This window comes from Spiroplasma endosymbiont of Amphibalanus improvisus, assembly GCF_964030645.1.
Lineage (GTDB): Bacteria > Bacillota_I > Bacilli_A > Mycoplasmatales > Mycoplasmataceae > CAXIPX01.
The window spans coordinates 57,672-115,342 of the sequence record NZ_CAXIPX010000004.1 but is presented as its reverse complement, the minus strand read 5'-3'; the positions used below and the strand labels follow the sequence as shown (position 1 = coordinate 115,342).

Here is a 57,671-nt window from a genome sequence, read left to right as displayed (position 1 = left end):
AATACCATCAACTTCAGGTTTTGCCTTGGCTATTCTCCCTTTATTCCTTAATTCTGCTCAACAAATCGGTTGTGAATCTGGTGTTGTTACAGCATTTGTATGTGCCGAAGGTTTTGTAAACCTAATAACCCCCGCCGGATTGCCTATGGCTTGCTTAGGATTGGCGAAAGTTAATTATGCAGATTTCTGGCGAGGTTGTTGAAAATTAATTTTATCGGCATTTTTAATCCCATTAGTTATGTTGCCGTTAGGAGCACTTATTAATTCTGCTGCATTTGACGGTTCATCAATACTGTTTTAAAAAATAGGATTTTAAAATGAACGTTTATTCACTACAAGATTATGAAAAAATAAAAAATGATTTAATAAATTTTAAATTAGGTATTTTGCCCACTGACACTATTTATGGATACACATGTTTAATTGGTGATCATAATAGTAAAAACAAAATTTTTGAATTAAAAAAAAGACCAAAAAATAAAGAACTAATTGTTTTAGTTAATAGTGTAAAAATGTTGAAAGAACTAATTATTTTAAAACAAAAGGATGAAAACATTTTAGGGACACAGAATGAACCCACAACAATTATCGGTTTAAAAAATCTTGATTATCCTTATTCTGATTTAATTTCAGAAATTGATAGCATAGGTGTAAGAGTCATTAATAAACCTTGGTTACAAAAGTTAATTTCAGAAACTGGTCCATTATTTTCAACCAGCGTTAATGTTTCGGGAGAAAATTATCTATTAGATTTAGAAAATTATAATAATGATAAAAAAGTTGATTTTATTGTAAAAGATGGCAAATTAGATAATAAACCTTCAAAAATTTACAACAGCATCACTAATGAGTGGATTCGTTATTAAAAAAAATATTAAAAATATGGTATAATTATTATAAATAGTATAATCTGTATACATAAGATAATTTATCAATTTATAATAGGAGGGTCGTTATTATGTCAGTTAATCCATACAATAGAATTAAAAGTATGCGTGATCAGTGATCTTCTCAAGAAAAAGATAGAATTTATAGAAATATAAACTCTTCCAACAATTTCAATAATGATAATAATTTAAATCAAAAAAATAAAACTGATGACATTTATGACAATCGTGTTCAAATTATTCGAAATGTTTTAGGTGTTATAAAAAATAAAGAACAAGATAATCAGTTTATTTCGTTATTTATTGATAATGATATTCAAGTTATCGATGATGTTAAAGAATCTTTATTTGGTTTAAGTTTAATTGAAGCTGATACACAGAAAATCAAATTATATGGTTCTCCTTTTTTATTCTTATTAAAAAGAATTGTAAAGTCTTTACCATTAGTTACACTAGAAGATAAAAGAGTTTTGTGAGATCGAATCAAATTATTTTCTAAGACACTTAGTCACATTTCAGAACAAGAGCAAAATGAATTAAATTCTTCTGTAATTTTAAATGAAATTGAATTTGATGATCCTATTGAATATATTAAAAATGAATTCGCTGAAGTCTTGAGAGCTTATAATATAAACAAAGATATTGTTATAGTTTTTACAAATATCCACATTACAGGTTATGAATTTTTTAGAGATCTGTTAGTTTTAATGCATGCAATTTTTGATGATTTAAAATTGTTTAAATTTATTAGTGGTATCAATAGTACACAATTGAATAATTATGTTATAAGTAAATATGGTGAGAATCAAAAAGAAATTATGTTAAAACAAGAGTTAAATTTATTTAATATTAATCTAGATAAATTTGGCAATTTATATAATGATAATACTGAAGATAAAGTTGAAGAAGAGCAATCATCTTTTAACAGATATTGGATGAATAAAAAATATTAATAAAGGGTTTATAAAATGATTGGCACTATATTTATAATCGGATGATCATTAGTTATTATTAGTTCATTTATTGAATTATTAGTAGGTATTTCTATAATTTTAAATGATTTAAATTTAATAAATTTAAATTTTTTTGATAATATTGTTTCTTTTTTTAACAAACATGTTTATTCACAAAATTTTTTCCCTGTATCAACAAATCCTGATTATATAATTGCTGGTTTTTTAATTGGTATTAGTTTAATAGCTATAACATTATCAATCAAAAATATTATTGGTTTTAAAAAAAACAGTCAAACAATAACAACTCCATTAACAATCATTTTTCTAGTTGCCGTTATTGGGCTTTGCTTCTTTTTCGGAACAATAGGCTCTCTAATATTTGCTTGTTTAATATTTATAAGTTTGTGCTTAATTGTAACACCATTGTTAGATCGTGAATCATTGTTGAGACATTCTGAGTTAAAAGAAAATAAACACTTATTAAAACAAGAAGAACAAAAAATAAAAAAATCAAAATTTAAATCAGAAGATTTTGAAGATGTTAATTCAGTTGTTGACATTAAAACAGAAAATTCATTAGAAAAAGTTGCTAAATTAAAAGATCAATCAACAAATGATAATGAACTAAAAATAAAAAATTTTGTTTATTCTGAAAAAAATACTTTTGATAATAAAGATTTGTTAAATACCCAGGAATTAGCTTTTGCTTTAGATGAATTAAATGATTCTTTAAGTAGGAAAAATATTAAAAATTATAAACAAATACAAAATGATATTAATTTAAAAACACAAACAATTCAAAACGCTAATTTAAATTTTGAATTAAATAAAAAAGTTGAAGATGAACAGAGTATATTATTTAGCAAAAATTCTTTTTCTGATTTAAACAATTCAAAAAAAGAAGAAAAACCTAAACCTCAAGAAGAAAATGAGAGTGAAAGCAAAACTATTATTTTTTCAGATAATTTGCCAGAAAATTATGTTGAAGATTCAAAAAAACCTAACAATGATAAAACTGATTTAACAAAACTAAAAAAAGATCTATCTGATGAAGCAGTTGAAAAATTGAATAAGTTATTAACTTTATCTAAAGAATATCGTAAAAATTTTATAAAAATTGCTAATAATAATTTAATAGAAGGTAATGTTTCAAAACCAAGTAAGTTGTTTAAAAATTATATTTCTAATTACAATAAATTAGTTAAAAAAATAAATTATTTTATAACTTCTAATGAAATTTTTAAAAATTATAAACTATTAGATTTTGTAAGTGCTCATGAAGAATGAAATAAAACAAATCCACTTTCCGAAGAATTAATTATTGAAAAAATTAATTCTGTTAGTCGTAAGAATGATGAAGATAAAAAAGATGATGATGCAAGTTTAGAAATTATAAGAGTTGAAAAAAGATTAGATGAACCAATTCTGAATACTCCGCGTTCATTAATTCCAGAAGATCAAGCTATAAAGTCTGATCCTCTGATAGAAGAAACAGTTTTAGATGGAACAGTATATATTGAACAACAAGAAGCGGAAGAAAATATTCCAGAATTAAATTCACTTAATAAATCAAAAATAAATAAAGAAACCAAAGAATTTTCTTCAGAAGAAATAATGGATAATAATTTTAAAGAAAAAAATGTAGAAAATATAATAAATAATATTAATGAACAGACAAAAATAGATGAAGAACTAATATCTATAAAAAGCGCTCAAAAAACAAATATAAACAAAAATACTTCTTTAACATCAGTTGCTAAAAATATTGATAATAATCAAAATGCATCAAAACAAGAATTAATTGAAAAAATTAATTTATTACAAAAAAGCATTGATGAAAAAAATGTTCAAATTAAAAAAGAATTAAATAAAATAAAAACAGAATTTAATAGAAAAAAATTAAATTTGTTAAAAGAACAAGAAAAAAAGCAAAAAGAAATCGACACAATGCAAAACCCCGGTTTTGATTACAATAATAGAAAAACACATTTTAGTGAAAATAATAATAAAAATAATATAAATGGAAATTATCAGCACGCAACATTACATAATATTTCTAAATACACAAGGCAACCTGTACCTTATGATAAAAATTGTTTAGTTTGTAGAACAAAAATTACAGAAAAAACTCAAGAATTTAATTTACCGCAATAAAGAACTTCAAGTTCTTTTTTATTTTAATTAGATTTTTATTTGACATTTTAATATTTTTTCAATATTATATAAAAAGATTATATTGACACACCCGGATGAGTGGAAGGAGAAAAAATTTGCCTACAATTAACCAATTAGTAAATAAACCAAGAAAGAAAAAAACTTACAAAACTAAGTCACCTGCTTTAAATAGAAATTTAAATTCATTAAAGAAAAAAGTGACTAACATTAGTTCACCACAAAAAAGAGGTGTTTGTACCAGAATTGCTACAATGACCCCTAAAAAACCTAACTCAGCTTTACGTAAATATGCCCGTGTGCGTTTAACAAATGGAATGGAAGTTACAGCTTATATTCCAGGAGAAGGACATAACCTTCAAGAACATAGTGTGGTTATAATACGTGGAGGAAGAGTTAAAGACTTGCCTGGTGTTAGATATCATATAGTACGTGGAAACTTAGATACCGCTGGTGTTGCCAAAAGATTGAAAAGTCGTTCTTTATATGGTACTAAAAAACCTAAAAATTAATTAAGGATAGGAGCATTTTAAAATGAGAAAAAATAGAGCTAAAAAAAGAGATGTATTACCTGATCCAGTTTATGATTCTAAATTAGTCACAAGAGTAGTTAATAAAATAATGTTGGATGGTAAAAAAGGTACTGCTCAAAGCATTCTTTATGATGCATTTGATTTAATAAAAGCAAAAACAAAAAAAGAACCACTAGATGTTTTTAATGAAGCGTTAAATAATATAATGCCGCAATTAGAGTTAAAAGTTAGAAGAATTGGTGGGGCAAATTATCAAGTTCCAGTTGAAGTTAGCGATGAAAGACGTGTTACTTTAGGTTTAAGATGATTAGTTAATTATTCACGACTAAGATCTGAAAAAAGCACAGTTGAAAAATTAGCTAATGAAATAATCGATGCTGCAAAAAAAACTGGTGCATCACATAAGAAAAAAGAAGATACACACAAAATGGCAGAAGCTAACAAAGCATTTGCTCATTACCGTTGATAATTTTATAGAGGGAAAAATTTATGGAAAGAAAATATCCATTAGAAAAAACAAGAAACATTGGGATTATGGCTCACATTGATGCTGGTAAAACAACAACAACAGAACGTGTACTTTACCACACAGGTAAAATTCACAAAATTGGTGAAACTCATGATGGTCAAAGTCAAATGGATTGAATGGCACAAGAACAAGAAAGAGGGATTACAATTACCTCTGCAGCTACAACTGCTTTTTGGAAAGATAATTGTATCAATATAATTGATACTCCTGGCCATGTTGATTTTACTGTAGAAGTTGAAAGATCTTTAAGAGTTTTAGATGGCGCTGTTGCTGTTCTTGACGCACAATCCGGAGTAGAACCACAAACTGAAACAGTTTGAAGACAAGCGACAACATATAAAGTACCTAGAATTGTGTTTGTCAATAAGATGGATAAAACTGGAGCAGACTTTTTGTATTCAGTAAAAACAATTAAAGATAGATTAGGTGCTGAGGCACACCCAATCCAATTACCAATTGGTTCGGAAGAAAATTTTACTGGAATTATTGATTTAATTGAAAGAAAAGCTTATTCATTTGATGGTAAATCAGAAGAAAATGCAAAAGAAATACCAGTCCCTGAAGACCAAAAAGATTTGGTAGAAGAGTACCGTGTTAAATTAATTGAAGCGGTCGCTTTATTTGATGATGAAGTTATGGAGTTATATTTAAATTCTGGTGATTTAGATAACAATCGTTTAAAAAAAGCTATTCGTCAAGCCACATTAACATCAGAGTTTTTCGCTGTAATTTGTGGTTCAGCTTTTAAAAATAAAGGTGTTAAATTAATGATTGATGCTGTTATTGATTATCTTCCATCTCCTTTAGATGTGCCAAGCATTAAAGGGTTACTTCCTTCAGGTGAAGAAGGGAAAAGAATTTCTTCTGATGATGAACCGTTCTCAGCTTTAGCGTTTAAAATTATGACTGATCCTTTTGTAGGTAAACTTTCATTCTTTAGAGTTTATTCAGGTAAATTAACAAAAGGTAGTTATATTTACAATTCAACAAAAGGCAAAAAAGAACGTATCGGAAGAATTTTAAAGATGCATGCAAATAGTCGTGAAGAAATTGATGAAGTAAGAGCTGGTGAAATTGCAGCAGCAGTTGGATTGAAAGACACCGTTACTGGTGATACTTTATGTGATGAAAAGAAACAAATTATTTTAGAGTCAATGGTATTCCCTGAACCAGTTATTAATCTTGCCTTAGAACCTAAAACGAAAGGTGACCAAGAAAAAATGTCACTTGCTTTATCAAAATTAGCAGAAGAAGACCCGACATTCAAAACTTTCACAGATCAAGAAACAGGTCAAACAATAATAGCTGGAATGGGCGAATTACATTTAGATATTATTGTCGATCGTTTAAAACGTGAATTTAAAGTTGAGGCTAATGTTGGTGCGCCTCAAGTTTCATACCGTGAAACGTTTAAAGCTTCAACAGATGCTGAAGGAAAATACATTAAGCAATCAGGTGGACGCGGTCAATACGGCCATGTTTGAATTAAATATGAACCAAACCCAGAAAAAGGTTTTGAATTTATTGATAAAATTGTTGGTGGTAAAATTCCTAGAGAATACATTAATGCAATTAGAGCTGGTGTTGAAGGTGCCTTAAATAATGGTGTTCTTGCTGGTTATCAAATGATTGATGTAAAAGCTACTTTATATGATGGTTCATACCATGATGTTGATTCATCCGAAATGGCATATAAAATAGCGGCATCACTTTCATTAAAAGAAGCTGCCAAAAATGCTAAACCTGTTATTTTAGAACCAATCATGTCAGTAGACGTAACTGTTCCAGAAGAATATTATGGTGATGTTATGGGTAATATTTCATCAAAACGTGGACAAATTGAAGGTAATGAACAACGAGGGAATGCACAAATAATTAATTCTAAAGTTCCTTTATCAGAAATGTTTGGTTATGCTACAGATCTTCGTTCTTTCACACAAGGACGTGGAACATATACAATGCAATTTAGTCATTACCAAGAAGCACCAAAGTCTATTACAGAAGAAATTGTTTCAAAATTTAAAAAATAAAAATATTAATTTTTTATATGTTAATATTTGAAAAAATATAAAAAATATTTTATTATTTAATATGTTTATTAGAAAACACAAGGAGAAAATATAATATGGCAAAAGAAAAATTTGACCGTAGTCTACCTCACGTAAATATTGGTACTATTGGTCATGTCGATCATGGTAAAACAACATTAACAGCTGCTATCACAACAGTTTTATCAAAAAAAGGATACGCTGACGCTAAAGGATACGCTGGTATTGATAATGCACCTGAAGAAAAAGCTCGTGGAATCACTATTAATACATCACACGTTGAATATCGTACAGATAAAAGACATTATGCACATGTTGACTGTCCTGGTCATGCAGATTATGTTAAAAATATGATTACTGGTGCAGCACAAATGGATGGAGCTATTTTAGTTGTAGCCGCTTCAGATGGGCCAATGCCTCAAACAAGAGAACACATTTTGTTATCAAGACAAGTTGGAGTGCCAAAAATGGTTGTTTTCTTAAACAAATGTGACATGGTTGAAGATGAAGAGTTATTAGAATTAGTAGAAATGGAAGTTAGAGAATTACTTTCTAAATATGAATTTGATGGTGATAATACTCCTGTAATTAAAGGTTCAGCATTAAAAGCGTTGGAAGGTGATGCGAAATGAGAAGAGAAAGTTCTAGAATTAATGGATGCTGTTGATAGTTTCATTCCAGAACCAGAACGTGACATTGACAAACCATTCTTAATGCCCGTAGAAGATGTTTTCACAATTACAGGACGTGGAACTGTAGCAACAGGTAGAGTTGAACGTGGTAAATTAAACATCAACGATGAAGTTGAGATTATTGGTATTCAAGAAACTAAAAAAACTGTTGTAACAGGTGTTGAAATGTTTCGTAAGTTACTAGATTATGCTGAAGCTGGTGATAATATCGGAGCCTTACTACGTGGAGTTGACCGTAATTCAATCCAACGTGGACAAGTTTTAGCAAAACCTGGAACAGTTACACCACATACACAATTTGTTGCTCAAATTTATGCTTTATCTAAAGATGAAGGTGGACGACATACACCATTCTTCGGTAATTACCGTCCTCAATTTTACTTCAGAACAACAGATGTAACAGGTTCAATTGAATTACCAAAAGGTGTTGAAATGGTTCAACCTGGTGATAATGCTGAATTAACTGTTAACTTAATTCACCCAATAGCTATTGAACAAGGAACTAAATTTTCAATCCGTGAAGGCGGTAGAACAATTGGTGCTGGTTCAGTAGTAAAAATCATTAAATAATTTTATTTATTTTAAATTAAAAAAAGTCTAGGTTTAAAACCTAGACTTTTTTTAATTTAAAATTATTAACCTTTAAATAACAATTCAATCAACGACTTAACCATTATTCCAGTACCGCGTTTAGTTTTTGGACATTCAGAAGTTCCTGCAATATCTAAATGGACAAATGGCAACCCCTCTGTAAATTCATCTAAGAATGCAGCAGCAGAACTAGAACCACCAAATCTTGAAGTACCAATATTGCTAATGTCAGCAATTGGACTATTGCGGATAGTTTTGTAATTTTCAGAATGGATTGGCATTCTTCAAATTTCTTCACCGCCTCTTTTAGCAGCTTCTTCAAATTCATGATAAAATGCATCATCAGTTGCAAAAACACCTGTCATATAATGACCTAATGCGATCACAATAGCGCCTGTTAATGTTGCGACATCAACAACTCTAGTAGCTTTCGCTTTTCTGATTGCATATGTAATTCCATCAGCTAAAACTAATCTTCCCTCAGCATCAGTATTATCAATTTGAACTGTTTTACCATTCATTGAAGTGATTACAGATTCTGGTAAAGTTGCATTAGCACCAATTCTATTATCTGTTATGCATGCTACACTAACAAAATTCGCTTTCGCTTTTAACTTTGCCAAAGACAATGCTGTCGCAGAAACAATCGCAGCTCCAGACATATCAAATTTCATACCAACCATAGCACTTGCTGGTTTTAAACTATATCCACCAGTATCAAATGTGATACCTTTTCCTACTAGGGCAGTTTTTTCATTAGATGTGGGATTACCACGATATTCTAATACAACAACTCTAGGTTCAAAATTACTCCCAGCATTAACGCTTAACAATAACCCCATTTTATTTTTTTCAATTTCTGCTTTATTTAAAATTTTGCAAGTTAAGCCTGGTATTTTTTTCGCTTCAGCTTCAATTAATATAGCCATTTTTTCAGAATTTAAAATATTAGGAGGAGTATCTTGTAATTTTCTAGCAAAATTAATGTATTCGTATTTTAAAGCAATCCTTTTGAACTCAATTTCTGATGTATCAGAAATTGATAAAATATTAATTTTTGGTTCATCAATTTCCTTTTTATTAGTTTTTAAATTATATGATTCATTTTTAGCGTAAAAAACACCTTCCATAATAGCTTTAGTAAAAGATAAGTCGTCGTTATTTTTAAATGAATGAGTATCAATATTTATGTCGTAAACATTATTTTTTATAAAATCTATAATAATGTTTTTTACTTTTATTGGCGTTGCAGATGATGCATTAAGATATAAGTAAATTGATTTATCATTAGAAATAAAAGTAGTGACACCATCCTTTTTAATGACAAACTTGTTAAGTGAACCATCACTATAACATGCTTTTAGAGTAATTTCATTACTCATTTTATTAAGTAAAATCATATTTTTCCTTTCTTATGTTTTATTTATCTAGAATTATAGCACATAGTAAAAACTAATGAATAATTAATTTTTATTAATAAAAAAGGAAAAATATTGTAGAATAAAAATAATTTAAAATATGAATTGGAGTTAAAATGAAACGACCTGAAGCAGCTCAAGAATATAAATGAGATTTCACACAGTTATATACAAATGACGAATTATGAAAAAAAGATTTAAAAAAGTGTGTCACTAAATTAAATGAAATTATTATCTTAAAAGGGAAATTAGATAATAAAAATAACTTTTTAAATTATATTAAATTAGATGAAGAAGTAGATAAAATAATCACCAAAATGTCACAGTATATCCATTATGGAGATATAAATCAGAGTGATGTAAAATATAAAGATTTATCAGGTTTATTTAGCAATACATTGACTGACATATCAAGCAAACTTTCTTTTATTAACCCTGAATTAAAAAAAATTGGTGAAGAAAAAATTATTAAGTGATTAACAGAAGAAGAAACCTTGAATAGATATATTAATTCTTATAAAAAATTTTTTAAAAATGCAAAATATTTTTTAGAAGAAGAAATAGAATATGTATTATCAACTGTTTCAAGAAGTAGAAATACAGCAAATGAATTGTACGATCTTTTATCTTATGCTGATAAAAATCCTGTTTTTATTGAATATAAAGGTGAAAAAAAAGAATTAACAAATTCTTTATATAGTGAAATTATGAAAGAGACTAATCCGATTGAAGACCAAGAGTTGAGAATTCTAGCTGCTAATAAATTTACAGAACATTTAAAAGATAAAAAACATTCTTTAGCAAAAGTTTATGAAGCTATTATTATCAAAGCAGTTGAATCTATTAAGATACGTGGGTTTAAAAACACTTTATTCGCCAGTTTATTAGGTGATGAAGTTTCAGAAGATATTTATCATTCTTTAATAGTTTATGGAAAAAAATACTCTTCATTATTTGTTGATTATAATAACTTATTAAAGAAACACTGGAATTTAGATAAATTTTATTCTACTGACCGTGGATTAACATTGGCTCAATCAGTAGTTGAAAATTATTCTGTTGAAGATGCAAAAAAAATAATTAAAGAAGCTTTAAATATATTAGGTGATGAATACTTAAAAAAATTAGAAATAGCATGAGGAAAAAATAAAATTGACTATTTTGAAGATACCAACAAAAGAGATGGTGCGTATTCATCAGGCGGATGAATTGTTGAACCGATAATTTTAATGAATTGAGATAATAAAATATATTCAGTAAACACTTTAGCACACGAAGTAGGTCACTCTGTTCATACATTGTTTGCAGATGAATACCAACAATATCCTCTTTCAAACTATCCAATAATTTTAGCTGAAGTAGCATCAACATTAAATGAACATTTGTTATTTGATTATTTATACAAAAAAGAAATTGATATTAATAATAAAATAAACTTAATTCAAACAAGAATTGAAGAGATTATGGGAACATTCTTCAGACAAATCCATTTCGCAGACTTTGAACTACAAGCACATAAACTAGTTGAAGAAAATAATCCATTAAATGCTGAAATTTTAGCAAATTTATTTAAAAAAATTTCTGATGATTTTGGTTATACAGTCTTTGATAATTTAGACGATAAAGGTAACAAATATTCATGAACTAGAATATTACATTTCTTCAATTCCCCTTATTATGTTTATAAATATGCCACTTCAATTGTTGCTTCATTTAAATTGTATGAAGATGTTAAAAACGGTAACGTTGAAAACGTAATGAAATTTTTAAAATCAGGGGGTTCAAAGCCGCCTCTAGATATTTTAAAAGAAATTGGAATTGACTACACTAAAAATGATGTTTACGAACCTTTGATTAATAAAATAAAATCATTAATGCATGAATTAGAAACATTATTAAAAAGCAAAAAGGAGAAAAAATAATGAAATTATTTATCGGTGGTGATCATTCTTCTTTAGAAATGAAATCTTTTTTAATAAAAGAATTAAATAAACAAGGTTATGAATTAGAAGATGTAGGAACACATTCTGAAAAATCTGTGGATTATCCAGACTTCGCAAAAAAAGTTGCCAATAAAGTTGTTGGCGATAAAAACAGTTTAGGAATTATTATTTGTGGTACCGGAATAGGAATTTCAATTGCTGCAAATAAAATCCCTGGGGCAAGGGCAGCATTATTAAATGAAACCATTACAACAAAATTATCAAGAGAACATAATAATGCAAATATAATTGCATTAGGAGCTAGAATTATTGCGAAAGAAAAAGCTTTACAATTAGTAGAAGTTTTTATTAATACTAAATTTAGTGAAGAAGAACGTCATGTCAAAAGGATAGAAAAACTAAATAATTTAATTAATTAAATTATTTAGTTTTAATGCTTTTATTTTTTTTATATTTATATTAATATATTTTAAATAGGGAGTAAAAGATGTCTTTAAATGTAATTAAACATCCTTTAATTTTAGATAAGTTAACTAAAATGCGTTGTAAGAATACTGATACGAAACATTTCAGAGAAAATCTTGACGCTATTACGAAATTAATGATATTTGAAATTTTTAAAAATCTTGAATTAGATGAATTTGAGATTGAAACACCAGTTGCAAAAACTACTGGTTATGGATTGTCAAAAAAAATAAATTTATTCCCTATTCTAAGAGCTGGATTAGGTATGGTAAATGGATTTCTTGATTTATTACCAAATGTTAATATCGGTCACATTGGTATGCACAGAGATGAAAAAACTTTGGAGCCAGTTGAATATTTTTTCAAAAATCCAGATTTAAACAATTCAATTTCTGTTGTGTTAGATCCGATGTTAGCTACTGGTGGAAGTGCATCATTAGCTATTGAAAAGTTAGAAAAGATAACTAAGAATAAAATTATTTTAGTTGCTATTGTCGGTTCTCCTGAAGGTGTGGATTACATACAAAAACACCATCCAAAGGTAGATATTTACTTAGCATCAAAAGATGAGAAGTTAAACAAAAAAGGCTACATTGTCCCTGGTTTAGGGGATGCTGGAGATAGAATTTTTGGAACAAAATAATTTAAAAAAGAATGCTTTTAAATTTATTAAAAACAGAATAGATTTTAAGGTATTTTTATTTAGTTTTATTGGTTTTGCAGTAATTTCATTATTATTAGTAATTGTTTTTTTTGCATGATATCCAAATTCAATTTTATTTAGTGGTTTAGCCCTAGGATTTTTATTTTCATCAATTGGGTATTTATTTTTAATATTATCTGGAAAATTATTATTTTTTTCTAAAAACAAATTTTGATATATATTAATGTTTTTTTTTAGATTAGTTATTTATTCAATTCCTATTATTATTTTTTCATATCATCAAAATTTATTTTGTTTGTACACAATAATCGTAGGAATTTGCTTGTATCCTTTGACAACATTTTTTATTAATATAGGTTTAAAAGATAAAGGCGATAATCAAAATGGGAGTACAATTACATGCAATTAACGTATATGTCTTTTAACAGTTTGCTGTTAACCGATGATCCATCAGGTATGGATTCATGAAATCCTTTAATGTTAATGCCACAGTTGGTAACCATATTTTTAGTTTTTCTTATTATGATGATTCTAATTTTAAGCTATAACAAAAGTTTAAAAAAAGCATCGATCGATAAAGCTCCAACCGGAATAGTTCTGATTGGAGAATTAGTTATAAAATGATTAGAAGAACAGATTGTTGATTTAATGGGAACAAGGTATAGAGGATTAACAGTTTATGGATTATATTTGTTATTTTATTTAGGAATTGGTAATTTAATGGAAGTGATTGGATTTGATTCAATAGTTTCGTCCTTTACTGTACCATTATCCTTGGGGATAATAACATTTATTGGGATTTATTATTTTGGAATTAAATACCATAAACTAGTATTTTTTAAAAAATTTTTAAATCCATTAGAACTAATTCAACAATTTGTCCCATTAATCTCAATTTCATTCCGTATTTTCGGCAATGTATTGGGTGGTTCAATTATAGTCTTATTATTAACTTCGTTATTGAATGGTATTTGAAGCAGTATTCCTTATTTAGGACCAGTTGACTTATTAGCGGGAATGATATTGCCGTTCTTAAGTATTTATTTTGATATTTTCGATGGTCTAGTTCAGGCTTATATATTTACAATTTTAACCATTGCATACTGAGCGATGGAAATGGGTAAACCAGATAATATCACTAGTGATATTAATACTAAAAAGACTAGAAAAATCGATATTGAAAATTTAGAATTAAAATTAGATAAACATTATTCATTAGAAAACATAGAAAAGGGAGTGATTTAAAATGATGGATATATTTTCAAACATTTTTATTAATTTATTTTTAGCAGGACAAGACGTTCATATTTGGGGTTCATTGGCATATATTGGTGCTGGTTTAGCTGCCATCGGATGTTGTGGTTCAGGTATTGGACAAGGATTTATTGGAGGGAAAGCTGTAGAAGCTATCGGACGTAATCCTGAAGTTGAAGGTAAAGTTCGTACAATGTACATAATTTCAGCAGCTATTACTGAATCAGGTTCTATTTATGCTTTAGTTATTGCTATCATTCTATTATTTGTTGTCGCTGGTGATGGTAAATAATTTATTAATAAATTTATTGTAATTCAAAGGAGTAGTTAAAATGATTGCATCTTATTTTTATTCAGGTTCACCCATTGATCCTTCTGAAATTGTTAATGAATTATTTCCTAATATATGAGTTTTTATTGCTCATTTATTAGCATCAGTTGTCTTGTTGATAATGATTTCTAAATTTGTTTATAATCCATTTAGAAAAATGATGAAAAAGCGTGAAAAAATGATTCAAGATGTTTTAGACAAAGCTGTCCAAAAGCAAAAAAATGCGGATAAAAATGAAATTGAAGCATCTAAGTTGTTAACAGAAGCAAAAACAAAAGCATCATCTTTATTTATTGAAATTAAAAATGATGCCGAACAAAAGAAAAACGAAATTTTAATTAAAGCACATCAAAATGCTGATAAAATCAACACACATGCTAAACAAACAATTGAAAAAGAACGTGAAATGGCAAAAGAAGATATTAAAAAACAAATTATTGATGTAGCATTTATGGCCGCTGATAAAATTTTAGAAAAAGAAATTTCTAAATCTGAACATTCTAAAATGATTGATGACTTTATTAAGGAATTAGAATAAGGTATGTCACAAGATAAATTTGTTACCAACTGTGCTCAAGCATTATTTGAAATAGCTGATGAATCTAAACGCATTCCAGGATTTTATAAACAAAGTTGTGTTATTTTAAAATTATTAAATGCTAATAAAAGTTACATTAATTTATTAAGCAGTGTGCAAATTCCTAGAGAAAAACGCAAAAAAATGTTAGAAGCAGTCTTTATAAAGATTGTTTATAAAGACATTTTAAACTTTTTAAAATTGCTGATCGATCGTGATAAATTTAAGTATGTGCAATATGTTTTATATAAATTACAAAAAGATATTGATAATGCAAGAAATGTTCAATACGGAACAATATTCTCTGTTACTAAACTTACTGATAAACAAATGAATATTATTAAAATTAAAATCAGTAAAAAATTAAATTCTAATATTGATTTAATAAATAAACTAGACCCAACATTAATTGGTGGAATTAAAATTAAAATAAATAATAAAATTTTTGATGGTTCTATTAAAAATAAATTAAAAACAATAAAACAATCTATTATTAAATAAAAGGTGTTAATTCATGGCGTTAAATATTAATGAAATTTCAGAAATAATTAAAAAACAAATTAAACAATATGGCAATAAGATTGAAGTCAATGAAGAAGGTACGGTAATATCTGTTGGTGATGGTATTGCTATGATTAATGGTTTAGACAAAGCTATGATGGGAGAATTATTATTATTTCCAGGCGATGTTTACGGATTAGTTTTAAATTTAGAAGAAAACGCCGTCGGAGCTGTTCTGATGGGAGATGATCGAAATATAAAAGAAGGAGATAATGTTAAAAGAACTGGAAAAATTATTGAAACACCAGTAGGTGATGAAATGGTTGGTAGAGTTGTTAATGCTATTGGTCAAAGTATTGACGGTAAAGGGAAGATAAAATCTAAAATATTTCGTCCTGTTGAAAGAATCGCTTTAGGGGTAATGACAAGAAAATCTGTAAATGAACCATTAGAAACTGGTATCATAGGTATTGATTCTATGATTCCGATCGGTAAAGGTCAAAGAGAATTAATTATTGGGGATCGTCAAACTGGTAAAACTGCAATTGCTATTGATGCTATCATTAACCAAAAAGGAAAAAATGTTTTTTGTGTGTATGTCGCAATTGGTCAAAAAGCATCATCAGTTGCTTTAATTGTAGAAAAACTTAGAGCTTCAGGTGCGATGAAATATACTACTGTTGTATCTGCAACAGCAAGTGAATTATCACCTTTACAATATTTAGCACCATATACAGGTGTGACTATTGCTGAAGAATGAATGGAAAAAGGAAAAGATGTTTTAGTTATCTATGATGACTTGTCAAAACATGCAGTAGCATATCGTACAATGGCTTTATTACTAAGAAGACCACCAGGTCGTGAAGCTTATCCAGGTGATGTTTTTTATTTACATTCCAGATTATTAGAACGTGCTTGTCGTGTTAATGAAAAATATGGAGGCGGGAGTATCACAGCGCTTCCTATTATTGAAACTCAAGCAGGGGATATATCTGCATATATTCCAACTAATGTTATTTCAATTACAGATGGTCAAATTTTCTTAAATTCAGATTCTTTCAATTCAGGAATTAGACCAGCTATTGATGCAGGATTATCAGTCTCAAGGGTAGGTGGTGCTGCGCAAATTAAAGCAATGAAGCAAGTAGGTGCTAGTTTGAAATTAGAATTAGCACAGTACCGTGAATTGCAATCATTTTCACAATTTGGATCAGATTTGGATGAAAACACAAAATCTATTTTGGAACATGGAAAAAGAGTTATTGAAATTTTAAATCAAAAACAATATCGTCCAATCGATCAAATAGACCAATCACTAGTTTTACTGGCAGTTAAAGAAAAATTAACTAAATGATTGCCTTTAAAATTTGTTTCCGATTTTAAAATTAATGTTATTGACCACTTTAATAATAATAATGACGCTAAAATGTTACGCAAAAAAATAGAAACAAAAAAAGAATTTAACGATGAAATAAAAAAACAAGTAATTAAGCATTTGAAATTAGTAGTGAAAAATACTGTGGCAAAAATACCTAGTTATGAATCTTCAATTTTTGGACCTTTAAAAGAATTTGAAGAGTTAGGTTAATTAAATGGCATCAAGCAGCAATTTAAAAAAGGAAATTAATTCCATTAATTCCATTGAAAAAATAACTCAAGCAATGCAATTAGTTGCGACAGCAAAATTGAAAAAAATAGTTAAAATAATCGTTAATTCTAAACCATATTTTTCTGAAATTTATACTGTTTTTAATGACATAATCAGCAATTCTGAAGCATCGATTTATCAGAAAGATCCAAATAAAAAAGTTAAAAAAACTGCATGAGTAATTATAAATTCTAATTTAGGTTTATGTGGTGGTTATAATATCAATTTAAATAAAAAAGTTGTTAATCAAATAAAACAAAATGATTATGTTATAGTTTTTGGTAAAAAGGGCAAATCTTTTTATGAAGGAAATGGGATTAAAATAAATGAGTGTATAATTGATTACGATATTAATTTTACATACGAAGATGCCCGCTCAATTTCTAGTGAACTTTTAGGTAAATATAATAATTTAGAGTTTGATGAAATAAAAATTGCATACACTAAATTTATTAATAATATTACTTTTGAACCAGAAGTTATTAGTTTATTACCTATAGAAAAAAAACAAACCAATAACGCAAAAGATTTAATTTTAACTGAATTTGAACCAAATGCAGAAAAAGTGTTGGAAAATTCAATGTCTCTTTATGTTAATTCAATTTTATACAGTTCAGTTATTGAATCCCAAGTTTCAGAACAAGCTTCTAGAAGAAGCGCGATGGAAAATGCAACAAACAATGCAAATGATATGCTTGACGATTTAACATTAGAATATAATAGAAAAAGGCAATCAGCAATCACTCAAGAAATTTCAGAAATTGTTGGTGGCGTTAATGCGCAGAATGATTAGGAGAATTTAAAATGGTAGATAAAAATAAAATAGGTCATATTGTTCAAGTTTTGGGTCCAGTTGTTGATATCAAATTTCAAGATAATCATTTACCATCACTTTACAATGCTTTGAAAATTAAAAATAATAAATCTGAAGATACAGTTGAAGTTGTTCAACATATTGGTGATGACATTATTAGAGCGATTTCCATGGGCCCAACCGAAGGAATGGTAAGGGGTATGGAGGTTATTGATACAGGAGCCCCTATTTCAGTTCCGGTTGGTGATGAAATATTAGGCAGAATGTTCAATGTTCTAGGAGAACCAATTGACGAAAAAGGACCTGTTAAAACTAAAAAAAGAAATTATATCCACTGTAGTGCTCCTAATTATGAAAGTCAAAAAACATCTGTTGAAATTTTAGAAACTGGAATTAAAGTTATTGATTTGTTAGTTCCTTTTTCTAAGGGTGGAAAAACTGGTTTATTTGGTGGTGCTGGTGTTGGTAAAACAGTTTTAATTCAAGAATTAATTCACAACGTCGCTAAAGGACATGGCGGTCTTTCTGTTTTTGCTGGTGTTGGTGAAAGAACTAGAGAAGGAAATGATTTATATTATGAAATGATTGAATCAGGTGTTATTGATAAAACCGCTTTAGTTTTCGGTCAAATGAATGAAACACCAGGAGCTAGAATGAGAGTTGCATTGACTGCTTTAACGATGGCCGAATATTTTAGAGAAGAAAAGCAACAAGATGTGCTTTTATTTATCGATAATATTTTCCGTTTTACCCAAGCTGGTTCAGAAGTTTCTGCGCTACTAGGAAGAATGCCTTCAGCTGTTGGTTACCAACCAACTTTAGCAACCGAAATGGGAGCGTTACAAGAAAGAATTACATCTACTCAAAAAGGTTCAATTACATCTGTTCAAGCAGTTTATGTACCTGCTGATGATCTAACTGATCCAGCACCTGCTACAACATTTACCCATTTAGAAGCTAAGGTTGTTTTAGATCGTGCAATTTCTGCTCTAGGAATTTATCCTGCTATAAACCCATTGGATTCTGCATCAAGAATGTTAGACCCCTTAGTAGTGGGTGAAAACCACTATCAAACTGCTTTAAGAGTTCAAGAAATATTACAAAAATATAAGGAATTACAGTCTATAATCGCCATTTTAGGAATGGATGAATTGTCAGATGAAGATAAAATGGCTGTTAATAGAGCTAGAAGAGTTAGAAATTTTTTATCTCAACCATTCTTTGTAGCAGAAGTTTTTTCTGGTAATCCCGGAAAATATGTAAAAGTTCAAGATACAATAAAAGGTTTTAAAGAAATCCTTGATGGTAAACATGATAATTTACCAGAACAAGCATTTTTATATGTAGGGACAATTGAAGAAGCTGTCACAAAAGGTCAGAAGTTAAATAAAAATGGCAAATCAAATTAAGTTAAAAATCATTACACCCGATGGTATAATTTGTGATAAATTGGTTGACATTGTAATAGTCAGAACTATTAATGGTTATTTAGGTATATTGCACGGACATATTCCCCTGGTTTCTACAATAATTCCATCCAAATTAAAATATAAAATTAATGAAAAAGAAGAAGTTTACGATATACAAGGTGGTATTTTACAAACCACACAAGATACAGTAAAAATATTGGCAGATTCGATAATTTTAGACAAAGAACGTAGTATAAAAATGCAACGACAAATTAAAAGAAAAATTGATTAATAATTATAAACTTTTTTTAATATATACTTTAATTATTATATATAGTAAAATTACATTATCTGTAGTTTTACTTTTTTATTTTAATAGGAGAAAATATGAAAACTAATGACGGTGGACTAATTAACAAATATGCTAAAAAAGCAGAAAAAATTTTAAGCAAAGCAGAAGAATTTAAGGAGTTGGACGATAAAGCACTATGTGCCAAAACCAATGAATTTTTAGAAAAGTTAGAAAATGGCGAAACATTAGAAGATATTATTATCGATGCCTTTGCTGTTGCAAGAGAATCTGCAAGAAGAAAAACAGGTTTAGAAGCATATAAAGTTCAAATTATAGGAGGTTTAATACTCCATGATGGTAATGTAGCGGAAATGAAAACGGGTGAAGGTAAAACTCTGACAGCATTAATGCCTACTTATTTAAATGCACTGTCAAAAAAAGGTGTACATGTTGTAACAGTTAATGAATATCTTTCTGAACGTGATAGTAAAATCAATGGTGAAGTTTTAGAATGATTAGGATTAACTGTTGGACTAAACAAGAGAAGTCATACACCACTACAAAAGAAAAAAGCGTTTGAACAAGACGTGACATATACAACAAATTCAGAATTAGGTTTTGATTATTTACGTGATAATATGGTTGATAATTTAAATAAAAAAGTTTTACGAGAACTAAATTATTGCATCATCGATGAAACTGACTCAATATTAATTGATGAATCTAGAACACCGTTAATAATTTCAGGGAAAAGAAGTTCTAGAACACCTCAGTATGTAGCAGCTAACATTTTAATGGATCAGTTGAACAAAAATGAAGATATAGAAATTGACGAAGAATCTAGACAAGTATTCTTAACTCCTTCAGGTGTTGAAAAGGCTGAAAAACATTTTATGACAAAAAATTTATTTCACATCAGCAATACTGAAATTTATCATGTAATTTTAAATGCTGCTCGTGCCCGCTTTGTTTTTAAAGCTGGAGTAGAATATATTGTAAATAAAAAACAAGAAATTGTATTAATTGATCAAAACACAGGAAGATTAATGGAAGGTCGAAGTTATAGCGGTGGATTACAACAAGCTATTCAAGCTAAAGAAAAAGTTAACATTGAACCTGAAACGTTAATTGTTGCAACAATTACATACCAAAATTTCTTCAGGTTGTATAGTAAATTATCTGGTATGACAGGTACTGCGAAAACTGAAGAAGAAGAATTTATTAAAATTTACAATATGCAAGTTATTTCTGTACCTACAAACAAACCAATTATTCGTAAGGATGAAATTGATTTTGTATTTGCGAATAATAATGCTAAATTAAAATATTTAATCAATGAAATCAAACAAAAAAATGAAATAGGACAACCTATTTTAATCGGGACAACATCAGTAGAATCATCAGAACAAGTTGCTAATTTTTTATCTGCTGAAAATCTTAAATATGAAATTTTAAACGCGAAAAATCATGAGCGTGAAGCTGAAATTATTGCTCATGCTGGTGAAAAGAACTCAATTACTTTAGCAACAAATATGGCTGGTCGTGGTACAGATATCAAACTTGGTAAAGGTGTGAAAGAAATTGGCGGTTTAGTTGTTTTTGGAGTTGAAAGAAATGAATCACGAAGAATCGACAATCAATTAAGAGGTCGTTCAGGTCGTCAAGGTGACCCAGGGACATCAAGATTTTTTGTATCAGTTGATGACCAATTGCTAGTTCGTTTTGGTGGACCAAAAATACAAAGATTATTTTCTAAATTAGGAGATGATTTTATACGTTCTAAAATGTTGATGCGTAGCATTAGTGGTGCTCAAAAGAAAATTGAAGGAATGAATTTTGACCAACGTAAGAATTTATTAGATTATGATAATGTTTTAGCACAACATCGTGAAACTATTTATGCTCAAAGAGACCAAATTTTAAAAGCACAAGAATTAGAAGGAATGTTAGATAAAATGCAATATTCTGTTAGTTATGATTTGACTAACATTTTTGGTTATGAATTACATAGTGAATGATTTGTTGATTATAAAAAAATTAAAAAAGGATTAGAAGGAAAAATCGTTGAAAAAAATTCCATTCTAGAAAATAATATTAAGAATAATAATCAAAAACAAATTGCTTTATTTTTAAAAGAAAAAATTAATGATTTTTATATTAATAAAACTCAAAATATCGATAAAGAAATTTTGGATAAAATTGTTCAAAAAATTATGATTATTTCAATTGATAAGTTTTGACAAACACATATTGATGCAATGCAACAATTAAGATCAGGAATTCATTTACAAAGTTATGCTCAAAAAGATCCGCTACATACCTATGTAGAAGAATCTAAACAATTATATGATTATATGAAAATTCAAATAGCACATGAAGTTATCATTGGATTAGCTAATTTATCTGTTTCTAAAATAGAAAATTTTGACAAAAAAGAAGCTGAAGAAGTGCAGTTAAAAACTATGGCTTAGTTAAGAAAGATTGAGGTTTTAATTGAATTTTAAATTGGTAAAACAGTTTGAACCAGCAGGCGATCAACCAGAAGCGATAGATAAATTAATCGCTGGAGTTGAAAATAAAAAAAACATTCAGGTGTTAATGGGTGCGACTGGTACTGGTAAAACTTACACAATCGCAAATGTAATTAGCAAAATAAATAAACCGACATTAATTTTAGCCCACAACAAAACTTTGGCAATGCAACTTTATTCAGAATTGAAAACTATGTTTCCAGAAAATCGAGTAGAGTATTTTGTATCCAACTTTGATTTTTTTCAACCGGAAGCTTACTTGCCTTCAAAAGATCTTTATATAAATAAAGACGCTAAGCAAAATTTAGAATTAGACATGATGCGTTCGGCAGCTACAAATGCTTTGTTAACAAGAAAAGATGTTATTGTCGTTTCTTCAGTAGCGTCAATTTATCCTTTGCAAGATCCTTTAGAGTACGAAAAGAATTTTTTTGAAATTGAATTGAATCAAAAATTTTCAAGAAAAAAATTATTAACTTTTTTAGTTCAAGCTGGTTACAGAAGGAATGATATAGAAAATAGCCCAGGAACTTTTAGTGCTAAGGGAGATGTAATTAAAATCATTCCCAGTGATATTTCAAATAAATATATTCGTTTAGATTTATTTGATGATACTGTTGAAGAAATTGTTATTTTTAATTTAATTAAAAATACAGTTACCAATAGATTAACTAGGGTCACAATTTTTCCTGCCAATAATTACATTACATCAAAAGAAAGATTAAAAATTTCAATTCAACGAATCAAAAATGAATTATCATCAAGATTAGAAGAATTGAAAAAAGAAAACAAATTAATTGAATATCATCGTTTAGAAGAAAGAACAAATTATGATATTGAGACATTAGAAGAATTTGGGATTTGCTCTGGAATTGAAAACTATTCAGCACACTTAGATTTAAGAAAAAAGGGTCAAATCCCATATACATTATTAGATTATTTTGGTGATGATTATTTAACAGTGATTGATGAATCACATATATCACTACCTCAAATCAGAGGGATGTCAAATACAGACAAATCGAGAAAAGTCAATTTAGTTAATTTTGGTTTTCGATTACCATCAGCACAAGACAATCGCCCTTTAACGTTCGAAGAATTTATCCAAAAAACTAAACAATTAATTTGTACATCTGCTACGCCAGGTGATTATGAATTAGAACAATTGTCAAAAAACAAAGACATGGTCATTCCACAAATTATTCGACCAACTGGTTTAATTGATCCAACAATTGAAGTACTACCGAAATTAAATCAAATTGATCGCATTATTATCGAAATTAATAAAAGGAGTTTAAAAAACCAAAGAACATTAATAACCACTTTAACAAAAAGAATGTCAGAAGATCTTACATCCTTTTTACAAGAAAAAAATATTAAAGTCGCTTATTTACACAGTGATTTAAAAACTTTAGAACGTTCAATTATAATTAATGACCTAAGAAGAGGAGTTTATGACACAATTGTAGGAGTTAACTTATTAAGAGAAGGAATAGATATTCCAGAAACTTCATTAGTTTGTATTTTAGATGCTGATAAACAAGGATTTTTAAGGAACACCAGATCATTGGTCCAAACAATTGGAAGAGCTGCGCGTAATTCAGAGGGGCATGTTATTTTATTTGCTGATAATATAACAGATTCAATGAAAGAAGCTATGAAGGAAACTGAAAATCGCCGAAATTTTCAAATAGCTTATAACAAAAAAAATAATATAATTCCAAAAACAATTATTAAATCAGTAATAGATTACTCAAACACACAAGCTAATTTATACAAAAATAAATTAAAAAATAAAAAGAATAAAGAATATAAATTAGCCCATGAACAACTATTAGATGAATTAAATCAAAAAATGTTAGAGGCTAGTCAAAATTTAGATTTTGAAAAAGCAGCAGAATTAAGAGACATAATTATAGAATTAAAAAATGAATAGTAAGAACTATTCATTTTTTAATTCTATAGGTTGTATTTTTTTAAAAAAGTATAACAATGAAAGTAAGAAAGAATTGAATAAATATATTTAATTTTTTCTAAATATTAACTATATTTATTATCTTAAGAAAGGGTAATGTTTATGACACAAAAAGGAATAAATGTTTATTCAGAAATTGGTAAGTTAAAAACAGTCTTACTACATAGACCAGGAGATGAAATGGCAAATCTAACTCCTGATTTACTAGAAAGGTTGTTGTTTGATGACACACCAGATTTAGAAGTAGCACAAAAAGAACATGATGAATTTGCTAAAATTTTGCAATCAAAAGGAATTGAAACTCTTTATATTGAGAATTTAGTAGCAGACACAATTAAAGATAATAAAAATCTAAGAAATGAATTGCTAGAAAATTTTTTAGATGAATCAGATGTAGATCCAAAGAGAAGAGATATGTTAAGAACTTATCTTGATAAACTAAATGATTTAGATATGGTTAAAAAAATGATTGCTGGAGTTACTAAATTTGAAATAGGGATTACTGAAAAAGAAGAATATCCATTATTAGTTGATCCAATGCCAAATATTTTATTTCAAAGAGATCCATTTGCATCAGTAGGTAATGGTGCGACAGTTCACCGTATGTATACAGTTACAAGAAGAAGAGAAACTTTATTTGTAGATTGTGTGTTTAAAAACCATCCAAGATTTAAAGATCAAATTAACCTATGATATACAAGAAATGAATCAGAACATCTAGAGGGTGGAGATGTAATGGTTTTAAGCAAAAATACATTAATTATTGGTTGTACCGAAAGAACAACAATGAAAGCAATCCGCAAAGTTGCTAAAAATATTTTTGAAAACAAAAACACAACTTTTAAAAAAGTTGTGGCATTAGATTTAAATACTAAAAATCGTGCATTTATGCATTTAGATACAGTATTTACAAATGTAGATTATGACAAGTTTATTGCACACCCCTTAATTTTCGAAAATGAAAAAACATTTAAAATTATTGAAATTACCGAAAATGGTGAAAAAGAAATTAAGGAATCAATAATTGATTACTTATCATCAGAAGTTGGGAAACCAGTAAAAATTATTAAATGTGGAGGAGATGACCCAATTCATGAAGCTAGAGAACAGTGGAATGATGGAACAAATGTTTTGACTATTAATCCAGGCGAAGTCATTGCTTACTCAAGAAATCATATTACAGTTAAACTATTAAAAGAAGCTGGTGTTAAAGTACATGAAATTCCATCATCAGAATTATCAAGAGGTCGTGGTGGACCAAGATGTATGTCAATGCCTATTATTAGAGAAGATATTTAATTTTCTTAAATAAATTATTTTTAAAATCAGAAAGGCTAAAAAAATGGCAGTTAATTTAAAAGGTAAAAGTTTTTTAACAATAAAAGACTTTACACCTGAAGAAATAATGTATCTTTTAGATTTATCTAAAAAATTAAAAAAAGAGAAGCGTGAGGGTAAACAACATCGTCATCTTGAAGGTAAAAATGTAGTTTTATTGTTTCAAAAAGATTCAACAAGAACTAGATGTGCTTTCGAAGTAGGTGCGATGGACCTAGGGATGGGAACTGTTTATTTAGGACCGAGCGGATCACAAATGGGTAAAAAAGAATCTATCGCTGACACAGCCTCAGTGCTAGGAGGGATGTTTGATGGAATTGAATTTCGTGGTTATAAGCAATCAGATGTTGAATTACTAGCTAAACATTCCGGAGTACCTGTTTGAAATGGATTAACAGACTTATATCATCCAACACAAATGTTAGCGGATATTTTAACTATTCAAGAACATAAAGGTCGTGATTTAAAAGGTATTAAATTTGTTTATTTTGGAGATTCTAGATTTAATATGGCCAATAGTTACATGATCATTAGTGCTAAATTAGGCATTAATTATGTGGGATGTGCTCCAAAAGATTTATGACCAAATATTGAATTATTAAAAGAATGTCAAGAATTAGCGAAAAAAAATGGTGGGTCAATCACTATGACAGATGATCCTAAAACAGCTGCAATCGACGCTGATGCCATTGCTACTGATGTTTGAGTTTCAATGGGTGAAGACAAATCTGTTTGAAAACAAAGAATCAAAGACTTAACACCTTACCAAGTTAATATGGAAAAAATAAAACAAGCAAAAGATGATGTAATTTTCTTGCATTGTTTACCAAGCTTCCATGATGATAAAACTGATATGGCACAAGATATTATAAAACAGTTTGGTGGAAACGGAGAATTAGAAGTAACTGATGAAGTTTTTGCTTCAAAATATTCAAAAGTTTTTGATGAAGCTGAAAACAGATTGCATACAATTAAAGCAGTTATGCTTGCAACAATGAAGGGTTAACTTGAAATTGTTATTAATTATTAAATATATAAATAAGGAGGTTTAAAATGAATGATTTAGAACCTGCCAAAAGTAAGAAAAAACGCAGTTTCAAATTTAAGATGGTCTCAGCATTTACAATGCTGATGGGAATCATTGCTTTCTTTGTTGTATTAAGTTGAATTTTAAATGCTGCTGGCGTTACAACAACTTGGCAGGATGAGAATGGTAGTACCGAAACCGGCAAAATAGCTGTTGTTGGATTCTTCGATATCTTTTTAGCACCAATGAAAGGATTCATAGATAAAGCTGAAATAATAATATTTATTGTTACTCTTGGCGCTTTTATATCAGTGGTTATGCAAACCAAGTCAATGGAAGGGTTATCACAAGGGATTACTCGGAAAATGAAAGGTAAAGAAATCTGAGCGATACCACCATTAATGTTATTTTTCTCTGTTTGTGGAACAACAGAAGGAATGGCCGAAGAGTCAATAGGGTTCTATATGGTGACAGTACCATTGATGATAGCCGCTGGTTTCGATACGATTACCGGGTTAATGATTGTGTTATTAGGAGCCGGAGTGGGAGTTATGGGGTCTACAGTTAACCCCTTTCTTGTAACAGTTGCTGTTAACTCGATATTAGACGGTGGTTTTGATCCATCTGTCTTATCAGTTGGTGATGGATTAATATGACGTTTAGTTGCATGATTATTATTAACAGTCATTGCCATTGGTTTTGTAATGTGATATGCAAAACGTGTTAAAACAAATCCTTCAAAATCAGTAACATTTAAAACATATGAAGAAGATAAAGAATATTTCTTGAAAAATACAGATGAAGAAATAAAAATGAATGGACGTCGTATTGCAACAATGGTTGTTTTCGGAATTACATTTATAATTATGATTATGTATTTAATTGGTTGAGATACAATGTTGAATACTTCTGCTTTTGAAAATGCAGGACAATGATTCAACGATAACATTCCGTGAATAACTTCGCAAATCCCTGGGTTTGGTGTTGGTTATCTATCTGAAATCGCAGCATTCTTTTTAATATCAACCATAATCATCGCTGCTATTAATTGAAAATCAGAAGAAGAATTTATTAGTACATATATGGCAGGTGCTGCAGACATCTTGAGTGTTTGTTTGGTGATTGCAACAGCAGCTGGTGTTGGTTTTGTACTAACATGATCACATGAACAAGAATTATTTGTTAACGGATTAGTTTCAGGATTAGGTGGTGTTCAACCAGTTGGTCTAGTAATATTATTATTCATTATCTTTATACCTTTATCATTCTTAATACCATCAACCAGTGGTTTTGCTGCAGCAATCTTCCCATTGTTGGCAGGTAGTTCTACAAACCCTGGAATTATAATGCAACCAGATGCAATCGCAATAACAGCTTCTGGTTCTATTGCAGCATTCTCATTCGCATCAGGTATTGTGAATTTTGTTACACCAACAAGTGGAGTTGTGATGGGTGCATTGGCAATCTCAAAAGTTAGCTATGATCAATTATGGAAAGCTATTTGACCATTTATTTTAATGATGGTGGGAGCATCAATTGTCTTATTAGGTGTTGGTGGTGCCGTTGGTGGTACAGTATTTTAATTTCAAACTTTTATTATTAATGGATAAATATTAAGAAAGGCTTATAAATGTCTAATAGAATTTTGGTTGCTTTAGGTGGAAATGCCTTAGGCAGCAATCCATCAGAACAATTAGAACTGGTGAAGATCACAGCAAAGAGTATAGTTGATATGATTCAGTCAGGCAATCAAGTTATTGTTTGTCATGGTAATGGACCTCAAGTAGGAATGATTAATTTAAGCTTTGATGAAGCACATAAAAATAATGAAAAAGTTCCTATGATGCCTTTCCCTGAATGTGGAAGTATGTCACAAGGGTATATTGCCTATCACTTACAACAAGCAATTCAAAATGAATTATTAAATAGAAAATTAAATAATAAAGTCGCTGGTGTTGTAACTCAAACAGTAGTTGACTTAAAGGACCCAGCATTTAAAAATCCGACAAAACCTATAGGTTCATTTTATGATAAAGCTACAGCTGATAAAATTTCTAAAGAAAACAATTGAACTATGAAAGAAGATGCTGGACGTGGTTGAAGAAGGGTAATAGCTTCCCCAATGCCGATAGACGTAGTTGAAAAAGAAATTTTAATTACATTAGTAGATAGCGGTTATATCACAATTGCTTGTGGTGGTGGTGGGATACCAGTCATCCAAGAAAAAAATGCTTACAAAGGTGTGAGTGCAGTTATTGATAAGGACTTTGCAAGTGCAAAATTAGCAGAAATTTTAAAAGCTGATAAATTAGTTATTTTAACAGCCGTAGACCAGGTGATGATTAATTATAATAAACCTGATCAAAAAGCGTTAACAACAATTAATTTAGAGCAAGTTCAAAAATATATTGATCAAGGTCAATTTGCTCCAGGAAGTATGTTGCCAAAAATAGAAGCTGCTGTGCAATTTGTAAAATTAAATCCAGATAAAAAAGCTGTTATAACATCATTGAGAAATGCTAAAAATATCAACAAGACAGAAACAATAACTCAAATTATTAATAAATAGTATTGATGATTTGTACATAAAACAAATAAAAAACTCATATTTTACAATATGAGTTTTTTATTTGTAAAATTAAATTTTTTAATATTTTATAATTTTTAGACATAGTATTAACTTCTGAATTATAAGAGTCATTAGTTTCATTTTCAATAAAATATTCTTTTTTTAGTGAGTATCTCTTTAATATTGTTTGTTCATAAGGATATAATAAAAATTCTTTTTATTATATTTATGTTATAAATATATACAGTAAATAATAATTAAAACATTTAAAGCAAAAGAGGATATTTATGAATGATAATAATAATTGGATCACCATAAAAGGTGCAAGAGAAAACAATTTAAAAAATATTGATTTAAAAATCCCCAAAAATAAAATGATTGCTTTTACTGGCTTATCGGGTTCTGGAAAATCTTCGTTAGCTTTTGGAACAATATATTCAGAAGGAAGAAGAAGATATATTGAATCTTTAAGTTCGTATGCTCGTCAATTTTTAGGAGGTAACGAAAAACCAGATGTTGATCAAATTAATGGGTTGTCACCTGCAATTTCAATTGACCAAAAAACTACAAGTAAAAATCCTAGGTCAACAGTCGGAACAATTACTGAAATTTATGATTATTTACGTTTATTATATGCTAGGGCAGGAACTCCTTATTGTATAAATGGTCATGGTCCTGTTAAGACATCTTCTATTAAAACGATAATAGAAGAAATTAAAAAAATAATTTCTGATAATAATGAAAAATTAATTATTTTGGCTCCAGTGGTGATTGATAAAAAAGGTTCACACTTAGAAGTTTTTGATAATTTAAAAAAAGAAGGGTTTATTAGAGTTAAAGTTGATGGAATCATTAAAACATTAGATGACCAATTTAACCTAGAAAAAAATGAACGTCATAATATCGATATTATTGTAGACCGATTAATTTACGATGATAATGATGAATTTACAAGTCGTTTACATGATGCTATTGAAGTTTGTTTAAAGTATTCAAAAGGATTAGTTAAAATTCATTTAAATAAAATTGATAAAAGTTTTTTATTTTCTTCTAATTATTCTTGTAAGGAATGTGGTTTTAATGTGCCTAATTTAGAACCACGTTTATTTTCTTTCAATGCTCCAATAGGTGCATGTTATGAATGTAAGGGTTTAGGAATTCGTCTAGAAGTAGATGAAGACCTATTGATAGAAGATAAAAGTTTATCTATAAGTGATGGAGCAATCCGTTATTTTAAAAATTTTATTAATACTCAAAATATTGAATGACAAAAATTTAAAGCTTTATTGGATCATTACAAAATATCTATTTATGTCCCTTATGAAGATTTTTCAAATGAGCAGAAAGATATCATATTAAATGGTACTTCTACACCAATTCAAATGAACATTATTACTACAACAGGTCGAAAGTATGAACCCTTCGAACCAATAGAAGGAATTGCTAAATTAATCGAAAGAAGATATATTGAAACAACTTCAAACCAGGCACGAGACTATTACCACACATACATGTCAGATAAAAAATGTAATGTTTGTAAAGGACAAAAATTAAATCCTATAGCGTTGTCTGTAAAAATTGATAAATTATCTATTTATGATTTTACAAATTTATCAATTGAAAAAGAGCTAGAAAAAATTATAAATGTTCAATTTACTGAACAACAACAACAAATTGTTAAATTAGTTTTAGATGAAATAATAAATCGCTTAGATTTTTTAAATCAAGTTGGATTAGGTTACTTATCTTTATCAAGGACGGCGTCAACACTATCTGGTGGAGAGGCACAACGAATTAGATTGGCAACTCAAATCGGCTCTCAACTATCTGGTGTATTATATGTCTTAGACGAACCATCAATTGGTTTACATCAAGTAGATAACGATAAATTAATCAAGACATTAAAAAATTTACGAGACCTTGGAAATACTTTGATTGTTGTAGAACATGATGAAGAAACAATTAGAAATTCTGATTGAGTTGTAGACATCGGGCCTGAAGCTGGAGATAAAGGTGGTAATGTTATAGCTTCTAGTACATATGAAGAATTTTTGAAACATAAAGATTCAATCACTGCAAAATATCTTAGAGGTGAAGAAAAAATTTTAACACCAAAATCACACCATAGTGGTAACGGTTTAGTGTTGGAAATAAAAGAAGCAGCTGAAAATAATTTAAATAAAATTGATGTTAAATTTCCTTTAAATAAATTTATTTGTTTAACAGGTGTGTCTGGTTCTGGGAAATCTACTTTAATGAATGAAATATTACATAAAGGTATTAAAAAATATTTAAAGCAATCAAATAAAACACCTGGTAAACATAAAGAAATTAAAGGGATTGATAATATTGAGAAAGTAGTCAATATTTCACAATCTCCAATCGGTAAAACTCCGAGAAGTAATCCTGCAACTTATACATCTGTTTTTGATGATATACGTGACTTGTTCACAAATACACCTGAAGCAAAAATGCGAGGTTATTTAAAAGGTCGTTTTTCATTTAATGTACATGGTGGTAGATGTGAAAATTGTCAAGGTGACGGAATCATTAAAATTTCTATGCAGTTTATGCCAACAGTTTATGTTACTTGTGAGATTTGTGAAGGACGGCGTTATAACGAAGAAACGTTATTGGTAAAATATAAAAATCAAAATATTTACAATATATTAGAAATGACTGTCGATAAAGCGTTAGAATTTTTTGAAAATATTCCAAAAATTGTTCAAAAATTACAAACAATGCAAGATGTTGGATTAGGTTATATTAAATTAGGTCAACCAGCACCACAATTATCTGGTGGAGAAGCGCAGAGAGTGAAATTATCGACCTTTTTATTGAAAAAAACTACTAAAAAAACATTGTTTTTATTAGATGAACCAACTACTGGTTTACATGTTCATGATGTAAAACAATTGTTAAAAGTATTTGAACGAATAGTGAAAAACGGCGGAACTGTTGTATGTATAGAACATAATCTTGATGTGATAAAATGTTCTGATTATATAATCGATTTAGGACCTGGTGGTGGTATTAATGGTGGTAACGTTTTAGCTACAGGAACTCCTGAACAATTATTAAAAAGTGAAACCAGCATAACCGCTCGGTATTTAGAAAAGTTACTAAAGTAACTTAGTTAAGGATGTAAAATGACACAAAAATTTAAATTAATTCAAATTAATGATCAACCATATATTCGCCTGTTTACCAAAAATTGAATTATCGATATTTCTTTAACTCAAGTTTATAAAAATCAAAATAATAGTGAAATTAAAGCAAAATGATTATCATTGTTTACCGCTCAACAATCTGATGAATACAAACAATACGAGCAACATGATGGAATCGAATATTTAAATCATTTTTTAAAAATTAATGGACAAAATATTAAATTAAATGAAATAGATTTTCAAAAAATTGAACCTCCAATTATTAATTTTATTATTAGATAGTATTATTTAAATTAATTTTATTGTTTTATTCTTTGTGTTAAAAAAAGAAAAGGGTATAATAAAAAAATATTATTTATAAAAAATATAAATAAGGTAGGTTATTATGACAAAACAAAAAGAAAACAATAGCAATATAGCTTTTTCCATAACAAAAAAAGGTTTAAGAAAATTTTTTATATGATTTACAACTTCATTGTTGAGTGTATTATTTATTATTGGCATATCATGTTCAATTCCAGGATTAGGAATGAGTACATTAAAATTTATTAATAGTTTTACAGATGAAATTGATGAATATATGCCAAAGGGTTCATTGGTTATATCTTCAGATAAAGTAAATGGGCAACCTGACAAGATAAAAGCGACTATGGCACAAACAATAAATGAACAATTACAGGCAGCATATACAAATGATGTACTTAGTTCAATTTATGATCCATTTGGTGATGGAGCCTTAAGCACAACCACAGATGCGGAAGGGAATGTTACTTATAATGACCCATTAACACAACAAATGTATGATGATGCTGTTGCTCAATTTCACCATGATTTAGATGGTTATTTTACATATGATACTACTGATCCTGATAATGTGACTGTGAATGGTATGCTGTCTGATGTCGATTTAAATGATGTTAGCCATAATTTATTGGATTTTGATCGTACTATAGGTGAAAAATATCACTATTCAGCATATACAAAACCTGGAATTTCTTGAATTTTTCAAGGTGGTACAAAATCTTTGTTTAGTAGCAATTCAACAAATGGCTTATATGCAGATGCTTTAAAAAATCAACAAATGGTTTCTATGGAAGATTATGCAAACTCTGTAGAAGGTGGATTATTTACAGATCCAGTTACTAAATCTCCTGGAACTAATTTAGTGAATAATAAAATTTGATTTATTAACGATCAATTGCAAGGTATTATTGCAGGTTTAGATGCAGCTACACCACCTTTACCTCTTATAAAATATCATAGTGAAGATTTGCCATTTACAAATGAAAGTCTTGATTATATAAATAACAATATTGCCACTATATATAAAGATGGAACTGATGAATATCAATCACCAACAGGAAATCCAGATGCATGGCAAGGGTTCGGTCCAAATAATAATTTTTTCGCTTCAACAAATGATGTATATAACCCAATGTATTTAAGCGATTTTGCAGTAGCTAGAACAGGAATAGTATTTTTATTCATCTTATTCCCAATTGCAGCAATAGGAACTTTAACACCTTTGACATACATATTGGTAAAATCTAAAAAAGATGCTTCTGAAGAATCATTAGAAGAAAATGATGAAAATAAAAAAACTATTATAAAACCTGTAGAAATTGAAAAAGATTCTGAAGAGAGAGTTATAATTTAATTTTAAAAAAACAAGAAAAAAATGCACTTAAATTAAAAGTGCTTTTTTTTCTTGTTTTTTTATTATATACAATGTATAATACAGTAAATTATGTTATATATTAATTGTTTGAATGAGGTATTTTATGAACCCAAAATATATGGAATTTTTCATTGATAAAATTGCTTCAAATTACCATAATCCTGAATCTGAAGTGTATGGTATAAATTCTTATAATTACTTATTTTATCTTAAATTGCGTGAATGATTTAAATTTATTGTTTTAGATTATGCTCCCCCAGCAGTTAAAAATTCTTTAATATTAGATTATAGATGGAATTATTTTAATTTAATTGAATTAGATTTAAATAATTATATTTATCCAAATGTTGATCGTGCAACTGCAGAAGCTATTTTTCAAGAATTCAAAGGATTTATTAATGATTTTAATGAGTTGAGAATTATTGAAAATAAATTATTACAATTAAATGCTTAAGGTTTTTTTTGAAAGTAGATGTACCTATTTTTAATAATAGTTTTTTTTCTAATAAACATAATTTAAAAAAATTATTATTAAAATTTAATAATCCTCAGGATAATTTAGAAGTTATTAATATAGTTGGTACTAATGGCAAGGGTTCTACTAGTACCGCTTTAAATGCTCAATTAATGTTTAATAATAAAAAAGTTGGTCTGTTTATATCGCCAGCTTTTTTTGAACATAACGAAAGAATTCAAATTAATTCAATCCCTATAACTGATGAAATAATTTACAAATATATTGATTGTTATAAAAAGGATTGAGAAGAATACAATTTAAATTTTTTTGAAATATTCTTGTTTATTGCGATATTTTATTTTGTAGATAATAAAATAGATATAGCCGTGATTGAAGCTGGGATCGGCGGGGCAAGAGATTGCACTAGTATTTTTCAAAACCAAAAAGCAGTTCTGTTGACTTCTGTTTCATTAGACCATACAGAAATTTTAGGTAATTCTATTAAACAAATTATTGAAAATAAAGTTGGGATTTTAAAAGCAAATAAAAAGATTTATTGTGCCAATTCTAATTTTAAATATTTAAATATTATCAAAAAATTGATTACTGCAGACCAATTAATAATTTGTGATTTATATAATAAAATTTTAGATAAAAATCAACAAGATAATCTAGGTATAGTTGTTAAATATTGTCTAGATAATAATTATAAAATAAATACTGAAATTTTAGAGAAACAAAAATTAATTGGTCGCTATATGAAATTAAGAGATGAACCGCTTTTTTTAATTGATGGAGCACACAATATTGATGGTGTAAAAAAATTGTTTTCAAATTTAAAACCGATTGAAAATAAAAATTTAATTTATGTTTTTGGAACATCAATTAAAAAAGATTTTAATTCAATGATAAATTTTTTTAAGGAAAATAATTTAAAAGTTCATTTAACTAATTTTGAACATGATAAATCATGGAACATAAGTGAAATTGATTATCCTTACAAAATCGATAATTGAAAACAATTTTTAAAAAACAATTTTTCGCAAAACATCATTGTTTTTGGCTCATTATATTTTATTCCGTTAGTGTATAATTTTTATTATACATTGTAGGATATTATGAGGTAAAAATTGTTTAATTTAATTGCTAATATTATTTCTTGAATTTTTATCATTATCCTCGCAATGGTGGGAGCTTTTATTGATAAAAAAAATGTTAAAAACCCATCTATTTTTGCTTTATGTTTAATGGCAATGTTTGTTGCAATGACTGTATTATTAACTAATTTAATTAGTTATAGTTTTGCTTTTTTTGGTAATCAAGTGCAATTAAATTTTGGTCAATTTATTTTATTTATCAGTGGAATGTTATTTGGTCCATTTTATGGAGTTATTTGTGGCATTTGCAGTGACTCTATCGGTGCTATTACAAACATAAAGGGAGCATATAGTTCAATTTTTACACTAGATGCAGCTATTACCGGATTTGCTGGAAGTGCAGTTTTCTTTTTCAGAACTAATAAATATTGATATTGAAAAATGGTGATGATTTATTGTGCCCAATTTTTTCTTATTTCTTTTTTTAACGATGAAATATGATTATGAATCGTCTTTGGAAAAGGTTATGCTTTATCTAGCTTGATGATAAAGTTAATTAAATATCCGATAGAATGCTTAATTTATACTAATTTAACCTCGTTAGTATTTTTAGCTTTATTCAACATATTAGATCATAGTCTGTACAACGATTACTGATGTTATAAAAATGGAGGTAGATTAACTTTTAAAAAATCTAAAAAGGATAATGTGGTCGAACTTTAAATGTTCAAAAATTAAATATGTTATAATTACATTACAATAAAAATAATTTAATAAGTCCTGTTAGGTGATTTAATATGAAAGACAATAAATTAACAGTTAAAAAAATTATTAATATGTTCAATTTTCCTTTATTAGCAGGAGAAAAACATGAAGATAATGAAATCCAAGTTTATGGATTAAATCGAGCAGGTCTGGAATTATCTGGATATAAAAGATCTACAGAAATTTCACAAAGAAGAATTATTTTACTATCTAATAAAGAATATGAATATATCCAAAGCATAAAAAAAGAAGAAGTGCTAAAAAGATATGAACAATTAACTCAAAGTTTTACCCCATTAATTATTATTACTGATAAATTTAAAGATGATAAACTTATAGCGGTCGCCAAAAAAAATGATTGCCCTTTAGTTAAATTTTCTAAAATGAATACTAGTACAATCACTCAATTAATTTTAAGTTTTGAAGAAAAATTCTTTTCTAACAAAACAGAAGTACATGCTTCTTTAATAAACGTTTTTGGTAAAGGTGTTTTAATAAAAGGCAAATCTGGAATCGGTAAATCGGAAGTATCGTTAGAATTGGTTAAGAACAAACATTTATTTATTGGTGATGATAGAATTGTTATTAGGCAAAAAGGATTATCAGTGATTGGTGCAGCACACCACTCTTTAAAAAATTTAATTGAAGTTCGAGGATTAGGGATTTTAGATTTAAAAAAAATTTATGGAGTACAATTTATAACTGATGAATCAAAAATCGATTTAATTATCAATTTAATTTCTAAAACAGATAATCAATTTAAACAAATCGACCGACTAGGAATGGATTTTAAGACTGAAAAAATTTTAGAAACATCACTTCCTTATATTAATATTCCAGTGGTTTCTGGAAGAAATTTAAGTGATTTAATTGAAGCTTCAGTAGCAAAATTAAAATTATATTTAAACGATAAAGATGACTATAAAAAAGTTTTTGAACAATTAAATTTTCAAGAAAACCTAGAATAAAGAATTATTTAAATTGGAGAAGATGAATGGAATCTTTTGCACAATTAGTTAAAAATGAAATAATCAAAAATATTGAAAAAAAATGTTGTGAAAAAAGTTTTCTTACAGGTTATTTAAGATATAATTCTAAAATAATTTTAAGGGACCAAAAATTAACTTTATTAATTTCATCATCTGCGAAAAAAATAATTGATGATGTTTTTTTATTGTTGGAGAAGTTTATCCCAGAATTATCGACTATTTCAGTATTGGTAGAAGAAAAAAAATATAATTGACCAGTATATTCAATTTTAATTAATGACAAGGTTAAAAACATTTTAGAGAAATTTAATGTTATTCAAAACAATAATGTTTTTCAAAAAAAAATCAGTTTAAATACAAATTGAAATAGATGTTGTGTAAGATCTTATTTTGCAGCGATTTTTATATGCAAAGGAAGTGTTAATTCACCAAAAACTAGCAATTATCATTTAGAAATGCAATTTAATAATGAACAAGATAATGAAACTGGTGAATACTTATTATTAAAATTAAAAAAATACAGTTTTGATTTTAAGTCTGTTATTCGAAAAAAAAATTATGTAATTTATTTAAAACAAGCTGTTCAAATTTCAGATTTTATTAAATTCATTAAAGCTAATCAGGCAATGTTTGTTTTTGAAGATTCAAGAATTCTCAGAGATATGGCAAATTCAGTTGTAAGATTAAATAATATTGATCATTCAAATAATAATCGATTAAAAAAAGCATCAGAAAAACAAATTCTTCAAATAAATTTTTTAAAAAAACAAAATTTATTTGAAGAATTATCAGATAAAATAAAAAAATTAGCGAATTTAAGATTGAGTTTCCCAGAAGCATCTTTTAATGAGCTAACAGTATTGATGCTAAAAGAATATAATATTGAAATAAGCAGGTCTGGGATTAACCATTACTTTAGAAAAATAACTGATTTATATAATAAAAATAATTAATAGTTATTTTTATTTAATTATTAAATTATGTTATTATTATATTAATGAATTTGGAGGATTTTATGTTGACGTCAAATCAAGAGTATATATGAAATGTTGTTGTTTACTCTTTAGAAATTTTTTCATGTGTTGTTAGTTTTGTGATGATTATCATTGGTTTGTTGCAAAACAAAAAATCACAAACAGGGTTATCTGCTTTAAATGGTGGTAATGATGAATTATTCTCCAATTACAAAGAACGTGGTTCAGATATGATTTTATCAAGAATCATGCTTTGATCAGGTTTTTTATTATTTTTAGTTACTATAATTATTTCCATATTTACTAATATATTTTTATAATAATAAATTTCTTTTAAAAAATAATTGAAGTAAAAGCTTCAATTATTTTTTAAAATTAAATAAATTTTTTTAAGGTTAAACTCTAAATGCAAGAATTAATTATTGATTTTTTTAAAAAAGAAAAAAAAGATTTATCATTTTATGATATAAAAAATCATTTAATTAAAATAAAGTCTTTTCGTAATATTGAATTAACAAATGAATTAAAAAAAATGGTTGAGCAAAATTTATTGGACTATTCCGCGGAAAAATATTCTTATTTAGATCCTTCTGTTTATGAATTAGGTAAAATTAATGTTAATCCAAAAGGTTTTGGTTTTATAACTAAATTAGACGATAATACAGAATTTTTTGTAGCAGGCGACGATTTAAATCAAGCCTTAGATCAAGATGAAGTTATTTTTAAGATTAAACCCAAATTAAATAATAAATTTTCTAACGCAGAAGCAAGAGTAATTAAAATTTCAAAACGAAAAAAAACTCAATTAGTGGGTGTTTGCCAATCTTATCCAGATGGTAAGAAATTTTTAAAAATTAATAACCCCAAATTTCAAGATTATAAAACTAGTTTTGTGCGAATTAATTTTGAATTAATTACCGGGAACTTATATGAAGTTCAAATAATTAAAGTAATCAAGAAAAATATATTGTTATTACAACCTTTGAAAGATTTGGGTGCTTCAAATTTACCTGGTAGTGATATTTTAAGTGTAGTTTATGAGAACGATATTTTAACTGATTTTAATCCGGAGAGTTTAAAAGAAACTGGTGATTTACCAGATGAATTAACTATAAAAGATGTAAAAGAATTAAAGGGTAGAACTGATTTAACACAGAAAAATTTTGTAACCATTGATGGAGATGGTTCAAAAGATTTTGATGATGCTATTTTAGTAGAAAAATTAGAGAATGGTAATCATTTATTATATGTATCCATTGCCGATGTTACTCATTATGTGACCAGAGACAGCGCTTTAAGAAAGGACGCTTTGAATAGAGGTTGTTCAGTGTATTTGCTAGATCGTGTAATACCAATGTTGCCAGAAAAATTAAGTAATGGATTATGTTCCTTAAATCCTGATAAAATTCGTTTAACTATGACATGTCAAATGGAAATAAATAAAAAAGGTGAAATTGTTAATCATAAAATTTATGAAAGTTACATTAAATCTCATGCAAGATTAACATATAAAAATGTCAACACTTTTTTTAATAGTCAAAAATTAGATAATGACCCTGCTATCAAGGATATGCTAAAAGAAACACGAAATTTATATTATATTATTCGTGATTATAAAATAAATAAGGGGGTTTTAGATTTTGATATCCCTGAACCTGAATTTATTTTAGAAAATAATAAAGTGGTAGATATTAAAGTTAGAGAACGCGGAGAAGCAGAAAAATTAATTGAAGAATTTATGGTGATTGCAAACGAAGCTGTGACACTACAAATCACTAAATTAGGACTTCCTTTTTTATATAGAGTTCATGACAAACCTTCAGAAGAAAAAATTTTGAATTTAATTACACAATTAAAGCTAATGGGTGTCAATGCTCAATTAACTACTTCTGAAATTGTTCCCAAAGATATTAGTAATGTGCTAGCAAAATTACAACAGTTCCCAAATAAGCAAATTATTTTCACTTTATTTTTAAGAAGTATGGAAAAGGCAAAGTATTCAACAGATAATATTGGTCATTTTGGTTTATCTTCAGATAATTACACACACTTCACATCTCCAATCAGAAGATACCCAGATGTGCTAGTTCATCAGTATTTAAAAGATTATTTAATTCATAAAGTAAAATATACAGATAAACAATTATCTGAAATTCATGATAATCTAGAAATTTGAGCTGATAAATCAAATATTAACGCTAATAAAGCTGTCGATTGTGAAAGAGCAGTTAATGCGATGAAAATGGCAGAATATATGGAGGACCATATTGGCGAAGAACACGATGCTCTAATTACAGCTGTTAAAAAATTTGGAATTTTTGCAGCTTTGCCAAATAGCGTTGAAGGATTGATTCATATTTCAGAATTAAAAAATGATTATTATGTCTATGATGAAAGAACGAGTGTATTAAGAGGCGAACGTACTAAAAAAAGCTTTATAATAGGACAAAACATTAAGATTAGAGTAAAAGGGGCAGATAAAAAAACAAGAAAAATAGACTTTGAACTTATAAATTAAGGACAAACTATTCAGGGAGAATAATGATGAAAATCATTACACAAAATAAAAAAGTTTATTTTAATTATGAAATAATTTCTAAATTTGAAGCAGGTTTAGAATTATTGGGTAGTGAAATTAAATCAATTCGTGCTGGAGAAGCTAGTATTAACGAGGCCTTTATTACTTTCAAAGATAACGAGGCCTTTATAATAAATATGCACATTGCAAATTATAAGTTTGCCACACAAAATAACTTGGCAACAGACCGTACCCGTAAATTGCTGCTCCATCGTTCAGAGATTAAAAAAATTTTAAAAATAAAACAACTCGAAAAATTATCAGTAGTACCAACTAAATTATATTGAAAAAATAATTTTGCTAAATTAGAAATAGCTTTAGCTAAAGGTAAAAAAAATTATGATAAACGAGAAACTATAAAAAAACGTGATGAAGAGCGTAGATTAAAAAAACAACTAAAACCTTAATTTTTTATTTAATTGATATATATATTTAATCCAGTTATAATTATTGTATGGGGATGTCAAGGGTTCGACATGTATAAAAGTCTATAAGTTGCAGTGGTTTGAAAGACCATAATTTCTTCTAGGTTCAATAACCGGAAAAGAACAAAAATCTACTGATGTAATTCCAGCATTTTTATTAAACAATAATGCTGCTGGTTTTGCATTAGCTGCTTAATTAATCTCGACGTTAGAGAAAGCAGGCATTTCTTTTAAGTTTTTTTATTTTTACTTATAGAGATGGTTTCAGATAAAAATAATAGTGATTTTAATGGTGATAATAAATCATGAAACTCTTATCACCTAGTTAATTTTTGCCTTTTGTATAGTTTTACAAAATTAATGAAAATTCAAAACTATTCTAAACTGTAGACGCTTGTAGAATTTTATATATGGACACGGGTTCAATTCCCGTCATCTCCACCATTTTTATTTATATCTAAATTAAGATATTTACATATAAATAAAGATTGTTCAAATTATGAAATTATATTTCATAATTTTTTATTTTATAAGGAAATTAAATCAATGCGTTTAAGAAATGACCCCAATGCGAAAAGCACAATACAAGAAAACAAAGACCTTGTACTAGAAATGGAAAACACTGATCAAATTATTTTTTCTGAATTATTTCAAAATACTGGTCCCATTCATTTGGAGATTGGTATGGGAAAAGGAGATTTTTTAATTGAAACTGCAATTCAAAATCCAGATATTAATTTTCTTGGAATCGAAAAGGCTTTACCAGTAATTGCAATTGCATTGAAAAAAATTAATGATTTGGATTTTAAACCAAAAAACATCAAATTAATTTGAGGTAATATGGAAAAATTATTTGATAAATTACCACTAAATTCAATCGATAAAATTTATTTAAACTTCTCCGATCCATGACCAAAGAAAAAGCATATTAAAAGAAGGTTAACTTTTGATAATTTTTTAATTAATTATCAAAAAATATTAATTTTAAAAAAGGGAACTTTACAGATTAAAACAGATAATAATGATTTATATTTTTATTCTCTGAATAATTTAAAAAGACATAATTGAGTTATAAATTATTATACAACTGACATTTATTCTCAAAATGATATTTTTTTAAAAAACAATATTGCAACAGAGTATGAAATTAAATTTCGCAATAAAAACAAAAACATTAATGCTATTTTGTCAAAAGTTCCAATTTAAATAATTATCCTAAAGTATTTATAGTTACATAATTAAAATGTAAATGAACATAACCATGTTCAGTGCCAACACAAGGTAATGGCATTCAGATTGTTGGAACATAAGAAACGTATCGATTTTGCTATTTTATAACTACGATAATAAATTGTGCTACTTTATGTATTTAAGTGACAAAGACATATAAAATAATTATTTTCAAAATTATAATATTTTTAAAAAAATACATAATTATTATAAGAAATTTATAAAATATGTTTAAATATTATATATATTTTATTTTTAGTAATTATTAATTGGGTGTATTGTATGAAGGTTAAAGCAAGTAATTTAGTAGGTAAAGGAACTCTAGAAAAAATCTTAGTTTCTGATCAAAGTGTAAAAGCAGGAGATGAATTAGCTTTAGTCTCAACTGTGAATGGTAAAATTGTCATAACATCACCATATGATGGAACAATTACTAAATTAGCTATGCCAGGAACTAAAATTAAAAATGGTTCAGTAATTGCAAGTATTTTAAATAAAAATAAAACAAGCGATAAACATATACCTAATGATTCTGTTAGTAGTGAGTCTTTTGAACGAATGAGTTCTAAATGACATGAAATTAAAGAAAAAGATTTTGATGATGATTTTTCTGGATTTGCTGTCAAAGGTTCAAAATATAATGTTGACCCTTTCAATACAACAAATATTAAAAATGAAAAACCAATTTCAAATAAAGTGCTTGATGAAAATGAAATCCAGCCTAAACGAGTAGTTGACACAATAAATCGCAAAAATAAGGAAGACAATGTTTTATCAACTCCTTTTGCATCAAAAGATATTTTTCAAAAAATGCGAAATGATATTGCCAAAGCGGTGGAAAAAAGCAGTGATGATTATGAAAAGGAAACAAAAATTTTAGATAAGTTAAAATCTGCTGAATATAAATTATTGCAACAAAATCATAATTATAATTCAAAAGAAAAAAAATCTGATATTTATATTAAAAGTTCCACAACAAAACCGTCAAATGCAGCGGACATAATTCTAGGTTCATTTCAAAGCAGTGATTCTATTAACAAAAGCAGTGATTGAAAAAACTTAATAACTAACAGAAAAAATAAATTACATTCTGAAAATAATTTTGAAAAATTAGAACTAGATAGCAAAAATAAAATTGTTAATTCTATAGATGATTTAGATGAAGATGGGCGCCCTAAAATTTTGCGTAATCTTATTAATAAAAGATTAGAAAATTTTCATATTAAAAATGCATTAGATCAACATGAACCAGTTGGTGATGAAACCATCGGAAAAAAAACTAGAGGATACACATTAGAAGATATTAAAGACCAATCAGTAATTAGTAATTTTAAAAAAAATCCAGTGCCCTTTTTAGAACATCAAAAAGAAGCAGAATATATTGATGCAAATGGTAATATAGTTTCTTCAAAAAATAATACACCAAAATTAGGTTCAAATTTTAGTCAACCTTATTTTCAAGTTGTAAAAAATTTAAATGCTGAAAAAACAAGGGAAGAAATTTATGGAAAAAGAAATTTAAGACATTTAATTCAAGAAAGAAGAAAACAAATTTCTGATGGTTTAATTGAAGATGGCGGGACTATAGGAAGTGCCCGTGTTTTTGAAAGACCTTCAATGAGTGAATTAGAAAAACAAATTCAAAATCCAAACTATATACCTGCATATATAAATGGTACTAATAGTGATAAATTTATTGATAATTCAGGAAATGCAAATAATCAGTTTTATAGCGAAGCACAAACAATTCAGGGTTCTTGAAAAGAAAAAAATAATTTATTGGAAAATGTTTGTACACAAATTGAAGAAAAAGTTGACCGTATTAATTCAATCGCTGAATATCACCCATATTCAAACGTGGATTTTGTTCAATCATATAAAAGAACAGGTAACATTGATTTTGATTTATTTGAAGCTGAAAAATATTATTTTTATTTAAAAGATATTTTAAATAAAAATAAACATTTTGAATTTGGAAAAAGAGTTTCAACTGCATATTCAGGTCGACCTAGTAAAAATTCCGAGATAGTTTCTAATGCTCCAAATATGATTGAAGATGTGTGCGCATTAATTGAACAATTCCGCACAGAAAATAAGACTGATGATTCAATTAATAAATTAATCCAAGTAATGACATTAAAATTTTTATCTGAAAATATGTTAAAAAAAGACCCTAAGGTATCAACTGCTGTAGAAAGTGTAATTGATAATGTTACAGAAAAATTATTAACTAGCAATAAAATATCAGCGGATGATTACACTGTAAAAACAATAAAATCACCATACAATAAAAATACTAAATATCTTAATCCAGATATAAAACCAGATAATAAAAATTTACCTGAAGAAAACATGGAATTTGTAGAAGAACCAGAATGATACCAAAAATTAAGTTCTTTTAGTAAAAAAATTAATCCAAAAAATTTTACTATCTTAAGAAGCCGAATTGATATTTCTTTTATTATGAAATTAATTTCTAGTGTAAATAAATTGGCATTAAAAGAGCATCGTTTTACTACAATGACTTTCATTGTCAAAGCTATTTCACAAGCATTGGAATTTTATCCAAAATTAAATGGATTGTATGATTCAGAAAAAGTTGCTTCTAAAATTAAACACGACCACAATATCGGAATATTTTCTAAATATGATGAAAAATATTTAATTCCTGTTATAGGGCAAGTTGATAAAAAAACATTATTAAATATTGCAACTGATATGAATTTAAAAACTCAAAGAATGAAAAAAGGTGATTCATTTGATGAAATTAGTAAAACAAGAACTTTAACCATAGTAAATATTAACGAAACAGAATATAAGAATTCTGATTCCTTTAATCATCGCTATAATTTACTGACTTTTTTTGTAGATCGTGTCCGAAAAGAAGTTATGAAATATAAAGATAAAAATGTTTTAAAACCAACAATAAATTTAACTTTAGAGGTAAACAGAGATATTATCTCAATTAATGAAGCTACAGATTTTTTAAATAGAGTAAAATATTTTTTAGAACATCCGCAAAATTTATTATAAAACATTGTTTTCTAATTTATTTTTTATAATATTACGATTTCAATTCACCTTGTAAAAGAAAATATTGCTTAATAAAAACTGAATAATGTATGTCATATCACAAATAAAAATAATTCAACCTGTATCAATATTTGAAAAAGCTAACAACATTATTAACATTGGAAGTTGTATCAAATATTGAACAGGAATATCAAATAATGATGGAATTCACTGGATACCACCACTTCTTAAAATATTAAAACTTAAATACGCATTAGAATAAAAGAAAAATATTAGAGAGTTACCAGCAATCGCTAAAAATAAAATATCTTTACTTTCCTGTGTAAAATCTTTAAATAAGAAATTAACAATTATAAATGATGATAAGAAAATAACCGTGGATAAAATAACGCTAATTAAAAAAACTAACGTTTTAAGTTTTTTAGCATTTTCTTTTGCTTCATCTAATCTATTTTCACCCAATGGTTTTCCGATTAATTGTGGTATTCCAAGAATAGAACCATTAATGACACATCATGAGATATCAATTAATGTGTTGCTGATATTCACAGGAGCTAGAACATCTTGAGGGTTATCTGTCATTTGCCCTAAAATGATTGTAAAAATAACATAATAAATTTGAAACAATAATTCTGAGGGTAGCAATAAAATCCATACCTTTAACAGCTTTTTTCACATTTCTTTTGGTATATATCAAAAATTTTTAGTTAAATTATAAAAAGGTTTTTTTACAATATAGTAAATGATTACACCTGTTAATTCAAAAACTTTAGAAATTAAAAAAGCGATAGCAGGACCAGCGATCACAACATTGTCTCCATTGATTACTGTGTTTATTGGCCAAACTGTTAATGTTAAAAATGTGATAGCACAGTTAACAATGATAGCTCCTGTAGAAATTAAAATTAAAGTGTAATCGCTTTTTTCAAAACTATTTGTAGTAAAAATTAAAGGTATTGTGATTGAACTAATCAAACAAGTTCAAATACTAATTTTAAAATAAACTACCCCATTGTTTATAATTTCTTGGGTATTAGTATCATTGCTACTCATAAACATTTTAAAAAGATTATCAATTTTTACCGAAAAACAAATTACAATAAACAACAAACTACACATTAAAGATAACATCACTTTAAAATTTGTGGAATATTTCACTTTGGAAACTTCATCGTTCCCATAATATTGTCCAGCAAAAATATTGCCAGCGATAGTTGCAGAATAACTTAATAAAATAGAAATTCCAAATAAAGTAGTTGCTAACGAAACACCAGCTACCCCATTTTCACCAACATTTACAAAATTACCAATAATAAAAACATTTAATAAATTTCCTAAAGCAGTGACAAAAGCTTGCAATATAGCGGGTCTAATTATTTTAAATGTGTTTTTAATAAATTTTTTGTCATTAAATAATAACTTAAAATGCATATAATTCCTTTTTTAAATTTATATAAATTATATATTATATGTTGAATTTTTTTTTGAAAAAAAATAAATTTTTATATACAATAATTAATGTAATAGTATATATATTATTACATTAATTATGGCGATAGTGGCGAAGTGGTTAACGCATTGGTTTGTGGATCCAACATTCGAGGGTTCAATTCCCTTCTGTCGCCCCATTTTTTAAAAAAAATAAATCTGTATTTCTACAGATTTATTTTTAATTATTTCCAAATTTAAATGATAGTAATATTTAAGGATGAATATGCAAAAAACAAATGTGGCTATTAAAGCGTACAAGCATGATGGCAGTCTGCACCGAATGTGAAATGACGGTCAAATAATTTCATCAGAAAATAATAAACTGATAATATTCAATCCAGTTGGTACAAAAGTGATTGAAAAAAATGGTAAGTCCTGAGAACTAACCGAACCATCATTAACATTTTTTTATAAAGATAAGTGACACAACAAGGTTTTTATTCAAGATGCAGAAAATAAAATAAAAATTTATATTAATGTTACATCTTTATTTCAAAATAATAAAAACCTCATATCTTATATAGACTATGATTATGATTTTAAAGTAGATAGTAATGGTGAATATAAATTAGTAGATATGTATGAATTTCATCGTAATCGAAAAAAATATAATTATTCTATGGAAATCACTAGAAACATTTTAGATGAAATCAGCAATATAAAATCAGAACTTAACGAAAATTTTGAAACTTTAATTAATGAAGCGAAAAAAATATTTAAAAATAAAAAAACTAATTATTCCTAATTAGTTTTTTTATTTTTGAATAAAGTTTTATCTAGAAAATCACCAACACCACCTTCATCGTTAGTTAGATAGGTAATGCTTCTACAAATTGATTTTAATGCTGGATTTCCATTTTTCATACCTACAGGATAACCCACCATCTGCATCATTTCTAAATCATTAATTTCATCTCCAAAAGCAATCGCATCTTTCAATTCAACGTTATAATATTGAGCTAAAATTTCGGCACTACGTCCCTTAGAAACTAATTTATTAGTTAAAATTATTATTTTTTTATTAGAATTATTAGTAATATTTATTTTAATCGATTTATGATAAGAACCTAAAACTCTTAATACATCATCCATTTCTACATTATTTTTTAAAGTGATTGCAATATCTGTTGCCGGACCAGTCCATTCTTTATATGGATCTTTTATCCAATAATTATCATCAGCTATATTATCTAGATGAAAATATGTTTCAATTCAGCTGTCATTTTTTAAACACATAGCTCTATCAAAATACTCTATCAAAATATTATCTAATGATTTTTTAATAACTTCCTCATTGATTATGTCCATGATGATTTCATTAGAGATGGGCATAACGATACGTTTAAATTCTTGTTTCAATGGATCGTGGATATGTCCACCATCAAAGTTTGTTAGTAAGGTATTTAATTCCAATTCCTTATAGAAGCGAATAGATGCACGATGAGGACGACCAGTAATGATACAAACATGGTGACCAAATTCCACTGCCTTACCAATTGCGTTCTTAGTTTTTTGGTGGATAGATTTACCATCATTTTTTAAAGTAGTACCATCTAAATCTATTAATATTAACCTTTTTTTATCATTTTTAATTTCCATAACTATTACCCCGACTTTCTTATTAATTTTATAATATTTATGCATATTATGCATAAATATTATAAAAAAATTAATTTAAATATATTATATTATCGGACAGGGTAAAACGATGAATATAAAGGTTCTATTATTATGAATACAAAGATTAAAGAAATGAGACAAGAATTGAATATTTCTCAAAAACAATTAGCAAAAGCCGTTAATGTTCAACAATCAACAATAAGTAGAATTGAAAATAATTGTTCGACCACAAGTTATAAGTTAATTTTAAAAATTCTATTATATTTAAGATCGAAATATTTCGAAGCTCCAGATATTGGTTTTTTAAATTTTGATGAAAATATTTTTGAATTTATAATTACTTTATTAAGTGATAAATCAGTTTCTAATTTGATTAGCACTAATTCAACACAATTTTCTAATCAAGTAATCACTTGGGTTAGAGAAGAATATATTTAAATTAATTTAATGTTTGTAAATATTATTTGTGGTAATCTATAATTATTAATGTGTACAAAAATATATTTTTAAAAGGAGCTTTTATTTTAAATGACAGCACATATAAATGCTAAAAAAGAAGATATTTCAAATAAAGTTTTGATGCCAGGTGATCCAAAAAGAGCGGAATTCATTGCTCAAAAATTTTTAAAAAATTCAAAACAAGTTAATGATGTAAGAAATATGTTAATGTTTACTGGAGAATATGAAGGGGTAAAAGTTACTATCGCCGCTAGTGGTATGGGTTGTCCATCGATTGGTATCTACTCATACGAGTTATTTAATTTTTATGGTGTAACTGATATTATTCGTATTGGTTCAGCTGGTTCATATACAGAAGATTTAAATATATATGATTTATACAATGTAGATGTTGCTGTAGGTGAAAGCCAATATGCAAAGATTGCCGCTAATATTGATGGTTATAAAATAACTAGTTCATCTAAACTTTTTAAACTATTAAATGAATCTGCTCAAAATTTAAATATCCCGTTGCAAACAGGAGCTTGCCATTCTTCAGATGTTTTTTATCGTTTTAATAAAGGTGATTACAAAACTATCAATAAAAATACTGGGGCAAAATGTGTAGAAATGGAAAGTTTTGCATTGTTTGCTAATGCAAAATTGTTAAATAAAAACGCAGCATGTATTTTAACTATTTCAGATTCTTTGGTGAAAAATGAACAAACAACATCCGAAGAAAGACAAAATAATTTTACAGATATGATGAAAGTAGCTTTAGACGCAATCGTTAAAGCATAATCGAGAAAGTGATAATTTTAGGAATTGAAACAAGTTGTGATGAAACAAGTATCTCTATTAAAAAAGACGATAAAATTTTGGTAAATATTGTATCTTCACAAATTAAAAACCACATTGAAAACGGAGGGGTCATTCCTGAGTTGGCTTCTAGGTTGCATTTAAAAAATTTTCCTTTAGTTTTAAATCAAGCAATATCAGAATCAAATATTGAATTTAAAGATATTGATCATATTGCATATACAAAAAATCCCGGTTTAATTGGCTGTTTAAAAATTGGTGAAATTCTTGCTTTAACCCTAGGACTATATTTAGAAAAACCGGTTTTACCTGTGAATCATTTAGAGGCACATATTTATGGTGCACACATTGGTCATAAATTTGAGTTTCCTGCCCTAGTGTTGCTAGTTAGTGGCGGTCACACTCAATTAATTTTTATGAAAGAACATCTAAACTTTCAAATAATTGGTGAAACACAAGATGATGCTATCGGAGAATGTTACGACAAAGTAGCAAGAATGTTAGGTTTAAATTATCCAGGTGGCCCAATAATTGATAAATTATCTGCACAAGGTAAATCAAATTATGAGCTGCCAATTTCGATGATAAACAAAACTCTGAATTTTTCTTATAGTGGATTAAAATCTGCTGCTAATAATTTGCTAACAAAATTAAAAAATCAAAAAAAAGAGATAAATATTGAAGATTTTTGCAATGCTTTTCAAAAAGCAGCAATTGGCCAAATCCAAAACAAATTGGATTTGGCAATTTCGCAATTTCCTGACATAAAATCAATAGTTGTTGCTGGTGGTGTGAGCGCTAATTCCTACCTAAGATCAATTATAAAATCTAATCAGTATAAAAAATTTAACGTTATTTTTCCAAAATTAGAATATTGCACAGATAATGCTGCTATGGTAGTAGAACTGGCGAGTTATAAACTTTTAAATAAAATTAATTAATAAATTAATCAATCTATGTTTAAAATGTTATAATTAATAATATTTGATAGATTGGGGTCTATATGTTAATTTCTTTTGTTGTTTATTTTAATAAAAATTTAGTTGATGTAATTAAAACAATTAATTCTATTAAAAAACAAACTTTAAATAATTATGAAATCATTGTAATTAACGATTCTGGTTATGCCCAAGGGAATGATTTGAACGATTACATCGAAGAAGAAGCAAAACTTTTAAATAAACAATTAAAATTAATTATTTCTTCTAGTTCCCAAGGTTATACTTACGCTATGAATAATGCCTTTAATGTGGTTAAGGGCGATTATGTGATGATGGCCCCTCTTGGCGGAGTTAGTTATGATCATGATTTATGCAAGAATATTCAAACTCAACTTAAAGATACTAGACCAGACTTAATTGAATTTATCAGAGATAATAATCAAAAAACAAATTCTAAATTAACTAAAGTAAAAACAATAAAAGATAATAAAAAGATATTAGTGAATATGGATTCTGGGATCTATAATAAATTATTTAAAAGAGAATTAATAATAAAAAATCAGTTAACTTTTTTAAATTACACATGATATTTACAACTATTTTTATACCAGTTTACTTTTTTTGCTGATGACTATTTATGCGCTAATTTTGAAATTGGTGAATGAAAAGAAAAAGCGTTGTCATACAGTATTTTTGATTTAACAAAACAATGGATTAAAATTTTTAATTGGTATCGTAGCAAAGATATAATTCAAGATTTTCGTGAAGAATTAGATTATATTTATACAAGATATTTGTTGTTAGAATTCTTAACTTTTGTGAAAAATTTTTATAATAAAAGTGTTTATAATAAAGCGATTAATGAGGTAAGAACGCGTTTGAAACGTCGAAGTAAATATATTAGTGAAAATGAATATATTTTAAATGAAAATAATGCTGATTTATCTAAAATAATTTTAGAAAAGGGCATTGGTGAATATTTAAAAAGAGTTTAATTTTATTGGGTCTGATTTGAAGGTAATAAAATGGAAACAATATCCAATGAAAATTTAAACAAAGAGCAACCAATAAAAAAAAGTTTTTTATTAGCTTCTCGAAAAAGAATAATATTTGCTAGATTACTAGACATCATTTTTTCTAGTGTAGTACCTTTACCCTTGACCTTGACATTTTCAAATTGGTCTAACGGACACAATGAATATTTTTTACTATTAATATTTATTACTTTCCTCTGATTTTTATTATATTTTGTTGTCATACCATTTTTTTGATATGGTAGAACTTTTATGAAATGAGTTTTTAAAATTAGATTAGTTACTAATCGAAAAAAATTAACATTTATTTCTATTTTATCAAGGGAAATGATTATTATTTTTTTACCGTGATTTGTTGAATTGTTAGTAGATTTAATAGTGGTTAAAATATTTGGCATTGACTTTAGTGAATTGATTAATAATCCAGATGATAATAAGTGACCAGTGTTAATATTTCAAATCGCTTCCTCATTTTATATTTTTTGATTTTTAGGTCTTATTATCGGAATTTGTCTAAATGACGATCGTCAATTTTTTATGGACCGAACATTAGATTTATATATAATTCAAAAACCAAAGATAGAGAAAAATGCATCTAGTGATAATAATGATTCGAAAAAAAACCAACATATTCATTTAGGTGATAATAAACCTGGTATTATTAGTGATGATGATTTAAAAAAAATAAATGAATTATAATTTATTAAAAGGGAGTAATAAAAGTGTTAAATAATCTATCATCTTTAAATGAAGAACAATTAGAAACTGTCAAGACTATTGATCAACCAGTACGGATAATAGCTGGCGCTGGAAGCGGTAAAACAAAAACTTTAATTTCTAAAATAGCTTACTTGATTAACGAAATAGAACTAAAACCAAATAGAATTTGTGCGGTTACATTTACAAATAAAGCAGCAAATGAAATGCGTAATCGTTTACAAAAAATGTTAGGACCAGAAGCAAATAGTTGTTGGATATTAACTTACCATGCTTTGTGTAAAAAAATATTAAGAGAAGATATTGATAAATTAAATAATGGACCTGATTTTGAGATCACTCAAATATCAGACTTGATTGAAAGCAATGGATTTAATTCTAACTTTTCGATCCTGTCAGCTTCTGAACAAAAAACCATAATTAAAAAAATTTATAAAAATTTTGGCTTTGATAAATTAGAAAATAACGATATTAAAATAATTTCATTTAAAGTTTTGGATTTAAACGGTAAAAGATTACAAAAAGAAAAAGCGGCACAAGACTTCGATGATCATGAAGTTTTTCGAGTAAGTTGAAAAATTTATAACGAATATCAAAAATTTAAAAAAAATAAAAACGTTTTAGATTTTGACGATCTTTTATTTTTTGCTAGAGATTTATTACTTAATAATTCTGAAGTTAAACAAAAATGACAATCGAAATTTGATTATATTTTGGTAGACGAGTTTCAAGATACCAATCCAATTCAATTTGAAATTATAAAACAATTGAATGGACAAAAAAAAGGTTTAACAGTGGTCGGTGATCCCGACCAAACCATTTATTCATGGCGTGGAGCAGATGTTAAAATTATTTTAGATATAGAAAAAGTATTCTCTGATTGTAGAACAATAATTTTAAATAAAAATTATCGTTCTACAGAAAATATTTTAGATTTAGCAAACAATTTAATTGCTAAAAATAAAAATAGAATTAAAAAGGATTTAACATCCGTTAATGGTCAAGGGGCCAAACCTATTTTATTTAGATCTAAAAATGAAGCAAACGAAGCAGAATGAGTTTGTCGGAAAATCCAAGAATTAAAAAAAGAAAACAAATACAATTACAAAGATTTTACAGTTTTATACCGCATCAATCGTTTATCAAACAAAATTGAAACTGAAATGCGTCAGTGTGGGATTCAATATCAAGTGGTAGGTGGTACTAATTTTTATAGTAGATTAGAAGTTGTAAAAATTATTAATTGATTAAAAACAATTATTTTACATAATGACCTAGCGCTTTTATACATTATTGAAGAAGAGAAGGGGATCGGACCAAAAGCTGTAGAGGAATTAGAAACTCTGGCAAATAATAATCAATTAACTTTATTTGAATTATTATTAGAAAAATCTGATTTAATTAAAAATTCCCTTTTAATTAAATTGAATAATTTAATAACATTAATTAAGAATTTTGAAAATAATGTACTTCAATTAGAACCAGTTATTTTTTGTAATAAAATTGTTGAACTGACTAAAATTAAACAGTTTTATAAACAAAAAAAAGAAGAACATCGAAATGAAAACATCGATGAATTATTGAATACAATAAAAGAATTTAGTGATCAATATGATTTAAAAAATTCGAAAACTTCAGATATTTTACAAGATTTTTTAGAAGCTGTTTCATTAGACACTGATGTAAAAAACGATGAACATGACTCAAATGATAAAGTTCAATTAATGACAATTCATACTGCAAAAGGTTTAGAAAATAAAGTAGTTTTTTTAATTGGTTTAAATGAAGGGACATTCCCAAGTATGCGTTCAGCTAAAAGTGAAAAAGAATTGGAAGAAGAAAGACGTTTATTATATGTCGCTACCACAAGGGCTGAAGAAAAATTATTTATGTCATATAGTGAAAATATTTTCAATTTTTATTCTGGTGAGCAACCAGCGCACCCCTCACGATTTATTTCTGAATTTGATATAACACACTATGAAAAATCAGAAGATCCATCATTGGCAACTTATGGTTTTAAACCTACAAGTAATACTTTTAATGATTTTTTAACTCCAAAGGATTCTATTTGAAAAATTGGTGATAAAATTCAACACCCAATTTTTGGACAAGGTCAAATTATAAAATTAATAGCAGCTAATATTATTGTTCAATTTAATTCTCCTTATAATAATAAAGTTTTGAGAGGGACCTCCGCAGTAATTTCTCGTGTAGATTAAAATAAATTATTTTTTTCTTTCTTTTTTCTTTTTTATATATATTATTAAAATATAGTTTAAGAAAGGAGGTTAAAAAAATGACTTCTATAAAAGTAAAAGTTATTGATCCTGTTGGGTTGCATGCCAGACCAGCGGCTATGATCGTTCAAACAGCAAGTAAATTTAATTCTGAAATTAAAATTTTGTTTGGTAAAAAAGAAGGTAATTTAAAATCAATCATGAGTGTAATGTCTCTTGGTGTTTCAAAAGATGCTGAAATTGAAATTCAAGCTGAAGGCAAAGACGAAGAAGATGCTGTTAAAGAAATTGAAAACACATTAAAAATAAATAAAATTATTTAGTTTAAAGCAACAGGTTATCTCTGTGCTTTTTTAATTTTATACAAAATTATAAGGGGGTTTAAAGTTGAAAAAACTTCTTAGCGTCTTATCAACATGCGCGATTGTGGGACCATCTATCTGTTCGGTAGTGGCTTGCAATATTATTAAACCTGTAGTACCAAATTCAGTGTGAACAATCACCGATGGTGGAACAATTAATGATGCATCATTCAACCAGCAAGCATGAGAAGCTGCTGAAGAATATGCAGACGTTAATTCATCATCTGCTAATTATATAGAAACGCTTGCAGCTGGTGGTGGAACCACTCCCAGCACCAGTGATTTCACTCAGTCTTACCAAATAGCTAAAATGGAAGGTGCTAACTACGTTATCATGCCCGGATTTAAACACGGGAATAGTTTACAACAAGCAAATGATGTATTCGGTATGAATGGTGGTGGAACCTACGGATTATATTTAGACGGAACCATTGATACATCTAAACAACAAAATTTAGTTGGAGTTCAATACGCTGGAGAAATTTCAGGTATTGAAGCAGGAATTGTAACATCATTATTTTTATATGATTACCACAAAACTGAACATGAATATCACCCAACAATAGCTACGTATGGTGGTATGTCTAATCCTTCGTCAGTTAATTCTTATATGTGAGGGTTTGTCGAAGGGGCAAGATTAATAAATTTTGCTATTAAAGAATCTACAACTAATAACGATGCACAAGCTTTATTAGAGCAATTTAATTCAATATTAGAATCAATGTGTTCAGATCCATATGTTTTAGACAATAGTTCTCCATTGGTGTATATGAATTCAGCTCAAGTGCATTGTGATGGTAAAGACGGTGGCAACTATAACAAAAACAATTCATATGGTTTATCTCCATATGGTGATGATAAACAATGATTTTCAGGAACATTTGATCCAACAGATCAATCGGCAACAGCTATTATTAACAAAGCATTCTCAACAGGAACAGACGCAATCATGCCAGTTGCGGGTCCACAGTCTAATATTGTTTTAAAACAAATTGATTTCTATGAACCAAAAATGAAAAAAGATTTATTTTTAGTAGGTGTAGATACAAGTGCTAAAGATGCTTATCCAGACCAAGATCAAAAAATTATCACTTCGGCTTTAAAAAATCTAAAACAATCATCAAATGATGTTATGACAGGTTTAGCTGATGGGTCACTTGATCCAGGGCAAAATTTTACTTATACAGAGCAACCAGATCCAAGCTCTGGCATTGATTATTTATCATGAATGGGTGTTTCTGAAAGTGCTGAAATCAAAGGTGTTCAAGTTACACCAAAAACTGTTAGTTTAGTCGAAGGTATCAAAGGCCCTCAGAGCAAAGAACTTTACGATTATATTAATGCATTGACTACGTGATATGAAGATCCTGCACGAAATTGAAGTGCTTTAGCACAATTTTCTGATGCATTTAAAATTAACCCTGACTTAACAAGTCCAAATTCTGTTAATCAGTAAAATTTATTATTTAATACAAAAAATATAAGGAGGTAGTTAATGAGTGAATATGCAATTGAAATGAAAAACATAACCAAAATTTTCAATCAAAAATTGATCGCAAACGAAGACATCACTTTTCGAGTTAAAAAAGGTGAAATTCATTCATTGATTGGTGAAAATGGTGCTGGAAAATCGACATTGATGTCAATTTTATTTGGTTTGTATGAACCTACATCAGGTGAAATTTTAATCAATGGACGTAATGAATTTATTAATTCACCAATAAAGGCTAGAAAGTTAAAAATTGGTATGGTACACCAACATTTTAAATTAGTTGAAAACTATAAGGTTTGACAAAATATAGCCCTAGGAACGGAAGATACCACAGCTAAACAATTTATTAATGCAAATCTAATTAAAAAGCGTATTTTTGATATTTCGAATAAATACAATTTACCTGTAGAAATTAATGCAAAAATATCTAATGTTTCTGTAGCACAACAACAAAGAATTGAAATTTTAAAAATTCTTTATCATGACGCAGATATTTTAATTTTCGATGAACCAACTGCAGTTTTAACACCAAGTCAAATCGATGATTTATTAAAAATTATTTTAAATTTAAAAAAAGCAGGAAAAACGATTGTATTTATAAGTCATAAATTACATGAAGTTAAAAAAATTTCAGATACAGCCACAATTATAAGAAAAGGGCGATTAGTTGATACATTTGATGTCTCAAAATCATCAGTATCTGAAATGGCTGAAAAAATGGTTGGACGCAAATTAGTTCAAATTAAAAATATTTCTACTAAACAACCAGGTGAAAATTACTTAGTTATTAAAAATTTGACAGTACCAAAAATATCTAATACTAAATTAATAGGTTTAGATAATGTTTCATTTAATTTAAGATCAGGAGAAATTTTAGCAATTGCTGGCGTAGAAGGAAATGGACAAACAGAAATGATAGGTGCTATAACTGGTTTAATTTCAAAACCAAATAGCCTT

52 protein-coding genes, 1 tRNA gene and 1 other RNA gene (2 of these 54 cut by a window edge) are annotated in these 57,671 nt (G+C 27.5%); 51 read left to right on the top strand and 3 right to left on the bottom strand.

The window, feature by feature from the left end; genetic code table 4:
- The 8 genes from AAHM77_RS03360 to tuf all read left to right on the top strand — a co-directional run.
- Nucleotides 1–301: the end of a hypothetical protein gene (locus AAHM77_RS03360; protein ID WP_342252715.1), read on the top strand. Its footprint begins 1,214 nt before the window's first position; the window shows 301 of its 1,515 coding nt (coding positions 1,215–1,515); the start codon falls outside the window, past its left edge; its stop codon occupies nucleotides 299–301.
- Nucleotides 302–317: 16 nt separating this feature from the next.
- Complete coding sequence (locus AAHM77_RS03355) at nucleotides 318–866, top strand: Sua5/YciO/YrdC/YwlC family protein (protein ID WP_342252714.1); 549 nt, start codon at nucleotides 318–320, stop codon at nucleotides 864–866.
- Between the two features lie 92 nt (nucleotides 867–958).
- Nucleotides 959–1,840, top strand: a complete 882-nt coding sequence (locus AAHM77_RS03350; RefSeq protein ID WP_342252713.1) for a hypothetical protein — start codon at nucleotides 959–961, stop codon at nucleotides 1,838–1,840.
- Between the two features lie 15 nt (nucleotides 1,841–1,855).
- Nucleotides 1,856–3,997 carry a hypothetical protein gene (locus AAHM77_RS03345; RefSeq protein ID WP_342252712.1) on the top strand — a complete coding sequence of 714 codons (2,142 nt, stop codon included), beginning with the start codon at nucleotides 1,856–1,858 and terminating at the stop codon, nucleotides 3,995–3,997.
- Between the two features lie 116 nt (nucleotides 3,998–4,113).
- Nucleotides 4,114–4,527 (top strand): 30S ribosomal protein S12, encoded by a 414-nt coding sequence (gene rpsL / locus AAHM77_RS03340; RefSeq protein WP_342252711.1) that lies wholly within the window; start codon nucleotides 4,114–4,116, stop codon nucleotides 4,525–4,527.
- Nucleotides 4,528–4,549: 22 nt separating this feature from the next.
- Entirely contained in the window at nucleotides 4,550–5,017 is a 468-nt protein-coding gene (rpsG, locus tag AAHM77_RS03335; RefSeq protein WP_342252710.1) for a 30S ribosomal protein S7, read from the top strand.
- 20 nt (nucleotides 5,018–5,037) lie between these two features.
- Entirely contained in the window at nucleotides 5,038–7,107 is a 2,070-nt protein-coding gene (fusA, locus tag AAHM77_RS03330; protein WP_342252709.1) for an elongation factor G, read from the top strand.
- A gap of 95 nt (nucleotides 7,108–7,202) precedes the next feature.
- Entirely contained in the window at nucleotides 7,203–8,387 is a 1,185-nt protein-coding gene (gene tuf, locus AAHM77_RS03325) for an elongation factor Tu (protein WP_342252708.1), read from the top strand.
- 65 nt (nucleotides 8,388–8,452) lie between these two features.
- Here tuf and AAHM77_RS03320 read toward each other — a convergent pair whose 3' ends face one another.
- Nucleotides 8,453–9,790, bottom strand: a complete 1,338-nt coding sequence (locus tag AAHM77_RS03320) for a M17 family metallopeptidase (RefSeq protein WP_342252707.1) — start codon at nucleotides 9,788–9,790, stop codon at nucleotides 8,453–8,455.
- Nucleotides 9,791–9,942: 152 nt separating this feature from the next.
- Here AAHM77_RS03320 and pepF point away from each other — a divergent pair, with 152 nt between their 5' ends.
- The 32 genes from pepF to AAHM77_RS03160 all read left to right on the top strand — a co-directional run bounded on the left by pepF (nucleotide 9,943) and on the right by AAHM77_RS03160 (nucleotide 45,560).
- Complete coding sequence (gene pepF / locus AAHM77_RS03315; protein WP_342252706.1) at nucleotides 9,943–11,748, top strand: oligoendopeptidase F; 1,806 nt, start codon at nucleotides 9,943–9,945, stop codon at nucleotides 11,746–11,748.
- Nucleotides 11,748–12,188, top strand: a complete 441-nt coding sequence (rpiB, locus tag AAHM77_RS03310; RefSeq protein WP_342252705.1) for a ribose 5-phosphate isomerase B — start codon at nucleotides 11,748–11,750, stop codon at nucleotides 12,186–12,188. Before pepF ends, rpiB begins: the two co-directional genes overlap by 1 nt.
- Nucleotides 12,189–12,256: 68 nt before the next feature.
- Nucleotides 12,257–12,877, top strand: a complete 621-nt coding sequence (gene upp, locus AAHM77_RS03305) for a uracil phosphoribosyltransferase (RefSeq protein ID WP_342252704.1) — start codon at nucleotides 12,257–12,259, stop codon at nucleotides 12,875–12,877.
- On the top strand, nucleotides 12,846–13,307 hold the full coding sequence (locus tag AAHM77_RS03300; RefSeq protein WP_342252703.1) for an MG406 family protein: 462 nt from the start codon (nucleotides 12,846–12,848) through the stop codon (nucleotides 13,305–13,307). The genes upp and AAHM77_RS03300 overlap by 32 nt, the downstream gene beginning before the upstream one ends.
- Entirely contained in the window at nucleotides 13,298–14,143 is an 846-nt protein-coding gene (locus tag AAHM77_RS03295; protein ID WP_342252702.1) for a FoF1 ATP synthase subunit A, read from the top strand. Before AAHM77_RS03300 ends, AAHM77_RS03295 begins: the two co-directional genes overlap by 10 nt.
- Before the next feature lies 1 nt (nucleotide 14,144).
- The gene (gene atpE / locus AAHM77_RS03290) at nucleotides 14,145–14,444 is read left to right on the top strand and encodes an ATP synthase F0 subunit C (protein ID WP_342252701.1); all 300 of its coding nucleotides are present in this window, start codon (nucleotides 14,145–14,147) and stop codon (nucleotides 14,442–14,444) included.
- 40 nt (nucleotides 14,445–14,484) lie between these two features.
- Nucleotides 14,485–15,021, top strand: coding sequence for a F0F1 ATP synthase subunit B (atpF, locus tag AAHM77_RS03285; protein WP_342252700.1), 537 nt, complete (start codon nucleotides 14,485–14,487; stop codon nucleotides 15,019–15,021).
- A 3-nt stretch (nucleotides 15,022–15,024) separates the two neighbouring features.
- A complete protein-coding gene (locus tag AAHM77_RS03280; protein WP_342252699.1) occupies nucleotides 15,025–15,561 on the top strand; it encodes a F0F1 ATP synthase subunit delta in 537 nt (178 codons plus the stop codon).
- A 13-nt stretch (nucleotides 15,562–15,574) separates the two neighbouring features.
- Complete coding sequence (gene atpA, locus AAHM77_RS03275) at nucleotides 15,575–17,149, top strand: F0F1 ATP synthase subunit alpha (protein WP_342252698.1); 1,575 nt, start codon at nucleotides 15,575–15,577, stop codon at nucleotides 17,147–17,149.
- Nucleotides 17,150–17,153: 4 nt separating this feature from the next.
- Nucleotides 17,154–18,002 carry an ATP synthase F1 subunit gamma gene (gene atpG, locus AAHM77_RS03270; RefSeq protein WP_342252697.1) on the top strand — a complete coding sequence of 283 codons (849 nt, stop codon included), beginning with the start codon at nucleotides 17,154–17,156 and terminating at the stop codon, nucleotides 18,000–18,002.
- An 11-nt stretch (nucleotides 18,003–18,013) separates the two neighbouring features.
- On the top strand, nucleotides 18,014–19,432 hold the full coding sequence (atpD, locus tag AAHM77_RS03265) for a F0F1 ATP synthase subunit beta (RefSeq protein WP_342252696.1): 1,419 nt from the start codon (nucleotides 18,014–18,016) through the stop codon (nucleotides 19,430–19,432).
- Nucleotides 19,416–19,724: an ATP synthase F1 subunit epsilon gene (gene atpC / locus AAHM77_RS03260; protein WP_342252695.1), complete on the top strand. Its 309-nt coding sequence runs from the start codon at nucleotides 19,416–19,418 to the stop codon at nucleotides 19,722–19,724. Before atpD ends, atpC begins: the two co-directional genes overlap by 17 nt.
- 95 nt (nucleotides 19,725–19,819) lie before the next feature.
- Entirely contained in the window at nucleotides 19,820–22,195 is a 2,376-nt protein-coding gene (gene secA / locus AAHM77_RS03255; RefSeq protein ID WP_342252694.1) for a preprotein translocase subunit SecA, read from the top strand.
- Nucleotides 22,196–22,217: 22 nt separating this feature from the next.
- A complete protein-coding gene (gene uvrB / locus AAHM77_RS03250; protein ID WP_342252693.1) occupies nucleotides 22,218–24,191 on the top strand; it encodes an excinuclease ABC subunit UvrB in 1,974 nt (657 codons plus the stop codon).
- Between the two features lie 141 nt (nucleotides 24,192–24,332).
- Nucleotides 24,333–25,529: an arginine deiminase gene (locus tag AAHM77_RS03245; RefSeq protein ID WP_342252692.1), complete on the top strand. Its 1,197-nt coding sequence runs from the start codon at nucleotides 24,333–24,335 to the stop codon at nucleotides 25,527–25,529.
- A 43-nt stretch (nucleotides 25,530–25,572) separates the two neighbouring features.
- Entirely contained in the window at nucleotides 25,573–26,574 is a 1,002-nt protein-coding gene (argF, locus tag AAHM77_RS03240; protein ID WP_342252691.1) for an ornithine carbamoyltransferase, read from the top strand.
- Nucleotides 26,575–26,621: 47 nt separating this feature from the next.
- The gene (locus AAHM77_RS03235) at nucleotides 26,622–28,178 is read left to right on the top strand and encodes a YfcC family protein (protein WP_342252690.1); all 1,557 of its coding nucleotides are present in this window, start codon (nucleotides 26,622–26,624) and stop codon (nucleotides 28,176–28,178) included.
- 47 nt (nucleotides 28,179–28,225) lie between these two features.
- Nucleotides 28,226–29,164 (top strand): carbamate kinase, encoded by a 939-nt coding sequence (gene arcC, locus AAHM77_RS03230; protein ID WP_342252689.1) that lies wholly within the window; start codon nucleotides 28,226–28,228, stop codon nucleotides 29,162–29,164.
- A gap of 287 nt (nucleotides 29,165–29,451) precedes the next feature.
- Entirely contained in the window at nucleotides 29,452–32,295 is a 2,844-nt protein-coding gene (uvrA, locus tag AAHM77_RS03225) for an excinuclease ABC subunit UvrA (protein ID WP_342252688.1), read from the top strand.
- An 18-nt stretch (nucleotides 32,296–32,313) separates the two neighbouring features.
- Entirely contained in the window at nucleotides 32,314–32,616 is a 303-nt protein-coding gene (locus AAHM77_RS03220; RefSeq protein WP_342252687.1) for a hypothetical protein, read from the top strand.
- A gap of 103 nt (nucleotides 32,617–32,719) precedes the next feature.
- Nucleotides 32,720–33,991, top strand: a complete 1,272-nt coding sequence (locus tag AAHM77_RS03215) for a hypothetical protein (RefSeq protein ID WP_342252686.1) — start codon at nucleotides 32,720–32,722, stop codon at nucleotides 33,989–33,991.
- A 124-nt stretch (nucleotides 33,992–34,115) separates the two neighbouring features.
- Nucleotides 34,116–34,466 carry a hypothetical protein gene (locus AAHM77_RS03210; protein ID WP_342252685.1) on the top strand — a complete coding sequence of 117 codons (351 nt, stop codon included), beginning with the start codon at nucleotides 34,116–34,118 and terminating at the stop codon, nucleotides 34,464–34,466.
- An 8-nt stretch (nucleotides 34,467–34,474) separates the two neighbouring features.
- Complete coding sequence (locus AAHM77_RS03205; protein ID WP_342252684.1) at nucleotides 34,475–35,581, top strand: glutamate ligase domain-containing protein; 1,107 nt, start codon at nucleotides 34,475–34,477, stop codon at nucleotides 35,579–35,581.
- 18 nt (nucleotides 35,582–35,599) lie between these two features.
- Nucleotides 35,600–36,289: a folate family ECF transporter S component gene (locus tag AAHM77_RS03200; protein ID WP_342252683.1), complete on the top strand. Its 690-nt coding sequence runs from the start codon at nucleotides 35,600–35,602 to the stop codon at nucleotides 36,287–36,289.
- A gap of 74 nt (nucleotides 36,290–36,363) precedes the next feature.
- Nucleotides 36,364–37,299: an HPr(Ser) kinase/phosphatase gene (gene hprK, locus AAHM77_RS03195; RefSeq protein WP_342252682.1), complete on the top strand. Its 936-nt coding sequence runs from the start codon at nucleotides 36,364–36,366 to the stop codon at nucleotides 37,297–37,299.
- A gap of 26 nt (nucleotides 37,300–37,325) precedes the next feature.
- Nucleotides 37,326–38,273, top strand: a complete 948-nt coding sequence (whiA, locus tag AAHM77_RS03190) for a DNA-binding protein WhiA (protein ID WP_342252681.1) — start codon at nucleotides 37,326–37,328, stop codon at nucleotides 38,271–38,273.
- 62 nt (nucleotides 38,274–38,335) lie between these two features.
- Nucleotides 38,336–38,614: a preprotein translocase subunit SecG gene (secG, locus tag AAHM77_RS03185; RefSeq protein ID WP_342252680.1), complete on the top strand. Its 279-nt coding sequence runs from the start codon at nucleotides 38,336–38,338 to the stop codon at nucleotides 38,612–38,614.
- 86 nt (nucleotides 38,615–38,700) lie between these two features.
- Nucleotides 38,701–40,812: a ribonuclease R gene (gene rnr / locus AAHM77_RS03180; RefSeq protein WP_342252679.1), complete on the top strand. Its 2,112-nt coding sequence runs from the start codon at nucleotides 38,701–38,703 to the stop codon at nucleotides 40,810–40,812.
- 20 nt (nucleotides 40,813–40,832) lie between these two features.
- Nucleotides 40,833–41,279, top strand: a complete 447-nt coding sequence (smpB, locus tag AAHM77_RS03175) for an SsrA-binding protein SmpB (protein ID WP_425288825.1) — start codon at nucleotides 40,833–40,835, stop codon at nucleotides 41,277–41,279.
- A 49-nt stretch (nucleotides 41,280–41,328) separates the two neighbouring features.
- Nucleotides 41,329–41,741: a transfer-messenger RNA gene (gene ssrA / locus AAHM77_RS03170) on the top strand.
- 102 nt (nucleotides 41,742–41,843) lie between these two features.
- Complete coding sequence (trmB, locus tag AAHM77_RS03165) at nucleotides 41,844–42,503, top strand: tRNA (guanosine(46)-N7)-methyltransferase TrmB (protein WP_342252677.1); 660 nt, start codon at nucleotides 41,844–41,846, stop codon at nucleotides 42,501–42,503.
- A gap of 306 nt (nucleotides 42,504–42,809) precedes the next feature.
- Complete coding sequence (locus AAHM77_RS03160; protein WP_342252676.1) at nucleotides 42,810–45,560, top strand: 2-oxo acid dehydrogenase subunit E2; 2,751 nt, start codon at nucleotides 42,810–42,812, stop codon at nucleotides 45,558–45,560.
- On the opposite strand, the gene AAHM77_RS03155 is transcribed toward AAHM77_RS03160, so the two are convergent.
- Nucleotides 45,555–46,991 (bottom strand): MATE family efflux transporter, encoded by a 1,437-nt coding sequence (locus AAHM77_RS03155; protein ID WP_342252675.1) that lies wholly within the window; start codon nucleotides 46,989–46,991, stop codon nucleotides 45,555–45,557. The genes AAHM77_RS03160 and AAHM77_RS03155 overlap by 6 nt on opposite strands.
- Before the next feature lie 121 nt (nucleotides 46,992–47,112).
- On the opposite strand from AAHM77_RS03155, the gene AAHM77_RS03150 reads away from it, so the two are divergent.
- Nucleotides 47,113–47,188 (top strand) — tRNA-His (locus AAHM77_RS03150).
- A gap of 86 nt (nucleotides 47,189–47,274) precedes the next feature.
- Nucleotides 47,275–47,796 carry a DUF402 domain-containing protein gene (locus AAHM77_RS03145; protein ID WP_342252674.1) on the top strand — a complete coding sequence of 174 codons (522 nt, stop codon included), beginning with the start codon at nucleotides 47,275–47,277 and terminating at the stop codon, nucleotides 47,794–47,796.
- Here the strand turns inward: AAHM77_RS03145 and AAHM77_RS03140 are convergent.
- Nucleotides 47,793–48,650 (bottom strand): Cof-type HAD-IIB family hydrolase, encoded by an 858-nt coding sequence (locus tag AAHM77_RS03140; protein WP_342252673.1) that lies wholly within the window; start codon nucleotides 48,648–48,650, stop codon nucleotides 47,793–47,795. The genes AAHM77_RS03145 and AAHM77_RS03140 overlap by 4 nt on opposite strands.
- 132 nt (nucleotides 48,651–48,782) lie before the next feature.
- Here AAHM77_RS03140 and AAHM77_RS03135 point away from each other — a divergent pair, with 132 nt between their 5' ends.
- The 9 genes from AAHM77_RS03135 to AAHM77_RS03095 all read left to right on the top strand — a co-directional run.
- A complete protein-coding gene (locus tag AAHM77_RS03135; protein WP_342252672.1) occupies nucleotides 48,783–49,109 on the top strand; it encodes a helix-turn-helix transcriptional regulator in 327 nt (108 codons plus the stop codon).
- Nucleotides 49,110–49,199: 90 nt separating this feature from the next.
- Nucleotides 49,200–49,910: a purine-nucleoside phosphorylase gene (gene deoD, locus AAHM77_RS03130; protein WP_342252671.1), complete on the top strand. Its 711-nt coding sequence runs from the start codon at nucleotides 49,200–49,202 to the stop codon at nucleotides 49,908–49,910.
- A gap of 8 nt (nucleotides 49,911–49,918) precedes the next feature.
- Nucleotides 49,919–50,869: a tRNA (adenosine(37)-N6)-threonylcarbamoyltransferase complex transferase subunit TsaD gene (tsaD, locus tag AAHM77_RS03125; RefSeq protein ID WP_342252670.1), complete on the top strand. Its 951-nt coding sequence runs from the start codon at nucleotides 49,919–49,921 to the stop codon at nucleotides 50,867–50,869.
- A 62-nt stretch (nucleotides 50,870–50,931) separates the two neighbouring features.
- A complete protein-coding gene (locus tag AAHM77_RS03120) occupies nucleotides 50,932–51,864 on the top strand; it encodes a glycosyltransferase (RefSeq protein WP_342252669.1) in 933 nt (310 codons plus the stop codon).
- Nucleotides 51,865–51,894: 30 nt separating this feature from the next.
- Nucleotides 51,895–52,602, top strand: coding sequence for an RDD family protein (locus AAHM77_RS03115; protein ID WP_342252668.1), 708 nt, complete (start codon nucleotides 51,895–51,897; stop codon nucleotides 52,600–52,602).
- A 23-nt stretch (nucleotides 52,603–52,625) separates the two neighbouring features.
- On the top strand, nucleotides 52,626–54,842 hold the full coding sequence (locus AAHM77_RS03110) for an ATP-dependent helicase (RefSeq protein ID WP_342252667.1): 2,217 nt from the start codon (nucleotides 52,626–52,628) through the stop codon (nucleotides 54,840–54,842).
- 77 nt (nucleotides 54,843–54,919) lie between these two features.
- Nucleotides 54,920–55,183, top strand: a complete 264-nt coding sequence (locus AAHM77_RS03105; RefSeq protein WP_342252666.1) for a phosphocarrier protein HPr — start codon at nucleotides 54,920–54,922, stop codon at nucleotides 55,181–55,183.
- A 64-nt stretch (nucleotides 55,184–55,247) separates the two neighbouring features.
- Complete coding sequence (locus AAHM77_RS03100) at nucleotides 55,248–56,678, top strand: hypothetical protein (RefSeq protein ID WP_342252665.1); 1,431 nt, start codon at nucleotides 55,248–55,250, stop codon at nucleotides 56,676–56,678.
- Nucleotides 56,679–56,717: 39 nt separating this feature from the next.
- Nucleotides 56,718–57,671 carry the 5' end (the start) of an ABC transporter ATP-binding protein gene (locus AAHM77_RS03095; RefSeq protein ID WP_342252664.1) on the top strand. 966 nt of this gene lie beyond the right edge of the window, so the window shows 954 of its 1,920 coding nt (coding positions 1–954); it begins with the start codon at nucleotides 56,718–56,720; the stop codon falls past the right edge of the window.